Origin of the sequence: Agrobacterium bohemicum, assembly GCF_001562555.1 — a bacterium.
Lineage (GTDB): Bacteria > Pseudomonadota > Alphaproteobacteria > Rhizobiales > Rhizobiaceae > Agrobacterium > Agrobacterium bohemicum.
The window spans coordinates 172,404-229,829 of the sequence record NZ_KQ961031.1; the positions used below are offsets into that span (position 1 = coordinate 172,404).

Consider the following 57,426-nt stretch of genomic DNA (forward strand, 5'->3'; position numbering starts at 1 on the left):
TGATCGATCTCACCCGTTCGCTCAAGACAGGTACGCCGTCTGAGCGAAGAATTGCAAAATACCTTATTGAGCACCTGGCCGAACTGCCGTTCGAAACGGCTGCAACACTGGCAGAGAAACTGAGCCTGAGCCCGATGACCGTTGGTCGTTTTCTGCGGTCACTCGGCTACAGACAGCTCAGCGATATTCGCGAACATCTGCGCGACGAATCGCACGTCTCAGAAACAGCAGCTGCAGCAGCGCAGGAAGCACCGCAGACACCGCTTTCATCGTTGATGCTGCAACAAATTCAGGCGGTCCAGGCGGTCTATGATCTGGCGGGACAGTCCGTGTGGAAAACGGCGCTCAACAACATTGCCGAAAGCAAAAAGGTATTTGTGGCTTCGTCCGCCGAAAGCTTTGGCATATGTCGCTACTTTTACACCAAGCTTCTGGAATCACGTGAGAGCGTTCACTATTTGCAGCGTGACGGCGCGACATACATCTCGCTGATGGATGAGCCCGTTGAAGGCACCCTACTGATATTGATGGACTGCGGTGGCAACCTTGCGGCTTTGCAGCGTTTGGCGAAGATGGCCATGAAGGCTGGCTACAAGACGGTGCTGATCACCACCCGGTTTTACGAGTGGGGACCTGATAGTGCGGACATCTGTCTGACCATTCCGTTGAGCCAGAATGGTGGGCATAGCATGCTGCAACTGGTGGCGATCACCGAGTTCATGCTTCACTCGCTATCACAGAAAAGCGAAACCGGACGCAAAGACCGGAACCGCCGCATAGGCGATATGCAGCGCGCGCTGAATGGCTGAATGACTGAGAGCGGCGCAAGCGCCGCTCCTTTTTGCCGTCAGATGGCTTCGAGTTCAGCGCGATGGCGGTACATGGCGAGAAAACGCTGATAGTCGCGCTCGTAACGCTGTTTGCGTTCGCCACTCGATATTGTCTCTTCACCAACAGAGTACATGGCGGCACCGGCAGCCGCGAGCCCCTTATGTACTCCGCCCGCAGAGGCCGCCGCCATGGCGGTGCCAAGCAGCACCGCATCTGCGGTGGCAGGAATGACGATGCGTTTTCCGGTGACATCGGCGTAAAGTTCCATCAGCAGCGGGTTGTGCACATGGCCGCCGGTGACGTGCAGCGTTTCAACCCTGTAGCCAAAGCCCTCCATGGCATCCAAGACGTGCCGGGCGCCAAGCGCGATGGACACAGCGGTGCGCCAGTACAGACGGCAGAGGCTGTCGAAAGACGTGTCGAGCGTCAGCCCGCTGACGACGCCACGCGCATGCGGATCGGCCAAGGGCGAGCGGTTACCGTGGAAGTCCGGCAGGACATGCAGGTGATCGGCAAAACCTTCACCTTCCGCGCGACGTAAATCCAGCACCCGTTCCACAATGCGGGCGTGGAGTGCAGATGTCGGCTCGCCGCCTGCGGCATGCATGCGCACGACGTGGTCCAAAAGCGCGCCGGTGGCCGATTGCCCGCCTTCCACCAGCCAGTGGCCAGGCAGCACCGCCTGCCAGTATGGCCCCCAGAGGCTGTGGCCGGGCATGCGTTTCGGTGTCAGCGTCACGAGGCAGCTGGACGTCCCGGCAATCAGCGCGACATTGCTGCCGACATCCGATTGCAGGCTACCGCCGAGCGCTCCGAGCGCACCCGCGTAAGCATCGATCATGCCAGCTGCGACTTCGCATTCGGTATCAAGCCCAAGTTCTTCAGCGGCTTGCGCCGAGAGCTTGCCGACGCTCTGGCCGGGCGCAACTGTTTCTGTGGGCAGGTTGCCGCGCTGGAGAAGATCGCCAATGCCTGCCAGCTCCAAATAGTCCTGGCTCCAGCCCTGCCCCTCATGCGCCAGAAAATTCCATTTGGCGGTCAGTGTGCAATTGGAACGCTTCACGCTACCGCTTGCCTTCCATGTCAGAAAGTCGGCGAGATCGAAGAAATATCCGGCTTTGGACCAGCTTTCCGGGAGATGCTTCTTCAGCCACATCAGCTTCGGCATCTGCATCTCAGGCGAAATCGATCCGCCTGCGAAATCCAGCACGGGATGGCCGGAGCTGCTTAGAAAATCTGCTTCCGCGATGGCACGATGATCCAGCCAGACGATGGTGTCGAAGCGGTCGTCGCCTGACGTGGACACCGTAACCTGCTGACCTTGCGGCCCACGAACCACCAGCGAACAGGTGGCATCAAAACCGATAGCCGCAACCGCAGTGGCCGCAATACCGGCATCGGCCATGGTCTTGCGCACGGCAATGCAGACGGCGTTCCAGATATCTGCGGAATCATGCTCTGCGTGATTTTCCTTCGGCCTCTGCATGAGAATGGGGTGGGTTGCACGCGCCATCAGCCTGCCGCTCGCATCGAAAACGCCAGCGCGAGCGCTGCCCGTGCCGACATCGACAGCAACAAGATGTTGACGCATCAAGCTAAATTCCCATCCCTTAATCGCGACCATTGCGCATGGTTGCAGACAGCACCGATACCTTTAAATCCGCGCAGTTTGATCGGCCACAAGTTGGACCAAATCCGGCATGGCGTCAAACATCAGATCAGGTTTCAGGCTGGCAATATGGTCACGAAATGCCGGGAAACGGGCATGCGAGCCGCCGGTAAAGGCAAACACCCGCATGCCAGCTGCTTTCGCAGCGGCAATTCCGGCAGGGCTGTCCTCGATGACGATGCAGTCTCTCGGCTCCACCTGCATCTGATCCGCCGCATGCAGGAAAAGATCGGGCGCTGGCTTGCCGTTTTTGACCATCGTAGCGCTGAAAATATGGGGTTCGAGCTTGTCCAGGAGGCCGGTGAGGCCCAGCGAATAACGAATGCGCTCCGGTTGGCTGGACGACGCGACGCAGCGCGGCACCGTGATGCGATCCAGCGTTTCTGCCATGCCCTCAATCGCTTTCAACTCGTCGCGAAAGCGCTGGAAGAGTTCACTGCGCATATGCTCGAGAAAGTCGATATCGGTCTCGACACCATACTCCTCCCACAACGTCGCCGTCATGCTGGTCACACTGCGACCTAGGAAGCGCTGATAGGCTTCCTCTTCGGTGATCTGGACGCCCTGATGGGCGACCATGTCGATCAGCACCGCAATCGAAACCGGCTCGCTATCCACGAGAACGCCGTCGCAATCAAAGATCAGCAGAGGCGCGTTTCCGGTTTGCATGGCACATCTCTTTTCGTCAACTGACGAGTTTGTTTTGCAGGTAAAGCTCAATCGTTTCTGCCGTACCCTTCTCCCACAGCGTCTTCAAGGCATGGGAGAAGCGTTTGCGGAACAGTTCGGATTTTGCGACATCGCCAAAGATATCGTCAAGGGCGAGAAACGCCATCGGATCGTCCTTCGCCTTGATGGCGGCAGCCTGCAGGCGCTCGGCGCTGGCATCGTTGAACACGATCTGCGCGCCGCTGTCTGATGTGCCTGCAAAATACCTGCACCAGAGCGCCGAGACCAGCGAGAGACCGACGATATCATCGCCCTTTTCAAGACGATCCGTCGTCGATGGCAGAATGAATTTGGGCTGGCGGTTGGAGCCGTCCTGAGCAAGGCGTGGGATCGTGTCGCCGATCTTGGGGTTCAGGAAGCGGCGCTCGATCAGGCCGAAATACTCGTTGAGATCGGTATCCGGCACCGGCGGAATGATCGGGATGATCTCTTCCTTCTCCAGCTTCGCCAGAAAAGCGCGGATCAGCGGATGCTCCATCGCCTCATGCACGAAGTGGATATCGAGAAGAGCTGCGGGATAGGCAATCGCCGCATGGCCACCGTTGAGGATGCGGATCTTCATATGCTCATAGGGTGCGACTTCGGGCACGAATTGCACACCGACCTTTTCCAGCGCGGGACGACCTGCGGGAAAATTGTCTTCCATGACCCATTGCTTGAACTCTTCGCAGAAGACCGGCCAGTTGTCGTCAATGCCGAAATCGTCGCGGGCGATATCGCGCTCGCGCTGACCGGTGGCAGGCGTGATGCGGTCCACCATGGAATTGGGGAAGGAGACGTTATCGCTGATCCAGTTGGCGAAATCAGGATCGGAGAGCGCAGCAAGCCCGACGACTGCGTTTTTCGTGACCTTGCCGTTGTGGGGAATGTTATCGCAGGACATGACGGTGAAGGGCTGGAGGCCTTTGTCCTTGCGGGCCTTGAGGCCAGCGACGATCAGACCGAAAACAGTCTTGGGTACCGCCGGGTTGTTGCCGTCTTCGGTAATGGCCGGATGCTGGGGATTGAACGCGCCAGAGGCGTCGATGAAATAGCCGCCTTCGGTGATCGTCATCGAGACGATGCGAATTTTCGGGTCGGCCAGCGTATCGATGATGACCGCGGTGTCGCCGATCTTGAGAATGTCGATCATCGGTCCGGTAACGCGTGCGCTGGTGCGGTTGTTATCCTGCTCCACCACGGTTGTCAGAAAATCCTGGCTCGCCAGCTTCTCGCGCATCACAGCATCTGATGGCAGAACGCCCGCGCCGACAATGGCCCAGTCGTGATCGGCGCCTGTGTTGAACAGATCGTCCAGATAGATCGCCTGATGGGCGCGATGGAAATTGCCGACGCCGAAATGCACGATGCCAGCGGAAAGGTCACTGCGCGAATAGGACGGAACAGCCGCCGTCGCTTTCGCCTGTTCAAGCGTGGCGAGCGAGAGTTTGAATGTCATATGGCCAGGCCCTTGCTGTCGAACTTGTGGATTTTGGTGTCATCGGGCGTGAGGTAGACGGTATCGCCGTGCTGGCAGGCGAACTCGCCGCCTGCGCGCGCCGTGACCATGCCGATGTCATCGACATTGATGTGGATGAAGGTGTCGGAACCCAGATGTTCGGCCACCGTGACCTTGCCCTGCCACAGACCGCTTTCCTTGGACAGCAGCAGATGTTCGGGGCGAACACCGACCGTATCGCCACCCTTTGCGGCAGCGTAGGCGCCCTTGACGAAATTCATGCGCGGCGAGCCGATGAAGCCTGCGACGAAGAGGTTGCGCGGCGTCTTGTAAAGCTCCATCGGAGAGCCGACCTGCTCGATATTGCCGCGATTGAGCACGACGATCTTGTCAGCCATGGTCATGGCTTCCACCTGATCGTGGGTGACGTAAATCATCGTCGTCTTCAGCGTGTTGTGCAGCTCGGAGATTTCCAGCCGCATGGTGCCGCGCAAGGACGCATCGAGGTTGGATAGCGGCTCATCGAACAGAAACGCCGATGGCTCGCGCACGATGGCACGACCGATGGCGACACGCTGGCGCTGGCCGCCTGAGAGTTGCGATGGGCGACGGTCGAGATAATCGGTGAGGTTCAGAACGGCTGCTGCATCATTGACCTTCTTGTCGATGACGGCCTTGTCGAGCTTGGCCATTTTGAGCGGAAAGCCGATATTGTTGCGCACACTCATATGCGGATAAAGCGCATAGGACTGAAACACCATGGCAAGCCCGCGTTCTGCCGGTGCCTTCTCGCTCACATCCTTGCCATCGATGATGATCTGCCCGCCGGTGACATCCTCAAGCCCTGCAATGAGGCGCAGCAGCGTGGACTTGCCGCAGCCGGATGGGCCAACGAAGACGACGAACTCGCCATCCTTGATATCAAGATCGATAGACGGAATGACCTTGGCTTCACCAAAGACCTTGGAAACGTTTTTAAGGGAAATGCTGCCCATTTTCTTGTTCCTTATTTCACCGCGCCAAAGGTGAGGCCGCGAACGAGTTGTTTCTGGGAAAACCAGCCAAGCACGAGGATCGGCGCAATCGCCATCATCGAGGCCGCAGACAGCTTGGCCCAGAACAGGCCCTGCGGGCTGGAGAAGGAGGCGATGAAGGCCGTGAGCGGTGCCGCATTGGTGGTGGTGAGGCGAATGGTCCAGAAGGACTCGTTCCACGCCAGAATGATGTTGAGAAGCAGTGTGGAGGCAATGCCGGGGATCGCCATCGGCGTCAGCACATAGACGATCTCGTTCCACAAGGATGCGCCATCCATGCGTGCAGCTTCGAGGATTTCGCCCGGAATTTCCCGGAAATATGTGTAGAGCATCCACACCACAATCGGCAGGTTAATGAAGGTGAGCATGATGGTGAGCCCGATGCGCGTATCCAGGAGCCCTGCATTGCGGAACAGAAGATAGATCGGCACCAGCACGGCAACGGCCGGCATCATCTTGGTGGAGAGCATCCACATCAAGATATCCTTGGTGCGCTTTGTCGGCGAAAAGGCCATGGCCCAGGCAGCCGGAATGGCGATGATGAGGGCGACGATGGTGGAGCCAACCGACAGGATCACCGAGTTCATGAAGGGCTTGAAATAATCACGCTGGGTGTTGACCGTGATGTAGTTTTCAAACGTGCCCGATGGCCAGAGGCTGAAGCCCGCAATGGCTTCCGGCTCCGTCTTTAAGGACGTGAGAAACGCATAGAGGATGGGGAAGAACAACAGAAGTGCTAAAGCCCAGGCAACAATGGTGAAGCCGATTTTGGAGCGCGTCGAGACATTACGAGCCATGATCCGTACTCCTATCGATCGAGGTTTTTGCCGACGGCGCGCATCAGGAAGATGGCGACGATATTGGCAAGGATAACGGCGATGATGCCGCCTGCGGACGCACCACCCACATCATAGCCAAGCAGCGCCGTGCGGTAGATGAGGAAGGCGAGATTGGTCGAGGCGTAGCCCGGTCCACCATTGGTGGTGACGAGAATTTCCGCGTAGACGCCAAGCAGGAAGATCGTCTGGATGAGAATGACCACGGTAATAGCGCGGGCCAGATGCGGCAACGTCAGATAAATGAAGCGGCTGAAGAAGCTCGCGCCATCCATCTCAGCGGCTTCCTTCTGCTCGCCATCCAGCGATTGAAGGGCTGTCAGCAGGATCAGCGTTGCGAAAGGCAGCCACTGCCATGCAACAATGATGACGATGGACAGCAGCGGAAACTGCGAGAACCAGTCGATCGGCTGCGCCCCGAAGAACCGGCTGAGGTCTGCCAGCACGCCGTAACCGGGATGCATGATCATGTTCTTCCACACGAGTGCGGCCACCGGTGGCATGACGAAAAACGGCGAGATGACGAGAATGCGCACGATGCCCTGCCCGAAAATGGGCTGGTCCAGCAACAGCGCAAGGCCGATGCCGCCGATGATCGTGATCAGCAGCACGCCGCCGACGATGACGAGCGTGTTCCAGATGGATTGGAAGAAGGCCGGGTCGGTGTAAAAATACTGGTAATTGAACAGGCCGGCAAAGCTGACATTGGCCGGGTTCAGCAGATTGTAATTCTGGAAAGAGAACCACAGCGTCATGGACAGTGGCACGATCATCCACACCAGAAGCATGACAACCGACGGCGCCATCATCAACCGCGCCAGATTTTTAGTGTTTTGCGTCGCCATGCGGCTCCCTCCCAATTCGGAACCGCGCGGTCAATCACGCGGAACGCTTGGCATTTTCTTGTTCTGAACGGGTAGCAATCGGTATCTGTGAAAAAGTCTGTTCAGCAAACGCGCCGCCCGGTCATCACGACCGGGCGGCTGTTTTCGGGAGGATTACTTGATGTATCCCGAGCGCGTCATTTCGCGCGTGGCTGTGGACTGGGCGCTGGCAAGCGCATCATCAACGCTGGACTGACCGGCAACCACCGCCGAGAACAGCTGACCAACCGTGGTGCCGAGCGACTGGAACTCAGGGATCGCTACGAACTGACCACCTGTGTAAGGCACAGGCTTGACCGTTGGCTTGGTGATATCGGCAGCATTCATGGCAGCAAGCGTCGGTGCTGCAAAGCCTGCGGCCTTCTGGTAGTCAGCGTTCTTGTAGAGCGAGGTACGGGTGCCAGGAGGCACGTTGGCCCAGCCATCCTTGGAGGCGACGAGCTGCGTGTATTCCTTGCTGGTTGCCCAGGCAATGAACTTTTCGGCGGCTTCAGCCTTCTGCGAGCTCTTTGGAATGGCGAGGTTCCAGGACCAGAGCCAGTTGCCATGGTTCTTCATTTCGCCCTGCGTTGGGAAGAGTGCATAGCCAACCTGATCGGCGACTTTGCTATCTTTAGGGTTCGATACGAAGGAGGCTGCAACCGTGGCGTCGATCCACATGCCGCATTTGCCCTGCTGGAACAGCGTCAGGTTTTCGTTGAAGCCGTTGGACGATGCGCCCGATGGACCGGCATCCTTCATCAGGTCAACGTAGAACTGAAGCGCGTTCTTCCATTCAGGCTGATCGAACTGTGGCTTCCAGTTTTCATCAAACCAGCGGCCGCCAAAGGAGTTGGTCAGCGCCGTGATGAAGGCCATGTTCTCGCCCCAACCGGCCTTGCCACGAAGGCACATGCCATTCACATCGGCCGTGCGGTCGGTGATCTTGCGGGCTGCATCGCCAATGAATTCCCAAGTTGGGTTTTCAGGCATCTTCAGGCCTGCTTTTTCAAACAGATCCTTGCGATACATGATCATGGCGGATTCACCGTAGAACGGTGCAGCGTAAAGCTTGCTGTCGACCGTCAGGCCACCTTTGATGGATGGCAGCATGTCTGCGACGTCATAGCCTTCGCCCAGCTTTTCAAGCGGCAGAAGCCAGCCCTGCTTGGCCCAGATCGGCACTTCGTAGTTGCCGATGGTCATGATGTCGTACTGACCGCCATTGGTAGCGATATCGGTGGTGACGCGCTCACGCAGGACGTTTTCTTCCAGCGTGACCCATTCAACCTGTATATCAGGGTTTTTGGCAGTGAATTCGGATGTCAGTCCCTGCATGCGGATCATGTCACCGTTGTTGACGGTGGCGATGGTCAGCGTTTCTGCAGAAGCGAGGCCCGAAAAGGCGAGAGCCGAGCACGCGCCCAGCAGAAGTGTCTTCAATGTCATGATCTTCCTCCCAGAAGAAGTTAGTGAGCATTCGCTTTGCTCTAGGGCAAATACTCACTTTTGGGAGACGGAAGTCAAGCACTTACCTGCGCTGCGATGCACAAGGAATAACTAACATACTGAAATAACGATGATATTTCTGCTCAATCTCTGAGCAAATATTCGGCTGAAGCCTCATCCGTTATCACGCCATTGAGCAGGCCACCGCGCAACGCGGCGAGAATGGCAGGTGATTTTTGCTTGCCCTGGGCAATACCGATCACCGTGCTTGTCTCGCGTGGTGGCAGGGGAACGGAGGCGACACGATCATTGATCGGCGTGTCGAGGATCCGGCCATCCCGGTCGAACGACCAGCCGCAAATCTCGCCCGCACCGCCTTTGGCTATGAGGTCGCGCATTTCCTGAACCTCAAGAAAGCCATCGACGCAGAGCGGCGCGTCCTCTGCCAACTGACCGACACCGACGAAGGTCACATCGGCAGCGGCACCCAGTGCGAGCGTGGAGCGGACCATGGACTGATCATGCAGCAATTCCCGCTCTTCCGCCGACGAACAGAGAACCGGCAAAGGCATGGGAAAGTGCCGCGCCTTGATGGCATCGGCCATGCTGAAGATGACGTTGTAATAGGCCGCAGAGCCATCCGGCCCGATATTGCCGGTCAGCGAGACGATGCGGTGTTGCGGGCATTCCATCGGTGGCAACTGATCGACCGCCGCTTTCAGCGTTCGGCCCGTGCCGATGGCCAGCACGATGGGGTCTGTCTTGCGCAGCCAGCGTTCGATTTCCGCCGCTCCCGCCTCGGCAATGCCGACGGTGGAGGAAACGCCAGCGGGATCGCTTGGTACGACCTCGACATATTTCAGCGAAAACCGTGCCCGCAGGGCCTCGCTTTTTTCCAGGCAAGCGGCAATGGGGTGGTCGAGCCGGACCTTGATCAGTCGTTCGGCAACCGCCAACGACACGAGGCGCTGCGCCGACTGGCGGGAAATGCTCATGGCGGCAGCGATCTCATCCTGCGTGCGACCGGCAACGTAATAGAGCCACCCGGCCCGCGCCGCGTCATCTAGCCGTCCACCTGTTTCGGATCGTTTGGCCATATGCCTGCCCTTACGTCATATTTCCACTGTGCTGACATTTTTCTAGAGCCCATGTCAAACGCGGCGAGGCACGCTCACCCCAACAATGGTCCGACCACGAAATAAAGCGTGGCTTTGGCAATGCCATAAATCACGCCGCTGACGACCGCCAGCGAGATCACCGATAGAACACCGCCGATAAGGGCAAACAGGCCGTCGCGTTCCAGAAGAGCGAAGGAAAAACAGCATATTGCGATAGCGGGCAGGATGTTGCCGAGTGGAATGGGCAGGGCCAGAATGACCGCAAGAAGCAGACAGACAAGGCCAATCAGACGCTCGCATACCGGCAAAAGAAGGACTTCCATGCGCGGCTTCAGAAGCTTCTGAACCCACAGCAGAACAGGGACGATCTTTTGAACGACGCGGGCGAAATCTTCCCGCGCCAGCGAACGATCTGAGATCATGCGTGGCAGCCAAGGACTCTTTCCTGCGAAAAGCTGGGCTGCCAAAAAGACCAGCGGCGTTCCAGTTATCGCCGATGTCCCGGGCGGTGTCGGCACGATGTTGGGCAGCGCAAAGACCAGCATCAACGCGCCGAAGGCACGATCGCCCATGGCAGACAGAAGATCGCCGACGGCAATGCGCTCACGGCTTTCATCGCTGGCAAGCCCTTGCAGAATATCGACAAGGCCGACTTTCGGCGTGGCGGGTTCCGTCAATGCCAGATCGGCATCATCGACCGAACCGGATAGAGCGGGATTGTCCGACAGGCGCAGCATAGGGTTTCAACTCCAAGATTATGGCCCCCGCTGTAACAGAGCAATGGCGGCAGCAATACGACATCTGCCTCACATTGTCGTTGTTTCGCTAACGGCGCAGTCTCGGGTCGAGCAAATCCCGCAAGCCGTCGCCCAGCAGATTGAAGCCGAGAACCGCCAGCGCGATTGCCAAGCCGGGGAGGATCGCGAGCCAGGGCGCGGCGGACAGATAGGTCTGCGATTCCCACAACATCCGGCCCCAGGTAGGTGCGGGCGGTGGCATGCCGAGACCGAGGAAGCTGAGGCCCGCTTCGGTCAGGATAGCAAGACCCAGCTGGATGCTGACCTGCACGATGATAAGGTTGGTGAGGTTCGGCAGAATGTGGGTGAAGGTAATACCGCCCCTGCTCCGCCCCAGGCTTTCCGCCGCCAACACAAAGTCCCGCGCCCATAATTGCAGAGCCGCCGCACAGGTGAGCCGAGCAAACACCGGCACCATGAAGGTGGCGATGGCGACGATGGCAGTGAAGCGGCCGGAGCCGATAAAAGCACCCAGCATCATCGCCGAAAGGATGGGTGGCAGTGCGAAGACGATATCGCAAAGACGCATGAGCAAAGCCTCGACGACACCGCGTTGCGCGGCGGCAAAAATGCCGACGAGCGTGCCGATGGTCGCGCCGATGGCAACCGCCACGACGGCGGTAGAGAGCGAATTCCACGCCCCGACCATCAGCATCGAGAGAATATCACGCCCGAACTGATCGGTACCCAACAGACCCTGCGTCAACGGCGGCTTTAACTTGGCGACGATGTGCATCTTCGTGGGTATCTGCGGTGTCCAGACGAGCGACAGCAGCGCAATGGCAACAAGAGCGCCGGTGATGATGGCACCAGTGAGAAGAGGGACACTGCGGCGATTGAAGCGTCTCATGCAGCACGCGCCCGCAACCGCGGATCAATCAGCAGATAGGCCATATCGACAAGGAAATTCATCACGATGACCAGCGCGCAGAAGAAGAGCACGACCGATTGCATGACGACGATGTCTCGCTGTGTCAGCGCCTGATAGGCGAGACGCCCGAGCCCCGGCAGGTTGAAGACGTTTTCCACCAGCACCGTACCTGCAATCAGGAACGTGAATTGCAGGCCGATCATGGTGATGACGGGAATCAGAGCATTGGGCAGAACGTGTTTCCACAAGGTCGCGGCCTCACCAATGCCCTTGGCGCGAACAGTCCGCACGAAATCCTCGCTCATCACCTCCAGCATGGCCGAGCGGCAGACCCGCGTCAGCACACTGGCTTGAGAGAAGGCAAGCGCCACCGCCGGAAGAACGAGCGCCTTCAATGCCACATCCGCACCTGCCTGCCAGCCCGGAAAGCCGCCTGCGGGCATCCAGCCGAGTGTGGTGGAGAAGAGAAGGATGAGCAAAAGCCCGACCCAGAAGCCGGGCACGGCGATGCCCGCATGGGAAAACAGACCGCACAGAAAATCGATCACGCCGCCTCTGTATCGCGCGGCCATGACACCCAACGGCAGGGCGATGAGGATGGACAGGCCGACGGCGATGAGAGCGAGTGGCAGGGTGACGGTAAGCCTGTCGAGGATGAGCCCCGCCACTGGAACGCCGTAAGTATAGGATTGCCCCAGATCGCCTCGCGCCATCGCCGCGAGCCATTGCAGGTAGCGCAGCACGAGAGGCTGATCGAGACCCATCTGCTTTTGCAATGCCGCAAGTGTATCGGGACTGGCCGAGGTGCCGAGCATGATGGCGGCGGGGTCTCCCGGTAGCAGGCCCATGACGGTGTAGATGAGGAAGGATACGGCGAGCAGGGTGAGAAGGAGGCCGAGGATGCGTTTGACGATGAGGGCGATCATGTTGAGGCCCGTATATGACGGTGGGTGGGGCTTACCCCCCTCTGTCCTGCCGGACATCTCCCCCTCATGTGGGGAGATCGGAAAGACGCGCCCTCGTCACCCAATCCGCAGCGTTCAAGGTGGCCGGAAGATCGCCGCTTATCGATCTCCCCCTTTGAGGGGGAGATGTCCGGCAGGACAGAGGGGGGTAAGCCCCACCCACCATCACTATACGGCAAACAAAACATCACTCTTCCCAATGCACATCCGTCAGCACGTTGGACGGGATCGGCTCATTCTCCCACAGACCCTGTATTTTTTTGTCCCACACGCCGAGCTTCGGCATGACGAAGAGGAAAAGCGCTGGCACATCCTGCGCCAGAATTTTCTGTGCATCCTGATAAAGCTCTTCCTGCTCGACGGGATCAGCGGTCAGTTCGACATTCTTGATGATCTCGTTGAAGGTCGGGTTCTTATAGTTGAAATAATAGGGATCGCGCGAGAATATATCGATATCCATCGGTTCCGCATGGGCGACGATGGTCATTTCGTAATTGGCGCCCTTCAGCACATCCGATACCCATTTGGCCGGAAATTCCGTGGTTTCGATGGTCATCGTCACGCCGATTTCGGCAAACATCGCTTGCAGGACCTGCGAGGTGCGCTGTGCGTAAGGCATCTGCGGTGCCTTGATGGTGAAGCTCAGCCCGTTGGGATATCCCGCCTCAGCCAGCAGCGCCTTCGCCTTTTCCGCATCATAGGACAGAACGCCGGTCGTATTCACATAGCCGCGATCATTGGGCGTGTAATGGCTGCCGATGGCCGTACCGAAGCCGGACCATGCGCCTTCTATGATGGTGGCTCGATCCACCGCCATCATCAAAGCCTGGCGAACGCGCTTGTCGTTGAAGGGTTTGACGGCGTTGTTCATGCCCGCAACGACCTTCAGCTCGGTGTTGCCGATGAAGGTACCGAGCCGCGCATCGCCCTCGAAAGACGCCATCAGCTCTGGTGCGCCGAATTCGGGAAAGGCATCGACATCGCCGGATTTCAGCGCAGCGGCTTGAGCCTGCGGATCGGGAATAAAACGGAAGGTGGCCTTATCAAGCGCGACGGTTACATCCTTGTTCCAGTAATCCATGTTGCGCGCCAACTCGACCTTGTCGCCCTTGGCCCAATTGACGAACTTGAACGGACCGGTGCCGATGGGTATCGTCTTGTTGGTTTCGGCAGACTTGGTGCCGACCATGACCGAAGCGGGCCAGCCGAGCCAATAGAGCAGGCTGCCAGAGGGCTGCTTCAGTTTGAGAACAAGCGTCGTTGCATCAGGCGTTTCGATGCTGCTGATGGCCGCAAAGAACCGCTTCTGCGGATTGACGGAGGCGTCACCACGCGCGCGCTCCAGCGACGACTTGGCGACAGCGGAATCGAAAACCTCTCCATCGTGGAATTTCACGCCCTCATGCAGCTTGAATGTATAGGTCTTTCCGTCTTCGGATATTTCCCAGCTGTCTGCCAGTTGCGGCTGAATCTTGCCATCCCTGTCGATCGTAACGAGCCCTTCGAAGATGTTCTGCCATGTGACCTGCCCGATGAAGACGGGCGCGGCGACGGTGGGATCGAGGCCCGACGGTTCGCCGCCCATGCCGATGACGATGGAGTTTTTAGCGGCTGCAAACACCGAGGTCGCGGGCAGCATGGCTGAAAGAGCAGTGGCGACGGCAAGGCCAAGGGCCAAACGGCGTGTGAATTTTGCAGATTGCGAAAGAGTGCTGCGGATCATCGTCAACTCCGGTCGAGTGGTGCGAACATTTTGTGTTCAGCGCGTTGCGAAAATCGCTACACGACATCAGAGGTAAAAATCAACCGTCTATTTTGGCAGGTTGCCCATGAAGGTCTCGATGAAACCGGCAAGCGTGGCGGCCGCAAAGGACAAGTCACGGTCTGGTGCAACGCAAAGTTCCATATGTGTGCGCACGCCCTTGGTACTGCTCAAAGGTATCGCCACCATCTGCCCGGACTTGATTTCGCGGGCAACGGCAAGTGCCGGAAGAAGCGTAACGGCTGCGCGGTCCAGCACCAATTCTTTCAGCAACTCAAGCGAGCTGGCGGTGAAGACCGGATCGAGAGTGACACCGGCTTGCGCAAATAGCGCGTCGAAGGCTTGCCGTGCCGCGAATGTTTTTTCCGGTAACGCCAACGGCATATTGGCGATTTCTTTCAATGAAATCGAAGGTTTACCTGCTAGTGGGTGCTCTGCGGGAAGGATGACATCATAGCAGATTTCCCGCTTTGCGAGGATTTTCACCTCGGAGGTTTCAGGCGCAAACAGCGTGATGGCGATGTCGGCCTGTGCCGTAACAAGCGCATCAATAGCCTGACGGGCGCTGGTGATATGGACATCGAAACGCAGCTTCGGATAGGTCTGGCTGAATTGCGATAGCGCCGGTGCCAGCAGGCTGGCGACTGTTGCGCCATTGGCATAGATCGTGGCGCGCCCACGCTCCAGCCCCTTGAGATCATCGATCAACTGGTGAACGTGACCAAGTTCGCGCAGAGTCTTTCCGGCACGTTCCGCAAGAAGCTCTCCCGCTGCCGTCAAGGTCACGCCACGGCTGGAGCGCTCCACCAGCGGCGTGCCGAAATACTCTTCCAGATTTTCGATCTGGCGGCTGACAGCGGTGGGCGCAACATTGAGATTTTCCGCCGCCGCGCGCATGGAACTGGTGCGGACAAGCTCATCGAAATACATCAATGCGCGTAGATTCATGGTGGTTTTCCGTTTTCTAATGGGCCGTCATACCGGGCTAGACCCGGTATCCAGCGCGATCAAGTCCTTGATCGCAGAAGACTCTATTCGTCTTGCAGACGCAAGACGGCTGGACCCCGGATCAAGCCCGGGGTGACAGAAGAGTGGGAGAATAACCACGCCTCAATCGCGCACAAAACCCTCACTCGCCACCAGCAACTGCCGTGTGTAATCCGCCTGAAACTCTCGACTTTCCAGCGCCTCCACATCCAGCATTTCCACCACCTTACCGCTTTTCATGACGGCAAGACGGTCGCACATGTGGCTGATGACGCCCAGATCGTGGCTGACCATGAGGAAGGTGAGGCCACGGTCCTTGCGCGCCTGTTCCAGCAAGTTGAGGATTTCGGCCTGAATGGAAGCGTCGAGCGCCGATGTCGGCTCATCCAGCAGCAGGATTTTCGGCTCCAGAATCAGCGCACGTGCAATGGCGATGCGCTGGCGCTGGCCGCCGGAAAGTTGATGCGAATAGCGGAAGCGGAAACCGGTTCCTAGGCCGACTTCATCCAGCGCACGGGTGATACGGCCTTCCTTGTCATCCATGCCGTGGATCGTCAGAGGCTCCAACAGCAGCGCGTCCACCGTCTGGCGCGGATGAAGCGAGCCATAGGGGTCCTGAAACACCATCTGCACATCGCGGTAAAAACTCTTTTCGCGAAACTTGCTCTTGTAGGTCCGCCCCTCGACCATGAGGCTGCCCTCGTCGAAGTGGTTGAGACCGGCAATGGCGCGCAGCAGGGTGGATTTGCCTGAGCCGGATTCGCCGACGAGCCCGAAAGATTCGCCCTGAGCGACATCGATACTGACCCCATCCAGCGCGATATGGCCTTCGAAATCCACCAGCAGATCGGTGACGGACAGAACTGTGGTCATAGGCGCCACTCCACCTGACGGTCCAGAACCGGCAGCGGATGCCTGTTCTCACCAATCTTTGGAAGGCAGTTGAGCAGCCCGCGGGTATAGGGATGCTGGGCATTATCCAGATTGGCCGCCTGAAGCTCTTCCACCACGCGGCCCGCATACATAACAATGACGCGGTCGCAAAAGGACGAAACCAGCCGCAGATCATGCGAGATGAAGATGAGACCCATGCCGCGATCCCGCACCAGCTTGTCGAGAATGCCGAGCACTTCCAGCTGCACGGTCACGTCAAGCGCCGATGTCGGTTCGTCGGCAATCAGCAGTTCCGGGCCGCAGACCAGCATCATGGCAATCATCACACGTTGGCCCATGCCGCCGGAGACTTCGTGCGGGTAAAGACCGAAAACACGCTCAGGCTCGCGAATCTGCACGGCCTCCAGCATGTCGAGCGCCCGCTGTTTGGCCGCCGATGTGCTGATGCGCTCATGCGTCTGCAAGGTCTCCACGATCTGGCGACCGATCGGCATGACCGGGTTCAGCGAATATTTCGGGTCCTGCAGAATCATGCCGATGCGCTTGCCGCGAATACTCCGGCGCTGCTTAGCTGAGGCTTTCATGAGATCGATATCGCCGAAACGCAAGGCATCCGCCTCGATTTTTGCGGCTGACGGCGTCAGACCCATGATGGCGCGGCCGGTCTGGGACTTGCCGGAACCGGATTCACCGACGATGCCCAGACGTTCCTTGCCAAGCGTAAACGAGACGCCGCGCACCGCTTCCACAAGCCCTGTGCGGGTGGGAAAGCTGACGCGCAGGTTTTCGACGGTCAGAAGCGGCGCACTCATTGGCCTGCCTCCTTCGGGTCCAGCGCATCACGTAGACCATCGCCCAACAGGTTGAAGCCCAGGCTGACGATGAGGATGGCAATGCCCGGCATGGCCGCAACCCACCATTGGTCGAGAATGAAGCGGCGACCGGATGCGATCATCGCGCCCCATTCCGGCAGCGGCGGCTGTGCGCCGAGGCCGAGGAAGCCGAGACCAGCTGCCGTCAGAATGATGCCTGCCATATCCAGCGTGACACGCACGATGAGCGATGACATGCACAGCGGCATGACGTGTTTGAGCACAATGCGCCACGGCGACGCGCCCATCAATTGCACCGCTGCGATGAAATCGGAATGGCGGAAGGTCATGGTTTCAGCGCGGGCAATGCGGGCATAGGGTTGCCATGAGGTGATGGCGATGGCGAGCACCGCATTCTCGATGCCCGGCCCGAGTGCCGCAACCAGCGCCAGCGCCAGAACAAGCTTGGGGAACGCCAGAAAGATATCGGTGATGCGCATAAGGACTGCATCCACCCAGCCACCGGCATAACCGGCCACCGTTCCGACGATGAGGCCAACGGGGGCTGCAATGATGGCAACCAGCAGAACCACGAATAACGTCAGACGCGACCCATGGATGAGGCGCGAGAGGATATCGCGGCCCTGATCGTCCGTGCCGAGCAGATAGCCTGCGCTGCCCGGAGGCAACAGGCGGGCATTGCGCAGATCACCCTGAACAGCGGAATGCGGGGCCAGCACATCGGCAAAGATCGCGACCAACACCAATACGAGAATGATGCCAAGCCCGGCCAGCGCCAGCCGGTTTTCCGAAAAGCGCCGCCAGATGACATAGGCGCGGCCAAGTCGTGCCTGCCTGCGCGAGGCGGGGCGATCGGACAGCAGCCATTCGCGGCTATAGGGTTTCAAGGGGGTCAAAGCTGTCGTCATCGGCTGCGCGTCCTTGGATCGAGCGTCCGGTAGAGCAGATCGGACAGGAGATTGATGCTGATGAAGACAGCGCCGATCACGATGGTCCCGCCGAGAACGGCGTTCATATCCGCATTCTGCAGGGAGTTGGTGATGTAGAGCCCCAGGCCCGGCCAGGAGAAGATGGTTTCCGTCAGGACCGACCCTTCCAGCAGACCGGCATAGGACAGCACGATAACCGTCAACAGTGGCACGGCAGCGTTGCGCAGCGCGTGAAACCAGATGATGCGGGTTTCAGACAGGCCCTTGGCACGGGCCGCGACGATGTATTCCTGGCTCAATTCATTCAGCATGAAAGAGCGCGTCATGCGGCTGATATAGGCCAGCGAAAAGTAACCGAGCAATCCGGCAGGCAGAATGATGTGGCGGAAAAGGTCCCACAGCACATCCCACTGCCCCTGCCAGAAGGCATCCAGGAGGTAAAAGCCGGTGACGGGGGTGAAGGTGAATTCGTAGACGATATCCATGCGCCCGGGGTAAGCGACCCAGTTCAGCTTGGCGTAAAACACCAGCAGCGCCAGCAGGCCGAGCCAGAAGATCGGCACGGAATAACCGACGAGACCGATGATACGCACGATCTGGTCGATGATACTGCCGCGCTTGACGGCGGCGAGAACACCGAGCGGAATACCGAAGACGGCACCGATCAGCGTGCCGATGGTGGCAAGCTCGATTGTGGCGGGAAAGACCCGGATGATATCGGTCATAACAGGGTTGGTTGTGAGGACAGACGTGCCGAAGTCGCCGGTCAACGCCTGTTTGATGTAGAGGAAAAACTGCTGCCAGAGCGGCAGATTGAGGCCGAGTTCTTCGCGCACTCGCTCTATCACATGGGCAGGCGCACGATCCCCCACGATCGCCAAGGCGGGATCGATGGGGATAACGCGACCGATGAAGAATGTAACCGCCAGCAACCCCAAAAAGGTGGTGATGACGGTAACGAGGAAGCCGAGAACGGCGGTCAGGCGCTTGTTGGCGCGGCTTTTGCCGCGCCTTGGCCTTGGTACTGTTTCAATAATGGTCACTGAATCAATCCTGCCGGACTATTCCTTGGAGACCGGGTAGACATAGTTGGTGTCGAAGCTTGGTCCAAGCTTCAGACCTTTGACCTTGTTGGAGAAGCCGGCAATTTCCGTCTTCTGTTCGATCACGACGAACGGGCCGCTTTCCAGAACCTTTTTCTGAAGGTCCTGATACATGGCCGCACGCTTGGCGTTGTCTTTCTCCAACAAAGCAGCCTGCGTTTCCTTTGTCAGTTCAGGAACGTCCCAGGCATTGCGCCATGCCAGCGTCTTGTTCTTGCCTTCGTCCGAGTTGTCGTAATTGATGGTGAAGGTTTCAGCATTGGAGTTCGGGTCGAAATAGTCGGAACCCCAGTCACCGATATAGATGTCATGCTGGCGAGCGCGATACTTTGTCAGAGTCTGCTTGCCATCGCCGGGAATGATTTCCAGCTTGATGCCAGCCTGCGCCAATGTCTGCTGCATGTTTTCCGCAATGCCGGTAACCGGCTGCGTGTTGCGCACATCCATGGTTACCGTAAAGCCGTCTTTCAGACCAGCCTTTGCCAACAGTTCCTTCGCCTTCGCGACGTCCAGCTTGTAAGGGTTTTCATCCAGCGCACCGAGCTGCCCCTTCGGCAGGAAGGTCTGGTGTATCTCACCGATGCCCTTGATGATGGTCGCACCGATACCTTCGTAATCGACAAGATACTTGAAGGCCTCAACGACCTCAGGCTTTTTCAGGTTCTCGTTCTTCTGGTTCAGGCCGAGATAATAGACCGTACCCTTGGGTGCAGAGATAACAGTGAAGCCTTCCTTCTTGGACACGGCTTCCATGTCGCCTGGCTCAAGATTGCGGGCAACATCGATATCGCCATTTTCAAGCGCCAGACGCTGACCGGAGCTTTCCTTCATGTGGCGGTAGACGACGCGCTTCAGCTTTGGCTTTTCAGCGTAATAATTCGGGTTGGCCTCAAGAATAACGGCTTCGTTGGCCTTCCAGCCAAGAATTTTGTAAGGGCCGGAACCGGCGTAACCGGTCTTGAGGAATTCGTTGCCGAAATCGCTGTCATATTTGTAATCGGCGCTTGGCGTCACCGCCTTCGCCTTCTCCATCACCAGCTTCTTGTCCACCACCGAGGCAACCGTTGCCGTTAAAACGTTGAGAACGAAGCTTGGCGCATAGGGCTTGTCAACGGTCAGCACAAAGGTGTTGGCATCGGTTGCCTTCGCCTTTTCTGTGACGTTATCGCCGTTGAGGCCGAATTGCGTCAGAAGGAAAGCCGGGGATTTATCCAGCTTGACGGCACGCTCCATGGAGAAAGCGACATCTTCTGCACTCAGCGGATTGCCAGAGGCGAATTTGAGGCCCTGCTTCAGCTTGAACGTGTAGGTCAGACCGTCTTCGGAGGTCGTCCAGCTTTCGGCCAGATCACCCTTCACCTTGGACGTATCAGCGATATCGATGGAAACGAGCTTGCTATAGGTGTTGCCGGTGACTTCCGCAGTCGTAATCTCGAACGCCTCGCCCGGATCGAGCGAGATGATGTCATCGATGGCGAAACCTTCGACCAGCGTATCGGCAGGCGTTGCCGCAAAGGCTTGTGGCGCTGCGAGAGAAAGCATCGAAAGAGCCACGCTGGTGGCGAGGATGCGGGCGGCTTTGTTGAGCGATTTGTTCATCGTCTTCCCCTGTTTGTATCTCGGTGTCTACTCGGTCTCAGGCTGGTTCGTGCCATGCCTGAGCCAAAACGCGCAGCCAGTTTTCCCGGCAAATTTTAGCAAGGTCTTGATCAGCGTATCCCGCAGATTTGAGCGCGGCAACAAGATTATTGTTGCCACTGGCATCGCGGATTTCCGTTGGGATGGTCGCGCCATCGAAGTCCGAACCCAGTGCCACGCAATCGATGCCCATGCGTTTGACCATGTAATCGATGTGCTGCACCATGGCCGAAATCGGCGTGTTGGCGTCATCGCGCGCATCCGGGCGCAACATGGTCACGGCGTAATTGAGACCGACCAAACCCTTGCTCTCCTTGATGGCGTCCATCTGCTTATCGGTGAGATTGCGGGCCACGGGCGTGAGCGCATGGACGTTGGAATGGCTGGCGACCAAAGGCTGATCGGTGGTTTTCGCCACGTCCCAGAAGCCTTTTTCGGTGATATGCGCGAGATCGATGAGGATGCCGAGCCGGTTGCAGCGCTTCACCAGCTCGAAACCGGCATCGGTCAGCCCTGGCGCCGTATCCGGCGACATGGGATAGGCGAACGGCACGCCGTGGCCGAAAATATTATGGCGGCTCCAGACAGGGCCGAGCGAGCGCAGCCCTGCGGCATAGAACACATCCAACGCATCGAGATCGGCGGCAATCGGCTCGCAGCCTTCCATGTGCAGCACTGCTGCAAACACGCCGTCTGCCATGGCTTGGCGGATTTCGACGGTCGAGCGGCACAGCTTCCAGCCGCCCGCCTGATCAAGACGTAGCGCAATCGCAGCCTTTTCCAGCGCGATATCGAGCGATGGCTGGCGCTCGAGCGGTGCCGCAAGCGGGGTGATGTAGTGGCCTGATGCGTCGGGCTCCTTGAGGATCAGATCACCAGAGGGAATGTAGATGGCGCAGATGCCACCTGCCAATCCGCCCGCCTTGGCGCGCGGCGCATCGATATGGCCTTCATATGTACCCTGCATGAACTCGGCGACGGGATCGCTTCCCATTTTGGCGTTGCGCCACAAACGCAGGAGGACATCATTATGACCGTCGAAAACAAGTTGCATGCAGGAATTCCAAAAGGCGGGGTCGTTTTTTATATTTAAAGCCATGAGCTTAGCGATAAGCTCGATGCCGGGGTACGCTGTTGGTGATGATCCTAGGCCCATCCTCTTCGGCTTCGCAAGTCAAAAAATGTGCAGGGTGAAAAAATGACCAGAGCGCGCCTACCGGCGATTGATAGCTGTCAGGAATGCCACCCGTCACCGCCCTTTTTCAGCATCGGCGTCTGAAAAACCCTTTGCACCCTGCCGGTCCATTGCTCGCCGAAACTGGCCAGTTTTTCCTGCCATCTGTCAGATTGCAGCATGGCGGCACCGATGACGACGGGCTCGATGTTGGACGCGGCAAGAAGTGAAAGACCGGCGATGATGGAGGTGCCGCTGGAAATCACATCATCCACCAGCGCAACTCGCTTGCCCTCCAGTAGTGGAAGCATGCGTGGGTCGATATAGAGCCGTTTCTGCTGTTGCGTGGTGATCGAAGACATGGGCACGGACAATTCGTCCAGATACCAGAATTTTCGCGACGTCCCGAGCGGCACGTAGCGGCTGTGGCCAAGGTGGCGTGCGACTTCTGCCGCAAGTGTCAGGCCAAGCGTGGGAAGACCGACGATGACATCGATATCGAAAGGCTTGAGCTTCGCCGCGAGATTTCCCGCCAAAGCTTCGACAACAGGGAAAGATGCCTGATTGACGATCAGCGATGCGAGCGCATGTTCCCCATCGGCTAGCGGGCGGATCGGCAGGCGCAATTGCCTGCCATCATCGAGCGTCACCGGGAAGGAACCGGAATGGGGACCGGCGAGATCGAAGCTGCCGGGCGCATGGATATCCTGCCAGAATTCGTGCGGCTTCATGACCATTCCTTTCGCGGCGATATTATTTCCGTTTTCTCAGTCGGTACTATTAATTTTCAGGGGCTTCTGCACTAGAAAAAGAAGCCCGTTTTGCTTTCGCAAGGAAAGACCGCCCATGACCCCGCTCGCCCGGTTCGGAAACGACCTGCCTTTTCTGACCGCTCTGCGACACGACCTGCACGCCCACCCGGAACTGGGTTTCGAAGAAGAGCATACCAGCGCGCTGGTTGCCAAGCATCTGGAAGAGGCCGGGATTAGCGTTCATCGGGGCCTAGGCGAAACCGGCGTCGTCGGCACCCTTCAGGTGGGCAATGGCACCCGCCGTATCGGCCTGCGCGCGGATATGGATGCGCTCGCCATGCCTGAGATGGCGGAGCGGCCCTATAAATCCACCATCCCCGGCAAGATGCACGCTTGCGGCCATGATGGACACACGGTGATGCTGCTGGGTGCTGCACGTCACCTGGCCACGAGCCGCAATTTTTCCGGCACCGTGCACTTTATTTTCCAGCCTGCCGAAGAAGGACGTGGCGGCGCGAAACAGATGGTGGAGGACGGTCTGTTCGACCTATTCCCCTGCGATGCCGTCTATGGCCTGCACAATATGCCGGGGCTGGATGTTGATGAAATGGCGGTGGTCGAGGGACCACAACTGGCGTCCTCCGATAGCTGGCGCGTGACGTTCAAAGGGGTCGGCACCCACGGTGCAAAACCGCATCTGGGGCGTGACCCGATCACGGCAGCGGGGAGTTTTCTGGCCGCGCTGCAAAGCATCGTCGGGCGCGTGGTCGATCCGCTGCAACCGGCTGTCGTCAGCGCCTGTTCGGTGCAGGCGGGTGATCCCAAAGCGCTCAATGTCATCCCTGATGTCGTCGAGATCGGCGGCACGGCGCGGGCTTATTCGGCTCATGTTCGTGACCAGTTGGAAGAGGAAATCGGGCGGCTGGCAGCGGGAACCGCCGTCATGTTCGGCATCGAAGCCAGCTACGACTTCATCCGTCGCATACCTCCCGTCATCAATGATACGGATGCGACAAGCCGCGCCCTCAAGGCGGCGCAAAGCGTTTTCGGAGAGAAAGCACGGACAGCCTTTCCACCCTCGACGGCTGGCGATGATTTCTCGTTCTTCGCCAGCGAGGCTCCCGGTTGCTACGTCTGGCTCGGCAATGGCCCTGCCGTCGATGGCGCGCTGCACCACAACACGTCTTATGATTTCAACGACGACGCGATCGTATCAGGCGTTGCGTTCTGGACGAGTTTGGTGGAGCAGGAACTGGCCGCGGAATGATCGCCTTTAGTCCAGAACCTCCAGCACCGGCGTCTCCATTACCCTTCCCGAGACAACATCGGCAATGCCCATATCCGTCTGGTGCGGGCCGATATTGCAGGCGAGTGTGGCACCGAAGCAGGCTTTGAAGACGAGATAAGGCGGCTGCCACTCCACGATTTGACCGACGGCATCGCGCACCGACTCGAAACCGGAAGCGACATCCACCAGAGGCGCATCCGAGACGAGGCCGGAAAGTGGAAGCGCAAGCAAGGCAGTCACCTTGCCGCCGGATGCGGCAGCCATGCCGCCACCAGCCTTGATGATGGCGTTTGCGGCGACCGCCATATCATTAGCATTACCGCCAAAAACCGTAAGGTTGTGGCTGTCATGTGCGACCGTGGTGGCGAATGCGCCGTCCCATTTTCCCCAACCGGTGAGGAAACCGGTTCTGGTGATGGGATCGGCCTTGCCGTGGCGGTGGGTGACGGAGATCATGGTTGCGCCCTCCGGCGACACCACGAAACCGTTTTCCACGGCGGCTTCCGCCTCACCCCACTGTGTGAAACGCGGCTTGTCGATGGTGGCGAGTTTGACCCTGTTGCCCTCGGACTTGACCTTGAAATCGGAGGGGGAGCGAGGTGTGAGCTTCACCGAGTGCTTGAGCGGTGCTGCATCCATCTCGGTTAGATCGACCAGCATCTTGCCAGCTTCTGCAACGGGCGTGCCGCTGGCCAGAACATGTCGCGCTGAGAATTGCGACAGGTCTTCGAAGACGGCGATATCGGCCCTACGACCAGCTGCGATCAGGCCGAGATCATTGCGTTGGAGACGCATGGCCGCATTCAGCGTGGCAGCGCGCAGAGCCCATTCCGGTTTAAGGCCGTAGCGCACCAACCGCCTCACGACATCATCCAGCCCACCGTTTTTTGCGAGATCATCAGGGAAAACATCGTCGGTGCACAGTGTCAGCGTTTGCGGCAGATGGCCCAGCGTATTCAGCGCCTCCACGAATTCCGGCAGAAGATGATCGTGCGAACCGCGCAGCTCTATCGTGAGCCCTGCCCGCAACTTTGCCATGAGGTCGGCAGCGGAGGTGAGTTCGTGATCCGACGTGATACCCCCTGCCATGAAGGCGTTGAGATCGGCACCTTCAAGACCGCGTGCATGGCCGCAGATCAGCTTGTCGGAAAACAGGCCTTCCTGAAGAATGGCGCTCATGCGCGGTTCACGCTCGATCACGCCGCGCATATTCATGACCTCGGCGACGCCACCGACTTCAGGCCAGAACAGCATTTCGGCCATGGCCGAGGCATCGAAATCACCACTCGCCTGTTCCAGCCCCGGCGCTGACGGCACCGACGATGGTGCGAGAAGGATGGCCCGCAACGGCAGCCCCTTGCTGGCTTCTACCGCCCAGCGCACGCCATCGATACCGTGGACATTGCCGAATTCATGCGGGTCCCAGACGATGGTGGTGACCCCGCGGGGGACAATGGCACCGGCGTAGGCCGCGGACGTTACCATGGAGCTTTCGACATGCATATGCGTGTCGATCAGCCCCGGCGAAACGAAAGCGCCCGTTGCATCCAGAACCTGTGCGGCATCTGTGCGGGTTCCAGCCGCGTGGACGCTGGCAATCAGCGGACCGACGATACCGATATCCGCCAAACGAAGCTCACCGGTGACAACATCGACAAGCGTGCCACCGCTGATGAGGATATCGAAAGGCTGGTCGCCGCGCGCGGCGGCAACAGTGCGGGCGCGCAACGCATCGTCATTCATCCCGTCACGATCAACGATAAGAGTCTGCTCTTTCATCGGCTGGCCTCCTGACGCAGGGCATCGAGAATGATGGATTTGGCACGCGCGGCATCGACCGTCTCTGCATATTGCGCGTTGAAACTTAACGCATGGGCGGCGCGCGCTTCGACAACGGTGCGGCCACGTGTGAGGCCGCCGTGAAGTTCGATATCGATGCGCGCCGTTTTCCAGCCGATGCAATCCGGTGCCACGAGGGCAACGGCTGCACAGGGGTCGTAAAGCGCCATGGCATCTCGCCCGCGACTGGTGGCGATGTTGATGAAGCCTTCCAGCATATCGGCAATCAATGCGGCATTCTTTCCACCGGCCGCGCGGATGGGCGCAACATCGGATAGCCCGGCGGCGACCTTGCGGCAGAGATCGAGATCGACCATGCGCAGGGGCAGGCCGTGGGCGATGACAATGGCAAGCGCTTCGGGATCGGCGAAGGCATTGAATTCCGCAGATGCCGTATGATTGCCAGCCGTGACGCCGCCACCCATCCAAATCAGGTCTGTGATGCGGGCGGCAAGGTCTGGTCTTGCGAGGCAGAGCGCGGCGATGTTGGTGACGGGGCCCAAAGCGAGAATACGCTTGTCTTCGCTGCCCTCTCCCAGCCAGTCGCAAAGCGCTTGAAACGCTTCGCTGTGCGGCAGATCGGCAGCGTTGGGCAAGCCCGCGCCAACCGTTGGAATGCCGGTATCTCCGAGAATGGTTTGTGCTGTCTCGAGCTTTCCGAGCACGGGATTTTCGCGGCCCATATGGATGGCGAAGTCCCAGCCAAAGGCCATTTTCGCGCTGGCAGCATTGCGGCGCACCTGCGCAAGCGGTGCGTTGCCGAACACCAGCGAGAGTCCATCTATCTGAAGTCCATGAGACGTCGCCACCATGATGGCGGCGATGTCATCGAAGCCCATGTCGCAATCGATCCAGATACCCATGATCAGCTGAACACTTTCAGGCTGGCTGCTTTTTTTACGGGCAGATCAAACGCGAGGGGTGTGCCGATGTCCTGCACCGGCAAGGCAGCATCGACCTCGGCCTTGATCGGCCCCAGCGGCGTATCCAGCAGATACTCACGCGTGTTGCCGGCAAAAGACGTGCCGCGCACGGTTCCCTCGAAAGGTCCTGAACCGAGGGTCACCATGCGCGGCCTCCAGGCAAGTCCCGCCGTACTCGGAACCTGACCGGAAAGGGCGATGCGGCCATTGTCTGTTTTCAATTCTGAACCTTCCAGACGGAAGATGTTCTCAAAGCCGACGAAGTCAGCCACGAAGGATGATGCGGGTGCGTTGTAGATTTCTTCCGGCGTGCCGATCTGCTCGATCGCGCCGTTTTTCATCACCACGATACGGTCTGCCAGAGCCAAGGCCTCGACCTGATCATGGGTGACGAAGATCATGGTGACACCGGTGGCTTTCTGCACCCGCTGAAGCTCGGTGCGCATTTCCAGCCGCAGCCTTGCATCGAGGTTGGATAGCGGTTCGTCCAGCAGCAGAACCTTGGGGTCCATAACCATGGAACGGGCCAGCGCCACGCGCTGCTGCTGGCCACCGGACAATTCCGCCGGTTTGCGAGAGGCGAAAGTGGAGAGACCAACGGATTTCAGACCGGATGCGACTTTTCCATCCAGCAGAGAACCTTTCATCCCCTTCAGCTTTAAACCGAAGGCGACATTTTCGTAGACGGTCAGATGTGGAAACAGCGCGTAAGACTGGAACACCAGCCCAACCGCCCGCTTGTTGGCGGAAATGCGGGTGATATCAACACCGTCAAGATCGATCCGGCCACCAGCCGCAGGCATCAGCCCGGCAATGGCGCGCATCGTCGTGGTCTTGCCGCAACCGGAGGGGCCGAGCAGTGCCAGTAGCTCGCCCTTGCGGATGTCGAGATTGAGGTCTTTGACGGCAACGGAACTGCCATAGGCCAGCGACAGGTTCTGGAGCGAAAGATAGTTTGCATCAGACATAACGGGAGAACCCCAGAAAACGTTCGGCCATGAAAACTATGCCGATGGAGAGAAAGGCGAGCAGCGAAGACAGGGCTGCAACGGATGGGTCGAAGACGATTTCCATATAGCCCAGCATATCGATGGGCAGGGTGCGCACGCCGGGACCGGAGAGGAACAGCGACACCGGCACCTGATTGAAGCTTGTCACGAAGCCCAGAATGAAGGCCGAAAGAATGCCGCCCCTGATATTCGGCAGCACCACGCGGAAGAAAGCGCCGATGCGGGACGAACCAAGCAGGACGGCTGCTTCCTCAATATCAGAGCGCAGATTGGTAAGGCTGGCCGACACCACGCGCACCGCATAGGGCAGGATCAGCGCCGTATGTGCCAAAAACAGCGCAAGCGTAATGCCGATGCCGAACGGCACTACGAAGTAGCGCAGAAGCGCCAGACCAACGATGATGCCGGGAACGATGATGGGAGCCGAGACGATGGTGCGGATGGTTTCCGAAAAGGGCAGCTTGTAGCGCGACATGGCATAGGCAGCGGGAATGCCGAGGATCAGCGCTGCGAACGTGCCGCCGATGGCAAGGAACATCGACATGGCGAAGCTTTCGCGAAAACTTTCGACCGTGAAGACCTTGGCGATCCATTTCAGCGAAAAGCCCTGCGGCGGAAAGGCCAGCGTATCGCCTGCCGAGAAGGAGGCCGCGACAATGATGAGGAACGGGCCGATCAGAAAGCCGATGACCAGCGCGAGCGTCAGCGGAATGAAGAGGTGCCGGGTCATGTCTTGTTCCTTGCCGTGGCGATGCGCTTGAGCAGGATGTTGGCCGCAAAGCTCATGACGATCAGAATGAAGGCGATGACGCTCGCCGCGACGAAATTGTTGGAGACCGTAACCTGCTGATAGAGCAGCGTTTCCAGCATCAGAACCTTGGAGCCGCCGAGAATGGCGGGGGTGATATAGGCCGTCAGCGAACCGGTGAAGACCAGCGTGCCGCCGACGACAAGGCCTTCCTTGGTCAGCGGCAGAATGACCTTCCAGAACACCTGCAACCAGTTGGCACCTAAAACGCGGGAGGCGGCGATGACGTCTTTCGGCATGTTTTCCAGGGCGCTGATGAGGGAGATGATCATCAAAGGCAGGAACAGTTGCAGCAGGCCGATGAAGACGGCGGTTTCGGAAAACAGAATGCGGATCGGCGCATCGGTGAGACCCACCAGCTTCAGCAACTCGTTGACCATGCCGGTGCGACCGAGAATGACGATCCACGCATAGGTGCGGGCCACGGGCGAGATCATCAACGGCAGAATGACGAGGTTGATCATATGGCCCTTGGAGTTGGCTGGTAGGTTGACGATGGCGAAGGCCGCTGCGTATCCGATGATGGCGGAGACGACGGTGACGAGCGCGCCGAGCTTCAGCGTGCGCCGGAACACGGCCCGGTTCAGCGGATCGAAAAAGAAATCCACATAGGCCTGAAAGGCCCAGCCATCGGCAGTGCGAAACCCTTCCGACAGAAGGATGAACACAGGCACAAGAAACACCGCCGCCGCAAAGATCGCGGCGGGCAAGGCAAGCGCCAAGGCTTCAGCCCGGTTTTGAAACATGGAGTATTCTCCGGTGTTGAAATATCTCCGCCTTTGCTTGGCGGAGGATTTGTTATTGAGCGTCGGTGGGTGCCAGCCCCCCTCTGCCCTGCCGGGCATCTCCCCCACAGGTGGGGAGATTGGCTGGGCGCGCCGTCACAGTCCAACCGCGACTTCACTGGAAGAGGAAGGGTTGCCCCGGGTCAATCTCCCCCTGAGGGGAGATGTCCGGCAGGACAGAGGGGGGTGACGTACGTCAGCACCTAGGCCCCGCCCCGGCAACCTTCCTTACTGCCCAACCTTCGCATTCCACTCCGACAACCATTTGTCGCGGTTATCGAGCGTCACCGCAGATGGGATCAGCTGGAGGCTCTTCGCCGTCTCATCGCCGTAAGTGATGTTGTTGGCCACCTCTTCAGAAACTTTGACTTCTTTGTTGGTCGGGCTATCGACCAGCTTTTCGGCCAGCGCCTTCTGCACATCGGTGGAGAGCCAGAAGTCCATGAACTGTAGCGCCAGATCTTCATTCTTGCCGTTCTTCGGGACGATGAGAACGTTCATGCCGCCCGTCTGGCCTTCCTTGGGCGTTGCCCATGCCAATGGCAGGTCTAGCTTGGTAAACGGTGCCCAGGAGAAGCGGCCGATGGGCGCCGCCCAGATTTCTTCCTGTTGCATCAGTTGCACCAGCTGCGAGGACTTGACGTAGAAGGTGACGATCTCGTCCTTCTTTTCGCCGAGAGCCTCGATGGCACCGGAGAGATCAGGCGTATCCTTGCCGATGGCCTTACCCAGCATATAGAGCGCGGGCGGACCCTGGTTTGTGGTGACATTCGGGAAGGCGACGTGGTCGACCACGCCGTCCTTCAACAGGTCGGCCCAGCTATCGATCTTCATCTTGTCGGTACGGTAGACGATCGAGGTGGCGTAGAAGTTGACGCCGACGCTCATGCCATCGCCATTCGGGTCCTTGGCAATGTCGTAGAGCTTGTCGACATTCGGCACCTTGGAGGTGTCTATCTTCTGCACCAGGTCCTTACGGGCGGCGGAAAGCGCATCTGCCATGGATACGATGGCGAGATCGATGACCGGGCTTGCCTTGTTGGCTTCCATCTTGGCCAGACGCTCGACGCTGTTGCCTGTTTCAACCACCAGCTTGCAGCCGCATTTGGCTTCGAACGGCGTGTAGACCAGTTCCTTGAATTCGTCCTGCGCGAAGGCATAGACGGAAATCGTGAGCGTCTTGTCCTGCGCCTGCGCGGCACACATGGACAGCATCAGCGCGGTGCCGGATGCCAGAATGATCTTCTTCATGATGCGAGTTCTCCTGCTGTCGAGGTTTTGTTGACTGCCTGCTTCTTATGGTTGGGGCCGCAAGAGCTTCTGACGATGAGCTCCATTGCGACTTTTGAGATATCGGCGACGACGCCTCCCGAAACGGGGCGGTCTTCGGCATCGATGCTGCGCACCAGAGCGGTGACAGCCAGATCGGCAATCCGCACCATATCCATGCGAATGGTCGTCAGCGCCGGGGTCACGACAGGCGCCCAGATCAGGTCATCGAAGCCGGTGACGCTCGCCTGTTCCGGCACGGTGATGCCATCGCGCTGCAATTCGGTAAGAGCGCGTAAAGCATGGAGATCGGAGACGGCGGCAAATGCCGTAAAGCCCTGCGCCACTTTCTGAGCAACGCCCAACGGGCACCCTGCGCCGTCATGCTTTTCCAGAGAGGCGATCCACAATGTCTCGGCTTCAGCCAAGCCGGAGAGACCGGAGCGGATGCCGCCCACGCGGTCGTTCTGCACATTGGAATCCGGGTTGTTGCCGATAATGACCACCTTACGATGGCCGAGTTCCGCCAGGTGACGACCGATCTGAACGCCGCCGCCCCAGTGATCGGCCGACACCGTGTTGCCGTGTGTGGAGGGAGAATCGATGACCGCCACCGGGCAATCGACATTGCCGATGCGCGTGCCGCGACGCGGCACGATGACCATACCTTCGACGCCGCGCTCGATGAGGCGGTTGATGGCATCTGTCTGCTTGGCAACATCGCCATGTGAGTCGGCAATCAGGACGCCGTAACCGGCATTATCAGCCGCCTTTTCGATAGCCTGCGCGATTTGCGGGAACAATGGATTGGCGATATCCGGCAGGACAAGACCCAAAACGCCGCTCTTACCCGTGCGCAACGCGCGACCAGCGATGCTCGGCACATAGCCCAACGCATCTGCCTTAAGGCGGATTTTCTCGGAAAGCTCTGCAGAAACGCGGCCTTTGCTGGAAAGCGCATTGGACACCGTCGCTGTCGACACACCCAATGCCGCAGCGATCGCCGTCAGATTTGCGCCTGCACGACCAGTGGTCATGGCTTGCCCGCCCGTGTGATTAAACGTTTAATCAGTGTAGTTCGAAACCGCTTTTTTGTCGAGTCGCTGACGGGTAGATTTCTACGGGAAAACTCTAAGCTGTGATAAGAAAGGCGAAATTATTATCAGGCCTTCATACGAAACGCCTCGACTTCAGCCAGAAGCCACTGTTTGAACAGCACGACGGGCGCATGATTGATGCGCGAAAGCGGTGCGACGGCGTAGTAGGAGCTGGGGCTTTTCACCTGATGATCGAAGGCTGGCACGAGTTGCCCAGCCTTCAGCTCGATATCGATCAGAAACAGCGGCATAAGCGCCACGCCCAGGCCGGCGATACAGCCCTGCGCCACGCTGGAGAATTGTTCGAACCGCATGGCGGGTGCATTCTGTGCGCCCAGCCCAAGGCTTTGGAACCAATGATCCCATGCGCCCGGTCTGGATGCCATATGCAGCAGTGGCAGGGTCGAGATATCCTGCGCCTTGGCGATGGGGTGCTGCGCCAGAAAGGACGGGCTGCACACGGGCGCAACCATCTCGTCCATCAGGAACGTGCTTTCAGCCGCCGCCCAATCCGGCTGGCCGATATGGATGGCCATATCGAGGCCTTCCTTTTCGAAATCGAACTGGCCGATGCGGGTGGCGAAATTGAGCGTGATTTCTGGATGCGCCGCCACGAATTTGGGAATGCGCGGCAAAAGCCAGCGTGTGCCGAAGGTAGGCAGCATGGCAAGGTTCAGCGTGTTGCCATGCGTTTTGGTCATAATCTGCAAGGATGCGGAGCGAATATCGCCCAGCGCCGTGCCGATGGCTTTGGCATAGGTCTGGCCTTCTGCCGTCAGAGAAACGCCCCGCGCCCCGCGATCGAACAGCCGAACGCCAAGTTGTTCTTCAAGCGACAGAACCTGCCTGCTGATGGCCCCTTGCGTCAGCGAAAGCTCGTCTGCGGCCAGCGAAAAACTGCCGAGCCGCGCCACGGAATCAAAGGCGGCGAGAGCGCTGGTGGAGGGCAGAAGTTTGCGGCTGAGCGAGGTCATGGCGCATTCCTATCGGTAATAGCAAAATGAGTAAACATGGCTTGCCGCGATGGTATCAAAGGCCAATAATCTGTTCAGAAATTTTGGAGATTTACCGTGAGCGAACGCACAGCATTCAATTGGCAGGACCCGTTTCTTCTCGAGGAGCAGCTGACCGAAGACGAGCGGATGATCCGCGATACGGCAGCGGCCTTTGCCCAATCGGAGCTTCTGCCGCGCATCAACGAAGCCTATCTGTCCGAAACATCCGAGCCTGAGCTTTTCCGTCTGATGGGCCAGACCGGCCTTCTGGGCGTGACGCTTCCTGAAAAATACGGTGCTGCCGAAGCCAGCTATGTCGCCTACGGCCTTGTTGCCCGCGAAGTCGAGCGCATCGACAGCGGCTATCGCTCCATGATGAGCGTGCAGTCCTCGCTCGTCATCTACCCGATCTTTGCCTATGGCTCGGAAGAGCAGAAGGACAAGTATCTGCCGGGTCTCGTCTCCGGCGAGCTGATCGGCTGTTTCGGCCTGACCGAGCCGGATGCCGGTTCCGACCCGAATGGCATGAAGACACGCGCCGAGAAGATTGATGGTGGCTACCGCCTGCGCGGTTCCAAGATGTGGATTTCCAACTCGCCGATTGCCGACGTCTTCGTCGTCTGGGCAAAATCCGAAGCGCATGACAACCAAATCCGTGGCTTCGTGCTGGAAAAAGGCATGAAGGGCCTGTCCGCACCGAAAATCGGCGGCAAGCTGTCGCTGCGTGCTTCCATCACCGGCGAAATCGTCATGGATGGCGTCGAAGTGGGCGAAGATGCGCTGCTGCCGAATGTCTCCGGTCTCAAAGGCCCGTTCGGCTGCCTCAACCGCGCCCGCTACGGCATTTCCTGGGGTGTGCTGGGTGCCGCCGAAGACTGCTGGTTCCGCGCCCATCAATATGGCATGGACCGCAAGCAGTTCGGCAAGCCGCTGGCCGGCATGCAGCTTTACCAGAAAAAGCTGGCCGATATGCAGACGGAAATCACGCTCGGTCTTCAGGCGTCGCTTCGCGTCGGTCGGCTGTTCGATGAGCACCGCATGGCCCCGGAAATGATCTCCATCGTCAAGCGCAACAATTGCGGAAAGGCGCTGGATATCGCCCGCCAGGCCCGCGACATGCACGGCGGCAACGGCATTCAGATCGAATATCACGTCATGCGCCATGCCCAGAACCTGGAAACGGTCAACACATACGAAGGAACGCACGATGTTCACGCCCTGATTTTGGGCCGCGCCCAGACTGGCATTCAGGCGTTTTTCTGAGATTTAATGTTAAAATACGAAACCGGCGACACCCCTCGCCGGTTTTTTGCTGCATTGCGAAGATAAAATCATACTTTTCCCGCGCTAGACGGTTGAAACCGTCGCCGCGAGAATTAATATAGAGATGTCATCATCGTCTCTGGCAAATCCATTTGCCATATCCGGTCTCGTTGCCCTCGATTGTCCCGCCATGGAAGACATGTCATGCAGCGCCGGTAAATTCCGAGACCGCAAGTCAACGCCAAAGCATCGGCACCGTGCCGGTGGGTCAAGCCACGAAGGTATTTCAAATGCATAGCTATCCCGATATCAAGCTTCTCATCAACGGTGAATGGCGCGATGCCTTGTCCGGCAAGACCATTGCCGTTTCCGATCCTGCCACCGACGAAATCCTCGGCAACATTGCGCACGCCGAAAAGGCCGATCTCGATCTGGCGCTGGATGCTGCCGACAAGGGCTTCAAGGTATGGCGCGAAACATCCGCCTATGAGCGTTCCAAGATTATGCGCAAGGCAGCCGACCTGTTGCGCGAGCGCAAGGACACGATTGCCTGGCTGATGACCCGCGAACAGGGCAAGCCGCTGGCGCAGTCCGCCATGGAAGTCATGGGCGCTGCCGACACCATCGACTGGTTTGCCGAAGAAGCCCGCCGCACCTACGGCCAGGTCATCCCTGCCCGCGCAACCGGCGTTTCGCAGCTGGCCATCAAGGTTCCAGTCGGCCCAGTTGCCGCGTTCACGCCTTGGAACTTCCCGATTAACCAGATCGTGCGCAAGCTTTCCGCAGCGCTGGCCGCCGGTTGCTCCATCATCGTCAAGGCGCCTGAAGAAACACCGGCATCGCCTGCCGAACTCATCCGCGCATTCGTGGATGCGGGCGTTCCCGCTGGCGTCGTCAATCTCGTTTACGGCGTGCCTTCGGAAATTTCCGAATACCTCATTCCGCATCCAGTCATCCGCAAGATTTCCTTCACCGGCTCCACGCCTATCGGCAAGCATCTCGCATCCCTTGCTGGCAAGCACATGAAGCGCGCCACGATGGAACTGGGCGGTCATGCACCCGTCATGATTTTCGATGATGCCAACATCGATAAGGCCATCGAAATCATGGCCATGTCGAAGTTCCGCAATGCCGGTCAGGTCTGCGTCGCACCGACACGCTTCCTCGTACAGGAAGGCGTTGCCAGCCAGTTCCTCGACGGTTTCGTCAAAGCCGCCGAGGCCGTCAAGGTCGGCAATGGTCTGGAAGATGGCATCACCATGGGGCCGCTCGCCAACGAGCGTCGCATCCCGGCCATGGAAGCCCTCATTCAGGATGCCGTCACACACGGCGCAGAACTGAAGACCGGCGGCAAGCGCATCGGCAACAAGGGTAACTTCTTCGAACCGACCGTGCTGGCCAATGTGCCGACATCTGCCAAGATCATGAACGACGAGCCGTTTGGCCCGGTTGCCATCGTCAACACGTTCAAGTCCTTCGATGACGCGATCTCCGAAGCAAACCGCCTGCCCTTTGGCCTGGCGTCGTTCGCCTTCACCGGCTCGGTCAAAACGGCCCACGAACTTGGTCGTCAGGTCGAAGCTGGCATGCTGACGATCAACCACAACGGCCTTGCTTTGCCGGAAGTGCCGTTTGGCGGCATCAAGGACAGCGGTTACGGCACAGAGGGCGGCTCGGAAGCCGTCGGTGCGTATTTGGAAACACGTTTTGTCAGCCAGATGAACTGACATCTAGCTGATTTGAGTTGAAACTTTAAAGCCCGGCGTTTTGCGACGCCGGGCTTTTTTGTTGCGAAAAGCAGCACTCTTTGCTAAACGAACAAAGAGTGAACAATGAGGCGACCACATGGCAGAGATAAACGACACGGCAGCGCCTGCATTGAAGGAAATCTTCAACCGCGCCCGTCTGCAATCCATCGCCGCTGAAACAAAAGCTGTCTATCCACCTTTCGATGAGCAAGCGTTTCTGGCGCTGGCCGAAACCAACCTCGAAGCACTCGGCATCATGCAGCGCATGCGACAGGTCGCGACCAGCCTTCATGCAACCTTGCCCGGTGACTACCTCCGAAACCTCGAAATTCTCACGGCATTGGCGCCGCGCATCAACCACGGTTTCGCCTCGATTTCGCTTTCGGAATATGTGGCGCTTTACGGGCTCGAACACTTCGACGTCTCCATGAATGCCCTGAAGTTTTTCACCCGCTTCGGATCATCGGAATTCGCGATCCGTCATTTTATCCTCTCCGATATGTCCCGTGCGCTGGCGACGATGGAGGAATGGTCGCGAGATGAAAATGAACATGTGCGCAGGCTGGCTAGCGAAGGTTGCCGCCCGCGTTTGCCTTGGTCGTTCCAGATCAAGGCCCTGATCGATGATCCCTCACCCGTCGCGACAATTCTTGAAAATCTGAGAAGCGACGACGCGCTTTATGTGCGCAAATCCGTCGCCAACCATCTGAACGACATCACGAAAGATCATCCGCGATGGGTTCTCGACCGCATCTCGACATGGCCAAAGGAGAACAAGCACACCGCATGGATCATCCGGCAGGCATTGCGGACGCTGGTGAAGAAAGGTGATGCCTCGGCGCTCGCGCATCTGGGCGCGCATGAGAAGGCCAACGTTTCTGTAGAGGTATTCCAAGTGACACCGGATGCCCTGCCACTGGGCGGTAACGTACGGATTTCGGCATCCCTTCGGTCTAAATCCGAAAAGCCGCAAAAGCTGGTGATCGACTACGCCGTTCACTATGTGAAGAAGGGCGGCGGCACATCGGGCAAGATTTTCAAATGGAAAGAGTTGAGCCTTCAACCGGGAGAACTCTGCACGCTCTCCATCAGCCGCGCCATCCGCGATTTCACCACGCGTAAGCATTATCCCGGCCTGCACCTGATACAGTTGATGGTGAATGGCAAAGCGCTGGCCGACACGGCGTTTGAGCTGTCCATTTAACCCGCCGGGAAAATCTTCGCTCTGCGAATGACGATGTGGCCCCGATCACCCGCCTCAACCGCCGTTTCAGGCGGAACGTCGAATTCTAAGAGATCACCTTCCGTGGTCGAAGCAATAACGCGGCGGTCGCCTGCCCGGTCCAGTACGCGGGTAACTTCTGCGGGAATGCCATCATGCAGGTCTTCCCATTCAAGATCGTTGGGACGGGCGTAGATATCGACGGGGCCATCGGCCTTGCTGTAGGCGAAGGGCACTTCGGCTGAGCCGACGAAAACCTTGCCTGCACGGGCGGTGCCTGAGATGCGGTTGGCATCGCCCAGGAAGCGCATGACGAAGGATGAGTTGGGCTGGCGGCAAACCTCTTTCGGGGTGCCCTGCTGGACGACTTCACCCTGATTGAGGATGACGACGCGGTCGGCGAGATCGAGCGCTTCTTCCTGATCATGGGTCACGAAAATGGTGGTGATGCCGAGTTCGTTGTGGATTTCGCGCAGCCAGCGGCGCAGATCGCGGCGCACATTGGCGTCCAGCGCACCAAAGGGCTCGTCCAGCAGGAGAACCTTCGGATCGACGGAAAGCGCACGGGCGAGCGCCACGCGCTGTCTCTGTCCGCCGGAAATCTGAGCGGGAAATCTTTCACCCAGCCCATCCAGCTTCACCAGCCGCAGCAGGTCTTCCACCCGCGCATCGATGGCTGCCTTGTCGCGCTTGACCTTGGAAACCTTCATGCCGAAAGCGATGTTTTCGTGGAGCGTCATATGCGGGAACAACGCATAATGCTGGAACACGAAGCCGACGCCACGGTCGCGCACCGGGATATTCGTGGCGTCCTCGTCCCCAAAATAAATCTGGCCGCCATCGGTGTATTCCAGACCCGCCACCATGCGTAGGATCGTGGTCTTGCCCGAGCCGGAAGGCCCGAGAAGCGCCAGCAGTTCACCGCTTTCGATATCCAGCGAGACATCGCGCACCGCACGGAAATTATCGAAGGTCTTCACCACGTTTTCGAGGCGGATTTTCATGCGCGTGTCTCCGATGCGGCGGTTTTCTTCGCGCCACGCCCTGCCCCGCGCTTTTCAAGCGCGACCTTGGCGAAGATCGTGACGACGGCGAGGGCCGCGAGAATGGATGCCGAGGCGAAGGCGCCAGCGGCCTGATAGTCATGATAGAGCAGTTCGATATGCAAAGGCAGGGTGTTGGTCTGGCCACGAATATTGCCCGAAACCACCGACACAGCCCCGAATTCACCCATGACGCGCGCATTGCACAGCACGACGCCGTAGAGCAGCGCCCATTTGATATTGGGCAGCGTAACCGACCAGAATGTGCGCCAACCGGACGCGCCAAGCGAGGTGGCCGCCTCTTCCAGATCACGCCCCTGCGCCTGCATCAACGGGATCAGCTCACGTGCCACGAAGGGAGCGGTGACGAACATGGAGGCGATGACGATGCCCGGCAGGGCGAACAGCAACTTGATATCGTAGGCTGCAAACAATGGGCCGAGCAGGCCTTGCAAACCGTACACGAAGAGGTAGGCCACGCCCGCAACGATGGGAGAAACGGAAAACGGAATTTCGATGAGGACCAGCAAAAAGCGACGGCCTCTGAAATCGAATTTCGTAATGGCCCATGCAGCGGCAACGCCGAAAACGGTGTTGACTGGCACCGCGATCAAAGCCGTGATCATCGTCAGCATGATCGCGTGGCGCGTATCCGGATGATTAATGGTTGCCGTGTAAGTCTTCCATCCCTGGGAAAAGGCTTCGACGCCGATGATAAGCAGGGGCGCGACGACGAGCAACGCTCCTGTTATCAGAACGAAGGCGATCAGTGATCGGCGCACCCAAGGCGCGTCACCCACGCGCGGCGGCTTGCGAAGGGAAGAATGAGCGCTCATCGGCTAGCTCCTTACCGTGTAACGCAAGGCGCGCGTTTGGAGATAATTGGTGACGGCCAACATGACGAAAGCGGTAATCAGCAGAACCGAGGCAATGGCGGCCGCGGCCTGATAGTCATATTCCTCCAGCCGGATGAAGACGAGGAGCGAGGTGATCTCAGTCGAAAACGGTTGGTTACCGGCGATGAAGATGATCGCGCCGAACTCGCCAAGGCTGCGGGCAAAGGAGAGCGACAGCCCCGCCAGAATGGCAGGCGTCAGCAGCGGTAGAATGACCTTTCGGAAAATCTCGAAATCCGAACCACCCAGAGACTGAGCCGCCTCTTCCAAGGCCGGGTCCAAATCCTCCAACACCGGCTGCACGGTGCGCACGATGAAGGGCAGGCTGGTAAAGGCCATGGCGATGATGATGCCGAGCGGCGTGTAGGCAACCTTGATGCCGACATGGGCAAGAGCAGACCCGAACCAGCCATTGCCAGCAAAAAGCGCCGTAAGCGCAATGCCCGCCACCGCCGTTGGAAGTGCAAAGGGGAGATCAACGATAGCGTCGACCAGACGCCAGCCGGGAAAACGGTAGCGCGTCAGAACCCAAGCCAGTGCCAGGCCGAACACCGTGGTGAAGAGCGTGGCCGCAAGCGCGCAGAGAACCGTCACGCGGTAGCTGGCAACGGCACGCGGGGAGGAGATGATCGCCCAATATTCCGCAGGACCGAGACTTGCAGCTTTGAAAACGAGGGCAGCCAGCGGCAGCACAACGATGATGCCGACATAAAGCAGGGTGACGCCAAGAGACAATCGCAGCCCCGGCAAAACATTGCGTCTCAAACCCGTCCCCTATCATGGAAGATCGACCCGGCGGGAAGTCCACCGGGTCGATGTCATCTCGAACAATTAGCGCTTAGCGGTTGCCGTAAAGCGTATCAAGCACGGCGCCGGATGCGAAGTGTTCTTTCTGGATTTTGTCCCAACCGCCGAACACATCGTTGACGTTGACGAGGCGGATGTCTGGGAACTGATCCTTGAACTCAGCCGTGACCTTGTCATTGTGAACGCGGTGACCGAACTGCGCTGCAATGCGCTGGCCTTCCTCGGTGTAGAGGAAATCGAGATAGGTCTTTGCCAGTTCACGCGAACCGCGCTTGTCGACAACCTTGTCCACCACTGCTACCGGGAATTCCGACAGAAGGCTGACGGAGGGAACGACGCTTTCGACTTTGTCCTTGCCATATTGCTTGGCAATGCCGCGTGTTTCAGCCTCGAAGGTGATCAGCACGTCACCGACTTCACGCTCGACAAAGGTCGTGGTGGCCGCACGGCCTCCGGTGTCGAATACAGGCGTGTTGGCGAAGATTTTCTTGATGAAATCCTGAACCTTGGCCTCATCGCCATTGAACTTTTCCTTCGCGTAGGCGGTCGCGGCCAGATAGGTGTAGCGGGCGTTGCCTGATGTCTTTGGGTTCGGGAAAACCAGCTTCACATCGTCCCTGACGAGATCGTCCCAATCCTTGATATTCTTGGGGTTGCCAGCACGAACGAGAAAGGACGGAAAGGAATAGAAGGGCGATGCGTCATTGGCGAAACTCTTCTTCCAATCAGCAGACACGAAACCCTGCTTCACCAGAAAATCGATGTCCGTCACTTGGTTGAAGGTTACGACGTCCGCCTCGAGACCTTCGACGATGGCACGCGCCTGCTTCGATGTACCTGCATGCGATTGGTCGATGGTGATGCCCGGATGCACCTTGATGAAGGCTTCGTTCTCGGCAACAAACACTTCACGCGCCACGTCATAGGACGCATTGAGAAGCGTTTTTGGCTCCTGCGCAGAGGCAGACGTCGACAGAAGCGCCGCGATGGTTGCGCCGATCAGGATGATGCGTTTCATGAAATTCCCCAAACCACAAATGTAGGGGCAAGATACGGAAGCGAGAGCGTCCATGCGAGGAACCCAACGCTCCATCTCAAGTCGAACTTAGAATTTTTTACCGCTGAGACAGTAAAATTCGAACGCATATGCGCATTGCAATCCATTCAGAGGCGGTGATCGCGAAACAGCGGCCGTTTGACGGAAACGAAATATCGATCAATATCCTCGTCATCGACGTCACCAAGAGTGGCCGGACACCATCTGGGATTGCGATCCTTATCGATCAGCGCGGCGCGGACACCCTCATAGAAATCATGATTGCGCAGCACTTCGCAGCCTGCGGCGAACTCACGCTCCAGGCATTCGATGAGCCCCGAACTTTGCCGTCCGGCTCGCAGAAGCCGCAAGGTCAATTTCAGGCTGGTCGGAGACCTTGATTGCAGAACATTTAGCGTTTCTCTGGCGAAGTCAGCGTCCATGGCGGTGAGAGCATCGATGATCTCCTCAATCGTGTCAAAACCGAAAGCGGCGTCGATCACCTCACGATTGGCGGCTAGAACAGCGGGAGCTTCAGGCCTCACGGAAAACCTCTCGATCACGGCGCCGACATCGGCAGCGAAAGAAGTGTGCGCCAATGCTTGCGCCAGTTCGGGCAGCCGATGCGTGGGGATGTAAGAATCTGCAAGGCCCGCATAAATGGCGTCTGCCGCACCCACTTCACGGCCCGTCAGGCCCAACCATGTTCCGGTTTCCCCAGGCGCTTTGGGAAGCAGCCACGTTGCGCCGACATCAGGAAAGTAACCGATGGCCGTTTCCGGCATGGCGAGCCGGGTGCGCTCGGTAACGACGCGATGTCGACCATGTGCGGAAATGCCGACACCTCCCCCCATAACGATGCCGTCCATCAGGGCGATATACGGTTTCGGATAATGGGAAATCTGTTCATTCAGCGGAAACTCCTCACGCCAGAAACGCGTGCGCCCAGCCTCATCGGCGGATCGCGCCTCATAGATCAGGCGCACGTCACCACCGGCGCAAAGCCCGCGCTCTCCTTCTCCGCAAAGGACGACACTCGTCACACCCGCATCCCGGGCGAACATGTCTAGCCCCGCTTTCATTCCTGAAACCATGGCCTCGTTGAGGCTGTTGATGGCTTTGGGTCGGTTCAGGCGGATAAGGCCGACGCTGCCTTTTTTCTCGGTAATAATTTCATCTGTCGTGGAAACGTTCTGCATCGTGCCTCCTCTGTCACTCTGCAACACCACCCAGTCTGAAGGTCCCGGTGCCATCACGCAACATTTATCGCTGTGAGGTGAAACGGGGGGATTTCCTGCGCGTTGATATCCTCGAAAAAGTGACAACCATGACGTTTTGCGGTGCAGCAATTTCACTTGACGCTCTTGCGAATCGTGGCATGTAATGAGTTGGTAAAATACCGGCGCCAATTCCTGTCCAGCGTTCCAGCCGGACCATACAGACGGCCCTTTTCGGGCGATGACGTAGTAACGGGAGATCAATATGCAGGTTTCATCGCAAGAGTGGATCAGTAAACGTGCCTACACCCTGTGGGAAAGCGAAGGTCATCCGCATGGACGGGATTCCGACCATTGGGAGCAGGCAAAACATGAATACGCACTGATGGAAAATACGCGGGCAACAAAGCCTGCAACCCGTAAGAAATCAGACGTGAAAGACAGCGCTGCTGCCCAGGAAGCAGCGAAACCCAAAGTGTCTGCACGCAAGAGCGCTAAAAAATAGCGCACCGTCCCAAGCAAAATCATGTCAATAAAAAGCCCCGCTATACGGGGCTTTTCGCTGTGATGTATCGGCAGATCAGAATGTCAGGGCGCGATCGCCGTTCTCGTCCTTGATCCGGCTTGGCAAGCCGATTTTGTTGAGAACGTTGAGGAAAGGCTGCGGTGGAAGCTCTTCCACATTCGCCATCTGCTTGACATCCCACTCGCCCGTCGCAATCAGCATGGCGGCAGCAACTGGCGGAACGCCAGCCGTGTAGGAAATACCCTGGCTTCCGACTTCATTGTAGGCGTCCTTGTGGTCGGCCACATTGTAGATGAAGACTTCGCGCTCTTTGCCGTCTTTGATGCCCTTTACGATATCGCCGATGCAGGTCTTGCCGACATAGTCAGGCGCCAGCGACGATGGATCAGGCAACACGGCCTTGACCAGTTTCAGCGGTACGACTTCGAGACCTTCCGCAGTCTTCACCGGTTTTTCGGAGAGCAGGCCAAGGTTCTTCAGAACCGTGAAGACGTTGATGTAGTGGTCACCAAAGCCCATCCAGAAACGCACATCGGCACCATCCATGTTCTTGGACAGAGAATGTACTTCATCATGGCCGGTCATGTAGGCCTTTTGCTTGCCGACGACCGGCAGGTCGAATTCCTGGCCGACTTCGAACATCTCGTTCGTCTGCCACTGGTTGTTCTGCCAGGAATAAACGACGCCGGTGAATTCGCGGAAGTTGATTTCCGGGTCGAAGTTGGTCGAGAACCAGCGGCCATGGCTGCCAGCGTTGATGTCGACAATATCGACGGACGTGACCTCGTCGAAATACTCATCCTTGGCCAACCGCGCGTAAGCGTTGACAACACCCGGATCGAAGCCGATGCCGAGAATGGCGGTGACGCCCTTTTCCTTGCACTCGGCCGCGCGCTGCCACTCGTAATTTCCATACCAAGGCGGATTTTCGCAGATCTTGGTCGGATCCTCGTGAATGGCGGTATCCATATAGGCAACACCCGCATCCATGCAGGCACGAAGAACGGACATGTTGACGAAGGCAGAACCGACATTGATGACGATCTGAACGCCGGTTTTCACGATCAAGGCTTTTGTCGCCTCGACATCCATCGCGTCAAGCGCATGGGCCTCAAGCTTTACGTCTGTCTTGAGGCTGTTCTTTTCGCGTACGGACTCGACAATCTTGCGGCACTTTTCGACGGTGCGTGACGCAATATGAATGTCTCCCAATACATCGCTGTTCTGGGCGCATTTATGCGCCACGACCTGTGCCACGCCACCGGCGCCGATGATGAGAACGTTCTTCTTCATTTCAGGTGATGCCCCCTTTATCCCCGCAGGGATGAGCTATTGATATTAAGACAGGCTTTGTTCGAAATCGGCAAAGCCGAATTCACGGACGGAACGGACGGAACCGTCCAGCTCCTTGATGGCAATGGTTGGCATTTTGACGCCATTGAACCAGTTTTTCTTGACCATGGTATAACCGGCTGTGTCCTGGAAGGAGACGCGGTCACCCACCTTCAATTCGTTCTCAAAACGAAACTCGCCAAACACATCGCCTGCAAGGCACGACTTGCCGCAGACCATGTAAGAATGATCACCCTCATTGGGCGAAACCTTGGCGGTTTCGCGGTAGATCAGCAGATCCAGCAGGTGCGCCTCGATCGAGCTATCGACGATGGCGAGGTTCTTGCCGTTGAACAACGTATCGAGAACCGTTGTTTCCAGCGTCGTGCTCTTGGTGATCGAAGCTTCACCGGGTTCCAGATAGACCTGAACGCCGTATTTTTCCGAAAATTCCTTGAGACGATCGCAGAACTGGTCGAGCGGATAATTTTCGCCGGTGAAATGGATACCGCCGCCGAGGCTCACCCATTCTACACGCGCCAGAAGCGTGCCGAACTTGTCCTCGATCTGCGACAACATGCTGTCGAACAGATCGAAATCGCCATTTTCACAATTGTTATGTATCATGAAGCCGGAAATGCGGTCCATGACCTTTTCGACCTTTGCAACATCCCACTCGCCCAGACGGCTGAACGGACGCGCCGGGTCGGCGATATCGAAGGTGGAGGAGGAAACCTGCGGGTTTAGGCGCAGACCGCGCGTGATGCTTTCGGCCTTGTCGGCAAAACGCTCCAGTTGCCCAATGGAGTTGAAGATGATCTTGTCTGCGTTGGCGATGACCTCGTCGATCTCGTAATCCGCATATGCGACGCTATAGGCATGCGTCTCACCACCGAATTTTTCGCGACCCAGGCGCACCTCGTAGAGCGACGAGGACGTCGTACCATCCATATATTGCGACATGAAATCAAACACTGACCACGTTGCGAAACACTTCAGCGCCAAGAGTGCCTTTGCGCCGGATTTGTCGCGCACATAGGCAATCTTCTCCATGTTGCGAAGAAGCTTTGTCTTATCGATCAGGTAATATGGCGTTTGCAGCATTTGTCAGTCACATCTTATCTTGGACAGGAAAGGTCTCGTCTTGAGACGGGCCTTATATGATGCTTGTGACAGGAAAACAAACCCGCAGCAGAGATTCTGCAATCCAGCTGTTTTTTCGCTACGGTGAAGACACAGGGGAACCAAACGTCGTCAGGCACGTTCTGAAACCAAGCGTGAGCCGTGTAAACGGCGTTTTTGAGATAAATTCAGCAAAGGACACATCATGGCGACGGTTCGTAACGTGGAAGATAAAGTGCGTGAAACTCTCGAAGGCGGCGATGCAGCAGAAGTGTCTGCGCAGCTAGCGCAGCTACGTGAAGACCTTGCCAATCTGGCTGGCAGCGTGAAAGCGCTGGGTGCTGGCGTTTCCCATGAGGTCAAGGCCCGTGCCTCCCGCGCTGCCGACGATGCTATCGCCGCCGGTGAAGAGACAGTCGAAACCGTACGCAATGAAATTCAGTCTCTCAACGACAACTTGACCTATCAGGTTCAGAAGAACCCACTTCAGTCTTTGGGCATTGCCGTTGCTGCAGGTTTCCTTATCGCTCTCGTCACCCGCAAATAAGGTAGCAACATGCTTCAGACGCTGCTGCTTTATCTCGGTGACACCCAGCGAGAAGGCCAATTGGTGACACGGCGCATCAAGTCCACGATCCTTTTGTGGACGCTTGCCGGTGTGTTTTTTGTTATTGCCTTCATTGCTGCCTTGGTTGGCGGCTCGATCTACCTCGCAAAAGAAATCGGGGCCGGACCTGCGGCTCTCGTGATTGCTGGCGTGGCATTTCTGCTCGGCGTCATCATGCTGGTGTGCCTTTCCATCAAACGTAGACCGCGCGTCTATGCTACGCGACCTTTGATGCCGCTGGCTGCAGCACCGATTGCGGCACAGTCCCTGGCTGGCAGCGCGCTTGCAGCACGGCCATTCGTCACACTGCTGACAGCGATTGCTCTTGGCTATGTTGCGACCAGAACCACGATTCTGAAGAAGAAGTAATTCGATTTCCGAAGCCGCCCTCGATCAGAAGGCGGCTTTTCCTTTTTCACCTGCAATAAATTCCGCTGCCCTTCTGCCGACAAAATGCTAGGCAGTTTGCCAACACGTCTTTTAACGGAGAGAATGTTGGATGCGGAAAAAAGTCCTTGTTGTCGGCGGTGCCGGATATATTGGTTCACACACCTGCCTATTGCTGGCTGAACGTGGATATGAGCCTATCGTCTTCGACAACCTTTCCAACGGCCATGAAGAATTCATCAGATGGGGACCGTTTGAACAGGGCGACATTCGCGACCACAAGCGACTGGCCGAAGTTTTTTCCAAACATAAGCCGGAAGCCGTCCTGCATTTCGCGGCACTGATCGAAGTCGGCGAATCCGTCAAAAATCCCGTTGCCTTTTACGATAACAACGTCACCGGTGCGCTGACATTGCTGTCAGCCACGATAGATGCGGGCGTGAAGGCCTTTGTCTTCTCGTCTACCTGCGCGACCTACGGCCTGCCGGAACGGGTGCCCCTGGACGAAACCCACCCCCAGGCACCGATCAATCCCTATGGCCGCACCAAGTGGGTCGTGGAACAGGCATTGAAGGACTACAGCACCTACAAGGGTCTGAAATCCGTGATGTTGCGCTACTTCAACGCCGCGGGCGCCGATTTCGAAGGGCGCATCGGCGAGTGGCACAAGCCTGAAACGCATGCCATTCCGCTCGCTATCGAAGCCGCTCTGGGACGCCGCGAGGGCTTCAAGGTGTTTGGCACGGACTATGACACGCGAGACGGCACCTGCGTCCGCGACTACATTCACATTCTCGATCTGGCGGACGCCCATGTGCGTGCCGTCGATTATCTGCTGAATGGAGGAGAAACCGTCGAGCTTAACCTTGGCACCGGCACCGGAACAACGGTCAAGGAATTGCTCGATACAATCTCGGAAGTCTCTGGCCGCCCCTTCCCCGTGGAATACACCGAACGACGTGACGGCGATTCCACCACCCTCGTCGCCAACAACGACAAGGCAAAGGAAGTGCTGGGCTGGGAACCGCAATATACGCTGACGGATATTATCAGGTCCGCATGGCGCTGGCACTCCTCGCGAAACGCCAGCATGTAAGAGGTGAGCAAGCTTTTATGGTGCTGCCTTTGAAAAGACAAAAAAAACGCCGGTCCAGTGGACCGGCGTCTTCGCTATGAGAATGTTCTCATAGCTCCTCTCCCAGGTAACTCTATTATGGCTTGGGCGCCGTTGTGGTCGCACCGCCAGTTGTGGAGTTGGTTGCCGGCGCGGCAGAGCCTTCATCAGCCTTCTTGTCCTTCATCGTTACGAATTCAGGAGCGGCTTTGAGTGACTCGGCCGTTTCGGTCGTCGTCAGGCGCACTGTGCCGTTGGCGGCGTCACGTGTAACCGTCAGCTTGTCCATTGGGACGGCGACGTCCTTGGCACCAATGCCCAGAAAACCGCCAACGCCGACCACTGCCGCGACGATGCCACCATTTTCCTCAAGAATGAGATTGGTCACGCTGCCAATGCTCTCATCAGCTGCGGTATAAACTGCATTGCCGATGTAGTCATTGGCGCTGATCTGTGTCGCTGCCTGCTCTGTGAGATAAGCTCCGCCTGCTGCCGAAGGCGTCGCTGGCATCGCAGTCGTTGCCGGAACTGTGGCACTTGGTGCTGCCGGTGCAGGCTGCGTCGTACCCTGTGCCATGGCAAGTGATGCGAATGTTGTGGAACCCAAAAGAGCGACTGTGGCGATCATGGTGAGTGTCTTTTTCATTTCGTACCTTCCTTATCCTATCAATGTAACCTGCTCGACGGTTGAACCCGTTCTGTGTGAGCCTGTTGATTTGCAAACGGCACAAGAAGGAAATTGGTTCCGCTGTTTTTTTAGGCAATAACGGATGAAAAGACATAAAAAGCGGCTGGTAATCAGGCATATTATGGGATTGCGAACTATGAAGGCTTGCGCCATTCTGCGGTTCAGCCAGAATGATTTGAACACCGGTCGAAACCGGCGAGACGATGCGAAACAACATCATATTGAAACTAAGACGACGTCTTTCCGGTTTTTTTCCAACCGCGCCTATTAGTGTCTATCTCGTTGTAATGACAGCAGTTATCACGCTGCCTCTGGTTATTTTCGTCGGCTATCTGATGCTGAAACTGGAAGCAAACGAAACAGGCGACCTTCAAAGGGAAGCCGTCGAAGATGCACGCGCAGTCAGCCGCAACATCGATCGCCGTTTGCAGGAAATGGCGACAACTCTCAACCTGCTGACGCAATTCCCCGAGTTAGAGGATGGCGACCTCGCGGCGTTTCACAAGCGCGTGAGCGAAAGCCTTGAAAGACAGGGCCTCTACGTCATCGTTGCAACTGCTGACGGAAAACAACGCCTGAACAGCCGTGTGCCGCTGAATCAGCCCTTGGGCAATGTGCCGCCCGACATCAAGCTACAGGATGTCATTGCCGGACGCAGGATCGCCGTCTCCAACATCTTTTATGGCAATACCAGCAAGGAATGGGTGTTCAACGTCATGCGCCCTTTGCCGCCGTCGCTGTCGGCCGCCGGTGACGCACTGATCATGACCCAAAATGCCAGCGACCTGATGGGACTGGTCTCAACGGACGGGCTTCCATCTGGCTGGACGATTGCGATCGTGGATGGCAACAATCACGTCGTTACATCCAGCGCGCCGAAGACCATCGCAGCCGGATCCGACTTCGATCATACGTGGGCGAACGAAATGCAGGCTTTTAGCGGCAGTTTCGAAAATGAAGACGGCATTATATATGCCTACTCCCAACTGCCGGGATGGTCTTGGAAGGCAGTTATCTGGGGACCGTCCGACAATAGCGATTCTGCATTGGCAAGCACCTGGCGGAAAATGATGATCGGCAGTTTGACCCTCGTCGCAATCGCTATCGCAGGTGCCTATCTCGTCGGCCAGCAGCTCCGTGGGTCAATACGCGAACTTGTCGATGTGGCCAAACGAATAGGCGAGGGCGAAATCGTTTCGCCGATCGACACCAAAATAAAGGAAGCAAATCAGGTCGCTGTCGCCCTTTCGAACGCCTCCTTTGACCGCAGCCAGGCGGACGATCGTGCCCACCTCATCCTGCACGAGCTGGTTCATCGCTCCAAGAACATGCTGACGCTGGTTCAAGCCATGATGCGCCAGCTCGCGCGCGACAGCACGACGGTTGCGGAGTTCCAAAAGGAGGTGGACCACCGTCTTCGTGGCTTGGGAATGTCGATCAGCGCTTTGTCGGAGGTGCAATGGCAGGGACTGCCGATGCGCAAGTTGCTGGAAACCCATTTGAAGGTCTTCGGGAACGCCATCGATCAGGTCAAGCTCAGCGGAGAAGACTTCATTCTTTCGCCGGAAGCTGCGCAGAATCTGGGCCTCATCATCCATGAGCTGGCGACCAATTCGATGAAATACGGCGCGCTTTCCGAGGCGGCAGCCACTGTCGAGCTCTCCTGGGTTCGTAAGATGAACGGTGAGAAAGAGATGCTGACAATAGACTGGAAAGACGTTGGTGGCCCTCCAGCCGTTGCCCCGACACGAAGCGGCTTTGGCACCACAATTACGAGACGTCATGCCGAAAGTGCATTTTCTGCAACCATATCAACAGATTACAAAGAGTGTGGATTCCAGTGGACGCTGACAGCACCTTTTCATAAATTTCTTGCTCAAAAAAAATCTGTTTTGCCGAATTAAAATTTAGACGGCACGGAACCAACTGGCAGAACCCGCGTTTTTAAGGCAAGCCAAGCCACTCCCGTCCCCGCCTGAGGCTTGGCGCACGCAGGTTTTGCCCCTGAAAACCTGCCATAGATAGCACGGCTCTACGGAGCCGTGCTTTTTTGTTGGCACAAGGGCGTCCCCAAACTCCGCAGATGAACAGATAACAAAAGCGACGCGACAAAACGTCGTCTTCCATCGGACAAGCCAAAATTCAATTGGGTTTTATTCAGGTCGGCAGCGGAGCCGGGAACCTCAGGAAATAGTCAATGCTTTCATCAGAGACTTTATATTTAGCTTCCCCACCCAACGCTGCCGGGACGACTTTCTCCAAAACAACGCTTCCGAAATTGCTTCGTTTGTCAGCGTCGGCAGTGTGTTGAGCGCCACTGCCTCCAAGTGGTTCCGTCCAGCGAACTTCGAAGAAATCCGCATCTTTTCGACATTCCAGTGTCAAAGGAAGATGCTGCGATAGGTTCCCACCATGACTGATCGTATTCACGACAAGCTCATGGAAAGCGAGCCCCACATAGAGCGCCCCGTTTGGGTTGAGGAGAAGGTTGTCGCCCTTCATCTGAATCAGGTTAGGATATTCAGGCAAATAGAGATCGGCCTGCTGTTTCAGCAGATCGAAAATCTCTGCTCCGCGCCAATCCGAATCCGTGATCAGATCCTGGGACTGCGCCAAAGCATGCAGACGCCCTCTGAATTTTCGCAGAAAATCTTCTTTGGTAAAACTGAAACGCGCGGTTTGGGAGGATAGGCTCTGGATGATGGCAAGGAGGTTTTTTGAGCGGTGACTGACTTCGCGGAGCAATGATCGAAGCAACTGCTCCCGCCGTCGCTCCACCGTTACTTCTCGAATTGTCGTTTTGAGGACGCGCTGTCCAGACATGTTGACGGTGGAGTAGACGTAAAACTGGAAGACACGGTCCTTGCCGGCATTGACCTCCAGCATTCCCCTGCTTCCTGCTGCCGTCAGATCTTTTTTCAAATCTGACAGGCGGGCAGCAAGCTCTTTTCCAAACATCGTGACGTCGTTCGGATCGTCGCCTGACTCGTCCGGAAGCGTCCAGACGTCAGGCAGATTCGCGATAAAAATATACTCTTTATCACGGTCCTGCAGCATGACCGTCTCATCAGAGTCCAGCAAGGCAAGCACGAGTGAATCGTGAAGGTCTCCCTCTTCTCGCCCCGCATTATGCCACGCCAGCCGATGCAATATTGTCTCCTAACGGGTAACGGCGATCAAGGTCGCTGTGTTCGAGCAAACATGCAGACCTGAACGCCGGGTAAGAACCCGGGTTCCAAAATCTCTTCAGTTCAGCGTCAATTAAGCTGCGACACGTGAACTTTCATTAAAGAACAGAGCCTGACTTATGAGAGCTTTCACCATGTCGGGATTAAATGGCTTGGTCACAAGGAAGGTCGGCTCAGGACGCTCGCCGGTAAGAAGACGTTCCGGGAAAGCGGTGATGAAGATCACAGGCAGCGTCGTCATCTGAAGGATTTCCTTCATGGCTTCCAGACCAGAACTTCCATCCGCAAGCTGGATGTCGGCAAGGATCATCTTGGGCTGCGTACGGTGGAACAGTTCCAGCGCTTCCTTATGGGTGCGCGCAATGCCTGTCACGTTGTGGCCGAGGTCCGTTACCATCTGCTCGATATCCATCGCGATCAGAGGCTCGTCCTCGATGATCATGATGTCGGTCGCAACCTGACGCGCAATTTCAGAGGCAGCCTCATCGATCAGCTTTCCGACCTGCGATTCAGGAACGCGGAGAACTTCGGCAACTTCAGCCATCGAGAATTCTTCTACGGTCGTCAGCAAAAATGCCTGGCGCGGCACCGCCGGCACTGCCGAAAGATTGGCAGACGCACGCTTTTCCCAACCCGTAAGGTTTTCGTCGCTTTTGATGTTGATTGTTACGGAACTAAAGATGGAGACAAACAATTGATAAAGCGAGACGCGATCGCTGCTCGTCTGCGGGAAGATGCTAACATCCGCGATCAATGCTTCCAGGCTGGCGGCGACGTAGGCATCGCCAGTCGATTGTGAACCGCAAACGGCACGCGCAAACCTGCGAAGATAGGGCAGGTGCGGTGCGATGCGTGTAGAAACTGACATGGAATTCTCCCCTGTATCATGCGGTGTGCAACGCACACATAATGGAAAAAACGTGGTACCCAAAAAATAGTTCCAGTTGGTTGGAACTATTTTTTCAGTTAGGCATTAACAGCGACATCACCTAACGAATACCGGAAATCATGAATATGTTTCAATCGGATCAGGATCCATCTGAAAAGGGAACGTCTCCGACTGTTTCCGACTCAGGTAGAACCGTCATCTCGCGTAAACTACGGGAACTGTACGACACAGTTCAGGACGAAGGCATTCCAGACAAGTTCCTCGATCTGCTTGAGAAACTCGACGAAGCTGAAAACAAAGCAAAAGCTTCGAGGGGATAATGGCAGAAGAACACACCAAGAACGAAACCAATTTCAAGCGAGAAATGCTGGCCGCGCTCCCCAATTTGCGCGCATTCGCTATCTCTCTCATCCGGTCCCGCGACCGGGCCGATGACCTCGTGCAAGACACGATCATGAAGGCTTGGGCGAAGCAGGAAAGCTATCAGCCCGGCACCAACATGCGCGCATGGCTGGTTACGATACTTCGTAACGAGTTCTACAGCCAGATAAGAAAATCAGGCCGCGAAGTTCAGGACACGGATGGAGCTTACACATCCCGCCTGTCTGTTCCACCAGAACAGCACGGTTCCGTCGATCTTCAGGATTTCAAGACCGCGCTTGCAAAACTGCCGGAAGATCAGCGTGAAGCCATTCTGCTGATCGGCGCGTCGGGCTTTGCCTATGAAGAAGCTGCGGAAATTTGCGGTTGCCCCGTCGGGACAATCAAAAGCCGCGTTAGTCGTGCACGTCTTCGTCTTCAGGAACTTTTGGGGATTCAGGACGAAAACGAATTCGGTCCAGACGCTCAGGTAGCAGCGGTCACAGCGGCTGCGGCTATACGTTAAACCTGACTGACATCAGAACGGCGCAGCCCAAAGGCTGTGCCGTTTTATATTCCCACGTCTTTGACAGACTGCATGACGACGAATGTCGATGTGTTGGCCACACACGGTAGGCTGGATATTTTTTCACCCAGAACCCGCCTGTATTTGCGGATATCGTTGGTGCGAACCTTCAACAGATAATCGAAGGCTCCAGCGATCATGTGACACTCCTCGACTTCCTTGATCTTGCGGACCGCCGTGTTGAAATCCTCCAGCGCCTTCTCGCGCGTATCAGACAGTTTGACCTCGGTGAAGGCGATGTGCTCCAGCCCCAACTTGGCCGGATTGAGCATGGCACGAAAACCCAGAATGTATCCCTCATCCACCAAACGTTTCAGCCGCGTCTGGCACGGCGTCTTCGACAGACCGACCTGCTTGGACAATTGCAAGATCGACATGCGGCCATCATCGCTCATTGCCTCCAGTATCTTCAGATCGAAATGATCGAGATCACCTGTATCAGACGATTTTGCCATTCATATTGCCTCCTGAAATGCTCATTATAAGTCGGTTTGTCCTGATATACCGCTAAAATAGGACCATAGCAATTTTGCCACCAGTGATATTCTGATGTCTGAAAAAGATCGCCTTGCGACAGATATTCGAGGACTGGACCGATGGTAGAAAATACAGCTGGGTTTGCCAAATCACACGCCAACCAAACATGTGATATTTTCGCGCATTTTGCGCCACCGGTGCAGCCGCAAAGCGCCCTGCGCCAAGCCATCACCGCTGCCTACCGCCGGGCGGAGCCGGATTGCATGGCGCGGCTACTCGAAGCGGCAACCGTTTCGCCTGAACAGGCCGATACAATTCGCACGACTGCACGCAAACTGGTTCAAGCGCTGCGTTCCAAAGCCAAAGGGACCGGCGTCGAAGGATTGGTGCAGGAATATTCGCTATCGAGCCAGGAAGGCGTGGCGCTGATGTGCCTTGCCGAAGCCCTGTTGCGTATTCCCGATGCCGCCACACGTGATGCCCTGATCCGTGACAAGATTGCCACCGGCGACTGGAAATCTCACCTCGGCGGCGGTCGCTCACTGTTCGTCAATGCCGCGACCTGGGGGCTGGTCATCACGGGCAAGCTGACATCCACCGTCAACGACAAGGGCTTGTCGGCAGCGCTGACAAAACTCATTTCCCGTGCGGGAGAGCCGGTCATCCGCCGCGGCGTCGACATGGCCATGCGGATGATGGGCGAGCAATTCGTGACCGGCCAGACCATCGGCGAGGCAATCAACCGCTCGAAGGCACTTGAGGCACAAGGCTTCCAATATTCTTACGATATGCTGGGCGAAGCCGCGACGACGGCTAAGGATGCCGAGCGCTATTACCACGATTACGAGCAGGCAATTCATGCCATCGGCAAGGCCTCAGCCGGTCGCGGCGTGTATGGTGGTCCCGGCATTTCCATCAAGCTTTCCGCCTTGCATCCGCGCTATGCCCGCGCGCAGGCACAGCGTGTGATGGATGAACTTCTGCCGCGCGTGAAATCCCTGATGCTGCTGGCCAAGCGCTACGATATCGGCCTCAACATCGATGCCGAAGAAGCCGACCGGCTGGAGCTTTCGCTCGACCTGCTGGAAGCAATCGCGCTTGACCCGGAACTGGGAAATTGGCAGGGCATAGGCTTCGTGGTGCAGGCCTATAGCCGCCGCTGCCCCTTCGTGCTGGATTATATCATCGATCTCGCCCGCAGATCGAACCGCCGTATCATGGTGCGTCTCGTCAAGGGTGCCTATTGGGATGCCGAAATCAAGCGGGCGCAACTGGACGGATTGGAAGACTTCCCAGTCTTCACCCGCAAGGTCCACACGGATGTCTCCTACATCGCCTGCGCCGCCAAGCTGCTCGCCGCCCGCGACGTGATCTTTCCGCAATTCGCAACCCACAACGCGCAGTCGCTGGCAACGATCTATCACCTCGCTGGACCCGAATTCAAAATCGGGGACTACGAGTTCCAGTGCCTTCACGGCATGGGTGAACCGCTGTACAGCGAAGTCGTCGGCAAAAAGAACCTCGACCGTCCCTGCCGCTTTTACGCACCGGTTGGCACGCATGAAACGTTGCTGGCCTATCTCGTGCGCCGATTGCTGGAAAACGGCGCCAACTCTTCTTTCGTCAACCGTATCGCCGACCCGAATATTCCCATCGATTCGCTGCTGGAAGACCCTGTCGTCGCGGTGAAATCCATGGCTGCACCGGGCGCGCAACACGAGAAGATTTCCAAACCCGGCAATCTCTACGGCGCGCGGATAAATTCGGCTGGGCTGGATCTGGCGAATGAACAGACGCTGGCGTCATTGAGTGAGGCGCTCTGGACCAGCGCGGAGATGGAATGGAAAGCTGTGCCACTGGGTGCAACCGGTTCTGCGAGAGCCGTTCTCAACCCCGGCGACCTCAATGATATCGTCGGCTTCGTGACCGAACCGACCGATGCGGATGTAAGACAGGCGCTGGAAGCCGCCGCCGCATCCAGCTGGCCGCAAACCAGCGTCGAAGACCGCGCCGCTTGCCTGGAAAAAGCAGCCGATCTGATGCAGGCGAAATTGCCCGTTCTGCTCGGTCTCATCATGCGCGAAGCCGGAAAATCGGCGCCGAACGCCATCGCCGAAGTCCGGGAAGCTATCGATTTTCTACGGTATTATGCAGCCGAAGCACGTAACACATTCGGCCCGCAGCAACAGGCTCTCGGCCCAGTCGTCTGCATCAGCCCGTGGAATTTCCCGCTTGCGATCTTCATCGGTCAGGTCGCGGCAGCGCTCGTGGCAGGCAACCCGGTTCTGGCCAAGCCCGCAGAGGAAACGCCGCTGATTGCCGCAGAAGGCATTCGCCTGCTGCATGAGGCTGGTGTTCCCGCGGATGCCGTGCAGCTTCTGCCGGGCGATGGCAAAGCCGGCGCGCAGTTGGTGGGTGCCGAGCAAACCGCAGGCGTCATGTTCACGGGCTCCACCGAAGTCGCTCGCCTGATCCAGAAACAGCTGACGGCGCGTGTGTCGAGCGATGGACAGCCGATCCCGCTCATTGCCGAAACCGGTGGCCAGAACGCCATGATCGTGGATTCCTCGGCTCTGGCCGAACAGGTTGTGGCCGATGTCATCGCGTCCGCCTTCGATAGCGCCGGCCAGCGCTGCTCGGCGCTACGCGTTCTTTGCCTTCAGGACGATGTGGCTGAGAGAACGCTGACGATGCTGAAAGGCGCCTTGCACGAATTGCGAATCGGTAGAACGGACCGGCTGTCGGTGGATGTCGGCCCGGTGATTACGCTGGAAGCCAAGGAAAACATCGAACAGCACGTCGAAGCCATGCGGGCGCTCGGCAACCGGATCGAGCAAATCACACTGGCTGGCGACACCGACAAGGGCACCTTCGTTCCGCCAACCATCATAGAGTTAAAATCCCTGTCCGACCTCAAGCGTGAAGTCTTCGGCCCTGTCCTGCACGTCATCCGCTTCAAGCGCGAAAAGCTCGACCGTCTCATCGATGATATCAACGCAACCGGTTACGGCCTAACATTCGGCCTACACACGCGCCTCGATACGACGATTGCGCATGTGCTTTCCCGGGTGAAGGCGGGCAATCTTTACGTCAACCGCAACATCATCGGCGCCGTGGTCGGCGTGCAGCCCTTCGGCGGACGCGGTCTTTCCGGTACAGGTCCAAAGGCTGGTGGCCCTCTTTACCTCGGTCGTTTGACGAAGAATGCACCGCTTGTAGACCGCAAGGGGCATCAACACGACACTGCAATCACCGATTTTGCCAACTGGCTGGAGGCAAAGGTTGACAAGGCGGCAGCGGAAATGGCCCGCCTCTCCGCCAAACTCTCCGGCCTCGGTTTTGAAACCGAACTTGCAGGTCCGGTGGGAGAGCGCAACCTCTATGCCCTGCATCCACGCGGCCATGTTTTGCTGGCACCGCTGACCGCACAGGGATTGTTCCGGCAACTGGCAGCGACACTTGCAACCGGAAACACGGTGGTGATAGATAAAGAAACCGGTCTGGAAACGGAACTGAACGGTTTGCCATCCAGCGTGACGGCCCACATCACATGGTCCGCTGATTGGGTCAGGTCCGGCCCCTTCTCGGGCGCGTTGGTGGAAGGTGATGCGGAGCGGGTACGTCAGGTGAATGCGCGCATTGCCGAGCTTCCCGGCCCGCTGGTTCTGGTTCAGGCCGCAACCAGTGAAGCGTTGCTGGGAACGGACCAGCCTTACAATCTGAACTGGCTGCTGGAAGAAGTCTCTGTCAGCGTCAACACGACTGCGGCGGGTGGAAATGCAAGCTTGATGTCGATTGGCTGATCGTCGCGTCGGTCCTGTACGGAAATTCCCGTTTCATTCTGTTTCCCGATCATATACGGGTTTGAGAGGTGCTTTCGGTGGAGAAAGCGCGCATGTTGATGCGAGACTGGAATGGACACACGCAGACGGCTGGTTCCTGATATCGTGACCTTGCAGGCTTTCGAATGCGCTGCAAGGCACGGCAACTTCACGCGCGCTGCCGAAGAGTTGAACCTGACGCAGAGCGCGGTCAGCCGCCAGATCAGCGATCTGGAAGCGCAGACCGGCATGCTGCTGTTCGAGCGCATTCGCCGCCGCGTGGTGCTATCCGATGCGGGGCGCAAGTTCCTGCCTGACGTGCAGAAGCTGCTGCATCAATCCGAACAATTGATGGTGCGGGCCGTCACGGCTGGCTCCTCCAGCGCGCTGCTGTCCATCGCGACCCTTCCG

Annotated in this window: 53 protein-coding genes (2 of these 53 running past the window's edge); 14 read left to right on the top strand and 39 right to left on the bottom strand. The window is 57.6% G+C overall.

Annotation, left to right across the window (positions count from 1 at the left end; all coding sequences use genetic code 11):
• On the top strand, positions 1-809 hold the 3' portion of the coding sequence (locus ATO67_RS15555; RefSeq protein WP_173645945.1) for a MurR/RpiR family transcriptional regulator. It extends 13 nt beyond the left edge of the window; 809 of the gene's 822 nt are visible here — the last part of the coding sequence; the start codon falls outside the window, past its left edge; it ends in the stop codon at positions 807-809.
• 38 nt (positions 810-847) lie between these two features.
• Here the strand turns inward: ATO67_RS15555 and ATO67_RS15560 are convergent, their stop codons facing one another.
• From ATO67_RS15560 to ATO67_RS15655, 20 genes are all read right to left on the bottom strand, one after another.
• Positions 848-2,422, bottom strand: a complete 1,575-nt coding sequence (locus tag ATO67_RS15560; protein ID WP_067651147.1) for an FGGY-family carbohydrate kinase — start codon at positions 2,420-2,422, stop codon at positions 848-850.
• A 63-nt stretch (positions 2,423-2,485) separates the two neighbouring features.
• Complete coding sequence (locus ATO67_RS15565) at positions 2,486-3,169, bottom strand: HAD family hydrolase (protein WP_067651150.1); 684 nt, start codon at positions 3,167-3,169, stop codon at positions 2,486-2,488.
• Between the two features lie 16 nt (positions 3,170-3,185).
• Complete coding sequence (locus ATO67_RS15570) at positions 3,186-4,667, bottom strand: mannitol dehydrogenase family protein (RefSeq protein WP_067651153.1); 1,482 nt, start codon at positions 4,665-4,667, stop codon at positions 3,186-3,188.
• Positions 4,664-5,662: an ABC transporter ATP-binding protein gene (locus ATO67_RS15575; protein ID WP_067651156.1), complete on the bottom strand. Its 999-nt coding sequence runs from the start codon at positions 5,660-5,662 to the stop codon at positions 4,664-4,666. The genes ATO67_RS15570 and ATO67_RS15575 overlap by 4 nt, the downstream gene beginning before the upstream one ends.
• Before the next feature lie 11 nt (positions 5,663-5,673).
• Complete coding sequence (locus ATO67_RS15580; RefSeq protein WP_067651158.1) at positions 5,674-6,498, bottom strand: carbohydrate ABC transporter permease; 825 nt, start codon at positions 6,496-6,498, stop codon at positions 5,674-5,676.
• A gap of 11 nt (positions 6,499-6,509) precedes the next feature.
• Positions 6,510-7,382 carry a carbohydrate ABC transporter permease gene (locus tag ATO67_RS15585; protein WP_042617676.1) on the bottom strand — a complete coding sequence of 291 codons (873 nt, stop codon included), beginning with the start codon at positions 7,380-7,382 and terminating at the stop codon, positions 6,510-6,512.
• A 153-nt stretch (positions 7,383-7,535) separates the two neighbouring features.
• Complete coding sequence (locus tag ATO67_RS15590; RefSeq protein WP_067651161.1) at positions 7,536-8,849, bottom strand: ABC transporter substrate-binding protein; 1,314 nt, start codon at positions 8,847-8,849, stop codon at positions 7,536-7,538.
• Between the two features lie 143 nt (positions 8,850-8,992).
• The gene (locus ATO67_RS15595) at positions 8,993-9,946 is read right to left on the bottom strand and encodes a sugar-binding transcriptional regulator (protein WP_067651164.1); all 954 of its coding nucleotides are present in this window, start codon (positions 9,944-9,946) and stop codon (positions 8,993-8,995) included.
• A 74-nt stretch (positions 9,947-10,020) separates the two neighbouring features.
• Positions 10,021-10,704, bottom strand: a complete 684-nt coding sequence (locus ATO67_RS15600) for an exopolysaccharide biosynthesis protein (RefSeq protein WP_067651166.1) — start codon at positions 10,702-10,704, stop codon at positions 10,021-10,023.
• An 88-nt stretch (positions 10,705-10,792) separates the two neighbouring features.
• Positions 10,793-11,614, bottom strand: coding sequence for an ABC transporter permease (locus ATO67_RS15605; RefSeq protein ID WP_067651169.1), 822 nt, complete (start codon positions 11,612-11,614; stop codon positions 10,793-10,795).
• Positions 11,611-12,561 (bottom strand): ABC transporter permease, encoded by a 951-nt coding sequence (locus ATO67_RS15610; RefSeq protein ID WP_067651404.1) that lies wholly within the window; start codon positions 12,559-12,561, stop codon positions 11,611-11,613. The genes ATO67_RS15605 and ATO67_RS15610 overlap by 4 nt, the downstream gene beginning before the upstream one ends.
• Positions 12,562-12,787: 226 nt before the next feature.
• Entirely contained in the window at positions 12,788-14,323 is a 1,536-nt protein-coding gene (locus ATO67_RS15615; RefSeq protein WP_067651172.1) for an ABC transporter substrate-binding protein, read from the bottom strand.
• A gap of 87 nt (positions 14,324-14,410) precedes the next feature.
• Positions 14,411-15,310, bottom strand: coding sequence for a LysR family transcriptional regulator (locus ATO67_RS15620; RefSeq protein WP_067651175.1), 900 nt, complete (start codon positions 15,308-15,310; stop codon positions 14,411-14,413).
• Between the two features lie 162 nt (positions 15,311-15,472).
• Positions 15,473-16,222, bottom strand: a complete 750-nt coding sequence (locus ATO67_RS15625) for an ABC transporter ATP-binding protein (protein ID WP_067651177.1) — start codon at positions 16,220-16,222, stop codon at positions 15,473-15,475.
• Positions 16,219-17,055, bottom strand: a complete 837-nt coding sequence (locus ATO67_RS15630; RefSeq protein ID WP_067651180.1) for an ABC transporter ATP-binding protein — start codon at positions 17,053-17,055, stop codon at positions 16,219-16,221. The genes ATO67_RS15625 and ATO67_RS15630 overlap by 4 nt, the downstream gene beginning before the upstream one ends.
• A complete protein-coding gene (locus ATO67_RS15635; RefSeq protein WP_067651183.1) occupies positions 17,052-17,984 on the bottom strand; it encodes an ABC transporter permease in 933 nt (310 codons plus the stop codon). The genes ATO67_RS15630 and ATO67_RS15635 overlap by 4 nt, the downstream gene beginning before the upstream one ends.
• The gene (locus tag ATO67_RS15640) at positions 17,981-19,048 is read right to left on the bottom strand and encodes an ABC transporter permease (protein WP_067651186.1); all 1,068 of its coding nucleotides are present in this window, start codon (positions 19,046-19,048) and stop codon (positions 17,981-17,983) included. Before ATO67_RS15640 ends, ATO67_RS15635 begins: the two co-directional genes overlap by 4 nt.
• A gap of 18 nt (positions 19,049-19,066) precedes the next feature.
• On the bottom strand, positions 19,067-20,707 hold the full coding sequence (locus ATO67_RS15645; RefSeq protein ID WP_067651189.1) for an ABC transporter substrate-binding protein: 1,641 nt from the start codon (positions 20,705-20,707) through the stop codon (positions 19,067-19,069).
• 37 nt (positions 20,708-20,744) lie between these two features.
• Positions 20,745-21,800: a dipeptidase gene (locus tag ATO67_RS15650; RefSeq protein ID WP_067651192.1), complete on the bottom strand. Its 1,056-nt coding sequence runs from the start codon at positions 21,798-21,800 to the stop codon at positions 20,745-20,747.
• A 179-nt stretch (positions 21,801-21,979) separates the two neighbouring features.
• Positions 21,980-22,651, bottom strand: a complete 672-nt coding sequence (locus tag ATO67_RS15655; protein WP_245304003.1) for a phosphoribosyltransferase — start codon at positions 22,649-22,651, stop codon at positions 21,980-21,982.
• A 115-nt stretch (positions 22,652-22,766) separates the two neighbouring features.
• Here ATO67_RS15655 and ATO67_RS15660 point away from each other — a divergent pair, with 115 nt between their 5' ends.
• Entirely contained in the window at positions 22,767-23,939 is a 1,173-nt protein-coding gene (locus tag ATO67_RS15660; RefSeq protein ID WP_067651198.1) for a M20 aminoacylase family protein, read from the top strand.
• A gap of 6 nt (positions 23,940-23,945) precedes the next feature.
• On the opposite strand, the gene ATO67_RS15665 is transcribed toward ATO67_RS15660, so the two are convergent.
• The 8 genes from ATO67_RS15665 to ATO67_RS15700 form a co-directional block, all read right to left on the bottom strand.
• The gene (locus ATO67_RS15665; protein ID WP_067651201.1) at positions 23,946-25,739 is read right to left on the bottom strand and encodes an adenine deaminase; all 1,794 of its coding nucleotides are present in this window, start codon (positions 25,737-25,739) and stop codon (positions 23,946-23,948) included.
• The gene (locus tag ATO67_RS15670; RefSeq protein WP_067651204.1) at positions 25,736-26,662 is read right to left on the bottom strand and encodes a nucleoside hydrolase; all 927 of its coding nucleotides are present in this window, start codon (positions 26,660-26,662) and stop codon (positions 25,736-25,738) included. Before ATO67_RS15670 ends, ATO67_RS15665 begins: the two co-directional genes overlap by 4 nt.
• Positions 26,663-26,664: 2 nt before the next feature.
• Positions 26,665-27,690: an ABC transporter ATP-binding protein gene (locus ATO67_RS15675; RefSeq protein ID WP_067651207.1), complete on the bottom strand. Its 1,026-nt coding sequence runs from the start codon at positions 27,688-27,690 to the stop codon at positions 26,665-26,667.
• A complete protein-coding gene (locus tag ATO67_RS15680; RefSeq protein WP_067651209.1) occupies positions 27,683-28,462 on the bottom strand; it encodes an ABC transporter permease in 780 nt (259 codons plus the stop codon). Before ATO67_RS15680 ends, ATO67_RS15675 begins: the two co-directional genes overlap by 8 nt.
• Positions 28,459-29,286 (bottom strand): ABC transporter permease, encoded by an 828-nt coding sequence (locus ATO67_RS15685; protein ID WP_067651214.1) that lies wholly within the window; start codon positions 29,284-29,286, stop codon positions 28,459-28,461. Before ATO67_RS15685 ends, ATO67_RS15680 begins: the two co-directional genes overlap by 4 nt.
• A gap of 267 nt (positions 29,287-29,553) precedes the next feature.
• Entirely contained in the window at positions 29,554-30,576 is a 1,023-nt protein-coding gene (locus ATO67_RS15690) for an ABC transporter substrate-binding protein (protein ID WP_067651217.1), read from the bottom strand.
• A complete protein-coding gene (locus tag ATO67_RS15695) occupies positions 30,573-31,631 on the bottom strand; it encodes a LacI family DNA-binding transcriptional regulator (protein ID WP_067651220.1) in 1,059 nt (352 codons plus the stop codon). The genes ATO67_RS15690 and ATO67_RS15695 overlap by 4 nt, the downstream gene beginning before the upstream one ends.
• A gap of 125 nt (positions 31,632-31,756) precedes the next feature.
• Positions 31,757-32,665, bottom strand: coding sequence for a LysR family transcriptional regulator (locus ATO67_RS15700; RefSeq protein ID WP_067651223.1), 909 nt, complete (start codon positions 32,663-32,665; stop codon positions 31,757-31,759).
• A 96-nt stretch (positions 32,666-32,761) separates the two neighbouring features.
• On the opposite strand from ATO67_RS15700, the gene ATO67_RS15705 reads away from it, so the two are divergent.
• The 3 genes from ATO67_RS15705 to ATO67_RS15715 all read left to right on the top strand — a co-directional run bounded on the left by ATO67_RS15705 (position 32,762) and on the right by ATO67_RS15715 (position 36,901).
• Complete coding sequence (locus tag ATO67_RS15705) at positions 32,762-33,949, top strand: acyl-CoA dehydrogenase (protein ID WP_067651226.1); 1,188 nt, start codon at positions 32,762-32,764, stop codon at positions 33,947-33,949.
• Positions 33,950-34,239: 290 nt separating this feature from the next.
• A complete protein-coding gene (locus ATO67_RS15710; RefSeq protein ID WP_067651407.1) occupies positions 34,240-35,676 on the top strand; it encodes an NAD-dependent succinate-semialdehyde dehydrogenase in 1,437 nt (478 codons plus the stop codon).
• 127 nt (positions 35,677-35,803) lie between these two features.
• The gene (locus ATO67_RS15715) at positions 35,804-36,901 is read left to right on the top strand and encodes a DNA alkylation repair protein (RefSeq protein ID WP_067651412.1); all 1,098 of its coding nucleotides are present in this window, start codon (positions 35,804-35,806) and stop codon (positions 36,899-36,901) included.
• Here the strand turns inward: ATO67_RS15715 and ATO67_RS15720 are convergent.
• From ATO67_RS15720 to ATO67_RS15740, 5 genes are all read right to left on the bottom strand, one after another.
• A complete protein-coding gene (locus ATO67_RS15720) occupies positions 36,898-37,923 on the bottom strand; it encodes a sulfate/molybdate ABC transporter ATP-binding protein (RefSeq protein ID WP_067651229.1) in 1,026 nt (341 codons plus the stop codon). The genes ATO67_RS15715 and ATO67_RS15720 overlap by 4 nt on opposite strands.
• Complete coding sequence (gene cysW / locus ATO67_RS15725) at positions 37,920-38,798, bottom strand: sulfate ABC transporter permease subunit CysW (protein WP_067651232.1); 879 nt, start codon at positions 38,796-38,798, stop codon at positions 37,920-37,922. The genes ATO67_RS15720 and cysW overlap by 4 nt, the downstream gene beginning before the upstream one ends.
• 3 nt (positions 38,799-38,801) lie before the next feature.
• Positions 38,802-39,623 (bottom strand): sulfate ABC transporter permease subunit CysT, encoded by an 822-nt coding sequence (gene cysT, locus ATO67_RS15730; protein ID WP_067651235.1) that lies wholly within the window; start codon positions 39,621-39,623, stop codon positions 38,802-38,804.
• A gap of 73 nt (positions 39,624-39,696) precedes the next feature.
• Entirely contained in the window at positions 39,697-40,683 is a 987-nt protein-coding gene (gene cysP / locus ATO67_RS15735; protein WP_067651238.1) for a thiosulfate ABC transporter substrate-binding protein CysP, read from the bottom strand.
• A gap of 146 nt (positions 40,684-40,829) precedes the next feature.
• A complete protein-coding gene (locus ATO67_RS15740; RefSeq protein WP_067651240.1) occupies positions 40,830-41,900 on the bottom strand; it encodes an enoyl-CoA hydratase/isomerase family protein in 1,071 nt (356 codons plus the stop codon).
• 283 nt (positions 41,901-42,183) lie between these two features.
• On the opposite strand from ATO67_RS15740, the gene ATO67_RS15745 reads away from it, so the two are divergent.
• A complete protein-coding gene (locus tag ATO67_RS15745; RefSeq protein WP_067651243.1) occupies positions 42,184-42,423 on the top strand; it encodes a DUF2934 domain-containing protein in 240 nt (79 codons plus the stop codon).
• Between the two features lie 75 nt (positions 42,424-42,498).
• Here ATO67_RS15745 and ATO67_RS15750 read toward each other — a convergent pair whose 3' ends face one another.
• Both ATO67_RS15750 and nspC read right to left on the bottom strand, forming a co-directional pair.
• Positions 42,499-43,737: a saccharopine dehydrogenase family protein gene (locus tag ATO67_RS15750; protein WP_067651246.1), complete on the bottom strand. Its 1,239-nt coding sequence runs from the start codon at positions 43,735-43,737 to the stop codon at positions 42,499-42,501.
• Positions 43,738-43,782: 45 nt separating this feature from the next.
• Positions 43,783-44,880 (bottom strand): carboxynorspermidine decarboxylase, encoded by a 1,098-nt coding sequence (gene nspC / locus ATO67_RS15755; RefSeq protein ID WP_067651249.1) that lies wholly within the window; start codon positions 44,878-44,880, stop codon positions 43,783-43,785.
• Positions 44,881-45,103: 223 nt separating this feature from the next.
• On the opposite strand from nspC, the gene ATO67_RS15760 reads away from it, so the two are divergent.
• The 3 genes from ATO67_RS15760 (at position 45,104) to galE (ending at position 46,988) form a co-directional block, all read left to right on the top strand.
• Positions 45,104-45,445: a DNA-binding protein gene (locus ATO67_RS15760; RefSeq protein ID WP_067651252.1), complete on the top strand. Its 342-nt coding sequence runs from the start codon at positions 45,104-45,106 to the stop codon at positions 45,443-45,445.
• Between the two features lie 9 nt (positions 45,446-45,454).
• Positions 45,455-45,874 (top strand): hypothetical protein, encoded by a 420-nt coding sequence (locus ATO67_RS15765; protein ID WP_067651255.1) that lies wholly within the window; start codon positions 45,455-45,457, stop codon positions 45,872-45,874.
• 130 nt (positions 45,875-46,004) lie between these two features.
• Entirely contained in the window at positions 46,005-46,988 is a 984-nt protein-coding gene (galE, locus tag ATO67_RS15770; protein WP_067651259.1) for a UDP-glucose 4-epimerase GalE, read from the top strand.
• Positions 46,989-47,103: 115 nt separating this feature from the next.
• On the opposite strand, the gene ATO67_RS15775 is transcribed toward galE, so the two are convergent.
• The gene (locus ATO67_RS15775) at positions 47,104-47,652 is read right to left on the bottom strand and encodes a PRC-barrel domain-containing protein (protein WP_067651261.1); all 549 of its coding nucleotides are present in this window, start codon (positions 47,650-47,652) and stop codon (positions 47,104-47,106) included.
• Between the two features lie 245 nt (positions 47,653-47,897).
• Here ATO67_RS15775 and ATO67_RS15780 point away from each other — a divergent pair, with 245 nt between their 5' ends.
• On the top strand, positions 47,898-49,598 hold the full coding sequence (locus tag ATO67_RS15780; RefSeq protein ID WP_067651264.1) for an HWE histidine kinase domain-containing protein: 1,701 nt from the start codon (positions 47,898-47,900) through the stop codon (positions 49,596-49,598).
• Between the two features lie 253 nt (positions 49,599-49,851).
• Here the strand turns inward: ATO67_RS15780 and ATO67_RS15785 are convergent, their stop codons facing one another.
• Entirely contained in the window at positions 49,852-50,844 is a 993-nt protein-coding gene (locus ATO67_RS15785; protein WP_067651266.1) for a sensor histidine kinase, read from the bottom strand.
• A gap of 111 nt (positions 50,845-50,955) precedes the next feature.
• Positions 50,956-51,750: a response regulator gene (locus ATO67_RS15790; protein ID WP_067651269.1), complete on the bottom strand. Its 795-nt coding sequence runs from the start codon at positions 51,748-51,750 to the stop codon at positions 50,956-50,958.
• Positions 51,751-51,890: 140 nt separating this feature from the next.
• On the opposite strand from ATO67_RS15790, the gene ATO67_RS15795 reads away from it, so the two are divergent.
• Complete coding sequence (locus ATO67_RS15795) at positions 51,891-52,091, top strand: NepR family anti-sigma factor (protein ID WP_067651273.1); 201 nt, start codon at positions 51,891-51,893, stop codon at positions 52,089-52,091.
• Positions 52,091-52,657 (top strand): sigma-70 family RNA polymerase sigma factor, encoded by a 567-nt coding sequence (locus ATO67_RS15800; protein ID WP_067651276.1) that lies wholly within the window; start codon positions 52,091-52,093, stop codon positions 52,655-52,657. Before ATO67_RS15795 ends, ATO67_RS15800 begins: the two co-directional genes overlap by 1 nt.
• 44 nt (positions 52,658-52,701) lie before the next feature.
• On the opposite strand, the gene ATO67_RS15805 is transcribed toward ATO67_RS15800, so the two are convergent.
• Entirely contained in the window at positions 52,702-53,172 is a 471-nt protein-coding gene (locus ATO67_RS15805) for an Lrp/AsnC family transcriptional regulator (protein WP_067651279.1), read from the bottom strand.
• Positions 53,173-53,313: 141 nt separating this feature from the next.
• Between ATO67_RS15805 and putA the strand changes: the two genes are divergently transcribed.
• Positions 53,314-56,997 (top strand): trifunctional transcriptional regulator/proline dehydrogenase/L-glutamate gamma-semialdehyde dehydrogenase, encoded by a 3,684-nt coding sequence (gene putA, locus ATO67_RS15810; protein WP_067651282.1) that lies wholly within the window; start codon positions 53,314-53,316, stop codon positions 56,995-56,997.
• Positions 56,998-57,108: 111 nt separating this feature from the next.
• Positions 57,109-57,426, top strand: the beginning of a protein-coding gene (locus tag ATO67_RS15815; protein WP_067651285.1) for a LysR family transcriptional regulator. It continues 585 nt past the right edge of the window; only the first 318 of its 903 coding nucleotides appear in the window; the start codon lies at positions 57,109-57,111; its stop codon lies beyond the right edge, outside the window.

Coding starts and splice junctions, on each gene's coding strand:
- cysW (WP_067651232.1), bottom strand. CDS start 38,798: ATGAGCGCTCATTCTTCCCTTCGCAAGCCGCCGCGCGTGGGTGACGCG.
- ATO67_RS15605 (WP_067651169.1), bottom strand. CDS start 11,614: ATGAGACGCTTCAATCGCCGCAGTGTCCCTCTTCTCACTGGTGCCATC.
- ATO67_RS15645 (WP_067651189.1), bottom strand. CDS start 20,707: ATGAACAAATCGCTCAACAAAGCCGCCCGCATCCTCGCCACCAGCGTG.
- ATO67_RS15660 (WP_067651198.1), top strand. CDS start 22,767: ATGACCCCGCTCGCCCGGTTCGGAAACGACCTGCCTTTTCTGACCGCT.
- ATO67_RS15570 (WP_067651153.1), bottom strand. CDS start 4,667: ATGACATTCAAACTCTCGCTCGCCACGCTTGAACAGGCGAAAGCGACG.
- ATO67_RS15695 (WP_067651220.1), bottom strand. CDS start 31,631: ATGACCACTGGTCGTGCAGGCGCAAATCTGACGGCGATCGCTGCGGCA.
- putA (WP_067651282.1), top strand. CDS start 53,314: ATGGTAGAAAATACAGCTGGGTTTGCCAAATCACACGCCAACCAAACA.
- nspC (WP_067651249.1), bottom strand. CDS start 44,880: ATGCTGCAAACGCCATATTACCTGATCGATAAGACAAAGCTTCTTCGC.
- ATO67_RS15630 (WP_067651180.1), bottom strand. CDS start 17,055: ATGAGTGCGCCGCTTCTGACCGTCGAAAACCTGCGCGTCAGCTTTCCC.
- ATO67_RS15690 (WP_067651217.1), bottom strand. CDS start 30,576: ATGAAGAAGATCATTCTGGCATCCGGCACCGCGCTGATGCTGTCCATG.
- ATO67_RS15610 (WP_067651404.1), bottom strand. CDS start 12,561: ATGATCGCCCTCATCGTCAAACGCATCCTCGGCCTCCTTCTCACCCTG.
- ATO67_RS15615 (WP_067651172.1), bottom strand. CDS start 14,323: ATGATCCGCAGCACTCTTTCGCAATCTGCAAAATTCACACGCCGTTTG.
- ATO67_RS15635 (WP_067651183.1), bottom strand. CDS start 17,984: ATGACGACAGCTTTGACCCCCTTGAAACCCTATAGCCGCGAATGGCTG.
- ATO67_RS15590 (WP_067651161.1), bottom strand. CDS start 8,849: ATGACATTGAAGACACTTCTGCTGGGCGCGTGCTCGGCTCTCGCCTTT.
- cysP (WP_067651238.1), bottom strand. CDS start 40,683: ATGAAACGCATCATCCTGATCGGCGCAACCATCGCGGCGCTTCTGTCG.
- ATO67_RS15560 (WP_067651147.1), bottom strand. CDS start 2,422: ATGCGTCAACATCTTGTTGCTGTCGATGTCGGCACGGGCAGCGCTCGC.
- ATO67_RS15750 (WP_067651246.1), bottom strand. CDS start 43,737: ATGAAGAAGAACGTTCTCATCATCGGCGCCGGTGGCGTGGCACAGGTC.
- ATO67_RS15665 (WP_067651201.1), bottom strand. CDS start 25,739: ATGAAAGAGCAGACTCTTATCGTTGATCGTGACGGGATGAATGACGAT.
- ATO67_RS15655 (WP_245304003.1), bottom strand. CDS start 22,651: ATGAAGCCGCACGAATTCTGGCAGGATATCCATGCGCCCGGCAGCTTC.
- ATO67_RS15585 (WP_042617676.1), bottom strand. CDS start 7,382: ATGGCGACGCAAAACACTAAAAATCTGGCGCGGTTGATGATGGCGCCG.
- ATO67_RS15675 (WP_067651207.1), bottom strand. CDS start 27,690: ATGTCTGATGCAAACTATCTTTCGCTCCAGAACCTGTCGCTGGCCTAT.
- ATO67_RS15745 (WP_067651243.1), top strand. CDS start 42,184: ATGCAGGTTTCATCGCAAGAGTGGATCAGTAAACGTGCCTACACCCTG.
- ATO67_RS15625 (WP_067651177.1), bottom strand. CDS start 16,222: ATGACCACAGTTCTGTCCGTCACCGATCTGCTGGTGGATTTCGAAGGC.
- ATO67_RS15780 (WP_067651264.1), top strand. CDS start 47,898: ATGCGAAACAACATCATATTGAAACTAAGACGACGTCTTTCCGGTTTT.
- ATO67_RS15680 (WP_067651209.1), bottom strand. CDS start 28,462: ATGACCCGGCACCTCTTCATTCCGCTGACGCTCGCGCTGGTCATCGGC.
- ATO67_RS15740 (WP_067651240.1), bottom strand. CDS start 41,900: ATGCAGAACGTTTCCACGACAGATGAAATTATTACCGAGAAAAAAGGC.
- ATO67_RS15700 (WP_067651223.1), bottom strand. CDS start 32,665: ATGACCTCGCTCAGCCGCAAACTTCTGCCCTCCACCAGCGCTCTCGCC.
- ATO67_RS15795 (WP_067651273.1), top strand. CDS start 51,891: ATGAATATGTTTCAATCGGATCAGGATCCATCTGAAAAGGGAACGTCT.
- ATO67_RS15620 (WP_067651175.1), bottom strand. CDS start 15,310: ATGAATCTACGCGCATTGATGTATTTCGATGAGCTTGTCCGCACCAGT.
- ATO67_RS15600 (WP_067651166.1), bottom strand. CDS start 10,704: ATGCTGCGCCTGTCGGACAATCCCGCTCTATCCGGTTCGGTCGATGAT.
- ATO67_RS15765 (WP_067651255.1), top strand. CDS start 45,455: ATGCTTCAGACGCTGCTGCTTTATCTCGGTGACACCCAGCGAGAAGGC.
- ATO67_RS15760 (WP_067651252.1), top strand. CDS start 45,104: ATGGCGACGGTTCGTAACGTGGAAGATAAAGTGCGTGAAACTCTCGAA.
- ATO67_RS15595 (WP_067651164.1), bottom strand. CDS start 9,946: ATGGCCAAACGATCCGAAACAGGTGGACGGCTAGATGACGCGGCGCGG.
- ATO67_RS15775 (WP_067651261.1), bottom strand. CDS start 47,652: ATGAAAAAGACACTCACCATGATCGCCACAGTCGCTCTTTTGGGTTCC.
- ATO67_RS15580 (WP_067651158.1), bottom strand. CDS start 6,498: ATGGCTCGTAATGTCTCGACGCGCTCCAAAATCGGCTTCACCATTGTT.
- ATO67_RS15685 (WP_067651214.1), bottom strand. CDS start 29,286: ATGTTTCAAAACCGGGCTGAAGCCTTGGCGCTTGCCTTGCCCGCCGCG.
- ATO67_RS15670 (WP_067651204.1), bottom strand. CDS start 26,662: ATGGGTATCTGGATCGATTGCGACATGGGCTTCGATGACATCGCCGCC.
- ATO67_RS15720 (WP_067651229.1), bottom strand. CDS start 37,923: ATGAAAATCCGCCTCGAAAACGTGGTGAAGACCTTCGATAATTTCCGT.
- ATO67_RS15650 (WP_067651192.1), bottom strand. CDS start 21,800: ATGCAACTTGTTTTCGACGGTCATAATGATGTCCTCCTGCGTTTGTGG.
- ATO67_RS15800 (WP_067651276.1), top strand. CDS start 52,091: ATGGCAGAAGAACACACCAAGAACGAAACCAATTTCAAGCGAGAAATG.
- ATO67_RS15575 (WP_067651156.1), bottom strand. CDS start 5,662: ATGGGCAGCATTTCCCTTAAAAACGTTTCCAAGGTCTTTGGTGAAGCC.
- ATO67_RS15710 (WP_067651407.1), top strand. CDS start 34,240: ATGCATAGCTATCCCGATATCAAGCTTCTCATCAACGGTGAATGGCGC.
- ATO67_RS15790 (WP_067651269.1), bottom strand. CDS start 51,750: ATGTCAGTTTCTACACGCATCGCACCGCACCTGCCCTATCTTCGCAGG.
- galE (WP_067651259.1), top strand. CDS start 46,005: ATGCGGAAAAAAGTCCTTGTTGTCGGCGGTGCCGGATATATTGGTTCA.
- ATO67_RS15565 (WP_067651150.1), bottom strand. CDS start 3,169: ATGCAAACCGGAAACGCGCCTCTGCTGATCTTTGATTGCGACGGCGTT.
- ATO67_RS15805 (WP_067651279.1), bottom strand. CDS start 53,172: ATGGCAAAATCGTCTGATACAGGTGATCTCGATCATTTCGATCTGAAG.